The 57,671-nt window shown below is 56.5% G+C and carries 48 protein-coding genes and 1 other annotated feature (2 of these 49 running past the window's edge); of the genes, 20 read left to right on the top strand and 28 right to left on the bottom strand.

The window, feature by feature from the left end:
• Positions 1 to 573, top strand: partial view of a bifunctional tRNA pseudouridine(32) synthase/23S rRNA pseudouridine(746) synthase RluA gene (gene rluA / locus AC6I8E_RS03060; protein ID WP_013356744.1) — the 3' portion only. The gene continues 81 nt to the left of window position 1, outside the view; 573 of the gene's 654 nt are visible here — the last part of the coding sequence; the start codon falls outside the window, past its left edge; the stop codon is at positions 571 to 573.
• Between the two features lie 59 nt (positions 574 to 632).
• Here the strand turns inward: rluA and djlA are convergent, their stop codons facing one another.
• Positions 633 to 1,442: a co-chaperone DjlA gene (djlA, locus tag AC6I8E_RS03055; RefSeq protein WP_013356743.1), complete on the bottom strand. Its 810-nt coding sequence runs from the start codon at positions 1,440 to 1,442 to the stop codon at positions 633 to 635.
• A gap of 182 nt (positions 1,443 to 1,624) precedes the next feature.
• On the opposite strand from djlA, the gene lptD reads away from it, so the two are divergent.
• From lptD to apaH, 6 genes are read left to right on the top strand one after another with little or no spacing between them, the layout of a single operon-like run.
• Positions 1,625 to 4,000, top strand: coding sequence for an LPS assembly protein LptD (gene lptD, locus AC6I8E_RS03050; RefSeq protein WP_230299973.1), 2,376 nt, complete (start codon positions 1,625 to 1,627; stop codon positions 3,998 to 4,000).
• A gap of 54 nt (positions 4,001 to 4,054) precedes the next feature.
• Positions 4,055 to 5,350 (top strand): peptidylprolyl isomerase SurA, encoded by a 1,296-nt coding sequence (surA, locus tag AC6I8E_RS03045; RefSeq protein ID WP_033781838.1) that lies wholly within the window; start codon positions 4,055 to 4,057, stop codon positions 5,348 to 5,350.
• Positions 5,340 to 6,332, top strand: coding sequence for a 4-hydroxythreonine-4-phosphate dehydrogenase PdxA (gene pdxA, locus AC6I8E_RS03040; protein WP_418162460.1), 993 nt, complete (start codon positions 5,340 to 5,342; stop codon positions 6,330 to 6,332). Before surA ends, pdxA begins: the two co-directional genes overlap by 11 nt.
• Positions 6,325 to 7,146, top strand: a complete 822-nt coding sequence (rsmA, locus tag AC6I8E_RS03035) for a 16S rRNA (adenine(1518)-N(6)/adenine(1519)-N(6))-dimethyltransferase RsmA (protein WP_033781836.1) — start codon at positions 6,325 to 6,327, stop codon at positions 7,144 to 7,146. The genes pdxA and rsmA overlap by 8 nt, the downstream gene beginning before the upstream one ends.
• A 3-nt stretch (positions 7,147 to 7,149) precedes the next feature.
• Positions 7,150 to 7,527: a Co2+/Mg2+ efflux facilitator ApaG/CorD gene (gene apaG, locus AC6I8E_RS03030; RefSeq protein WP_013356738.1), complete on the top strand. Its 378-nt coding sequence runs from the start codon at positions 7,150 to 7,152 to the stop codon at positions 7,525 to 7,527.
• A 53-nt stretch (positions 7,528 to 7,580) separates the two neighbouring features.
• Positions 7,581 to 8,438, top strand: coding sequence for a bis(5'-nucleosyl)-tetraphosphatase (symmetrical) ApaH (gene apaH / locus AC6I8E_RS03025; RefSeq protein WP_418162462.1), 858 nt, complete (start codon positions 7,581 to 7,583; stop codon positions 8,436 to 8,438).
• 35 nt (positions 8,439 to 8,473) lie between these two features.
• Here the strand turns inward: apaH and AC6I8E_RS03020 are convergent, their stop codons facing one another.
• From AC6I8E_RS03020 to carA, 5 genes are all read right to left on the bottom strand, one after another.
• Positions 8,474 to 10,357, bottom strand: coding sequence for a PhoX family protein (locus AC6I8E_RS03020; protein ID WP_418162463.1), 1,884 nt, complete (start codon positions 10,355 to 10,357; stop codon positions 8,474 to 8,476).
• 90 nt (positions 10,358 to 10,447) lie between these two features.
• On the bottom strand, positions 10,448 to 10,930 hold the full coding sequence (gene folA / locus AC6I8E_RS03015; protein WP_013356735.1) for a type 3 dihydrofolate reductase: 483 nt from the start codon (positions 10,928 to 10,930) through the stop codon (positions 10,448 to 10,450).
• Between the two features lie 235 nt (positions 10,931 to 11,165).
• Positions 11,166 to 12,305, bottom strand: coding sequence for a porin (locus tag AC6I8E_RS03010; protein WP_497824414.1), 1,140 nt, complete (start codon positions 12,303 to 12,305; stop codon positions 11,166 to 11,168).
• A gap of 252 nt (positions 12,306 to 12,557) precedes the next feature.
• Positions 12,558 to 15,785 carry a carbamoyl-phosphate synthase large subunit gene (gene carB / locus AC6I8E_RS03005; RefSeq protein WP_013356733.1) on the bottom strand — a complete coding sequence of 1,076 codons (3,228 nt, stop codon included), beginning with the start codon at positions 15,783 to 15,785 and terminating at the stop codon, positions 12,558 to 12,560.
• A gap of 14 nt (positions 15,786 to 15,799) precedes the next feature.
• Positions 15,800 to 16,948: a glutamine-hydrolyzing carbamoyl-phosphate synthase small subunit gene (gene carA / locus AC6I8E_RS03000; RefSeq protein ID WP_013356732.1), complete on the bottom strand. Its 1,149-nt coding sequence runs from the start codon at positions 16,946 to 16,948 to the stop codon at positions 15,800 to 15,802.
• Between the two features lie 115 nt (positions 16,949 to 17,063).
• On the opposite strand from carA, the gene AC6I8E_RS02995 reads away from it, so the two are divergent.
• Positions 17,064 to 17,231, top strand: a complete 168-nt coding sequence (locus AC6I8E_RS02995; protein ID WP_497824413.1) for a hypothetical protein — start codon at positions 17,064 to 17,066, stop codon at positions 17,229 to 17,231.
• Between the two features lie 186 nt (positions 17,232 to 17,417).
• Here AC6I8E_RS02995 and dapB read toward each other — a convergent pair whose 3' ends face one another.
• From dapB to ribF, 6 genes are all read right to left on the bottom strand, one after another.
• The gene (gene dapB / locus AC6I8E_RS02990; protein WP_497824412.1) at positions 17,418 to 18,233 is read right to left on the bottom strand and encodes a 4-hydroxy-tetrahydrodipicolinate reductase; all 816 of its coding nucleotides are present in this window, start codon (positions 18,231 to 18,233) and stop codon (positions 17,418 to 17,420) included.
• Positions 18,234 to 18,456: 223 nt separating this feature from the next.
• A complete protein-coding gene (ispH, locus tag AC6I8E_RS02985; RefSeq protein ID WP_013356728.1) occupies positions 18,457 to 19,410 on the bottom strand; it encodes a 4-hydroxy-3-methylbut-2-enyl diphosphate reductase in 954 nt (317 codons plus the stop codon).
• Positions 19,391 to 19,861 (bottom strand): FKBP-type peptidyl-prolyl cis-trans isomerase, encoded by a 471-nt coding sequence (fkpB, locus tag AC6I8E_RS02980; RefSeq protein WP_497824411.1) that lies wholly within the window; start codon positions 19,859 to 19,861, stop codon positions 19,391 to 19,393. Before fkpB ends, ispH begins: the two co-directional genes overlap by 20 nt.
• Positions 19,862 to 19,864: 3 nt before the next feature.
• The gene (lspA, locus tag AC6I8E_RS02975) at positions 19,865 to 20,371 is read right to left on the bottom strand and encodes a signal peptidase II (RefSeq protein WP_061061572.1); all 507 of its coding nucleotides are present in this window, start codon (positions 20,369 to 20,371) and stop codon (positions 19,865 to 19,867) included.
• The gene (gene ileS / locus AC6I8E_RS02970; RefSeq protein WP_497824410.1) at positions 20,371 to 23,187 is read right to left on the bottom strand and encodes an isoleucine--tRNA ligase; all 2,817 of its coding nucleotides are present in this window, start codon (positions 23,185 to 23,187) and stop codon (positions 20,371 to 20,373) included. The genes lspA and ileS overlap by 1 nt, the downstream gene beginning before the upstream one ends.
• A 29-nt stretch (positions 23,188 to 23,216) precedes the next feature.
• Complete coding sequence (gene ribF / locus AC6I8E_RS02965; protein WP_013356724.1) at positions 23,217 to 24,146, bottom strand: bifunctional riboflavin kinase/FAD synthetase; 930 nt, start codon at positions 24,144 to 24,146, stop codon at positions 23,217 to 23,219.
• Between the two features lie 306 nt (positions 24,147 to 24,452).
• Between ribF and rpsT the strand changes: the two genes are divergently transcribed.
• Positions 24,453 to 24,716, top strand: a complete 264-nt coding sequence (gene rpsT / locus AC6I8E_RS02960; protein WP_008925553.1) for a 30S ribosomal protein S20 — start codon at positions 24,453 to 24,455, stop codon at positions 24,714 to 24,716.
• Positions 24,717 to 24,752: 36 nt separating this feature from the next.
• Here the strand turns inward: rpsT and nhaR are convergent, their stop codons facing one another.
• From nhaR to dnaK, 4 genes are all read right to left on the bottom strand, one after another.
• On the bottom strand, positions 24,753 to 25,661 hold the full coding sequence (nhaR, locus tag AC6I8E_RS02955; RefSeq protein WP_497824409.1) for a transcriptional activator NhaR: 909 nt from the start codon (positions 25,659 to 25,661) through the stop codon (positions 24,753 to 24,755).
• 8 nt (positions 25,662 to 25,669) lie between these two features.
• On the bottom strand, positions 25,670 to 26,842 hold the full coding sequence (gene nhaA, locus AC6I8E_RS02950; protein ID WP_095706219.1) for a Na+/H+ antiporter NhaA: 1,173 nt from the start codon (positions 26,840 to 26,842) through the stop codon (positions 25,670 to 25,672).
• A gap of 165 nt (positions 26,843 to 27,007) precedes the next feature.
• A complete protein-coding gene (dnaJ, locus tag AC6I8E_RS02945) occupies positions 27,008 to 28,153 on the bottom strand; it encodes a molecular chaperone DnaJ (protein WP_003854835.1) in 1,146 nt (381 codons plus the stop codon).
• A 104-nt stretch (positions 28,154 to 28,257) separates the two neighbouring features.
• Positions 28,258 to 30,168: a molecular chaperone DnaK gene (gene dnaK / locus AC6I8E_RS02940; RefSeq protein ID WP_013356720.1), complete on the bottom strand. Its 1,911-nt coding sequence runs from the start codon at positions 30,166 to 30,168 to the stop codon at positions 28,258 to 28,260.
• Positions 30,169 to 30,472: 304 nt separating this feature from the next.
• Between dnaK and satP the strand changes: the two genes are divergently transcribed.
• Entirely contained in the window at positions 30,473 to 31,042 is a 570-nt protein-coding gene (gene satP, locus AC6I8E_RS02935) for an acetate uptake transporter (RefSeq protein ID WP_497824408.1), read from the top strand.
• Positions 31,043 to 31,092: 50 nt separating this feature from the next.
• Here the strand turns inward: satP and AC6I8E_RS02930 are convergent, their stop codons facing one another.
• From AC6I8E_RS02930 to tal, 3 genes are all read right to left on the bottom strand, one after another.
• Positions 31,093 to 32,400, bottom strand: coding sequence for an MFS transporter (locus AC6I8E_RS02930; RefSeq protein ID WP_095706221.1), 1,308 nt, complete (start codon positions 32,398 to 32,400; stop codon positions 31,093 to 31,095).
• A gap of 106 nt (positions 32,401 to 32,506) precedes the next feature.
• Positions 32,507 to 33,094: a molybdopterin adenylyltransferase gene (gene mog / locus AC6I8E_RS02925; protein WP_497824407.1), complete on the bottom strand. Its 588-nt coding sequence runs from the start codon at positions 33,092 to 33,094 to the stop codon at positions 32,507 to 32,509.
• Positions 33,095 to 33,219: 125 nt separating this feature from the next.
• Positions 33,220 to 34,173: a transaldolase gene (tal, locus tag AC6I8E_RS02920; RefSeq protein WP_013356716.1), complete on the bottom strand. Its 954-nt coding sequence runs from the start codon at positions 34,171 to 34,173 to the stop codon at positions 33,220 to 33,222.
• Between the two features lie 209 nt (positions 34,174 to 34,382).
• On the opposite strand from tal, the gene yaaA reads away from it, so the two are divergent.
• Entirely contained in the window at positions 34,383 to 35,156 is a 774-nt protein-coding gene (gene yaaA, locus AC6I8E_RS02915) for a peroxide stress protein YaaA (RefSeq protein ID WP_201252313.1), read from the top strand.
• A gap of 65 nt (positions 35,157 to 35,221) precedes the next feature.
• Here the strand turns inward: yaaA and thrC are convergent, their stop codons facing one another.
• The 5 genes from thrC to AC6I8E_RS02890 form a co-directional block, all read right to left on the bottom strand.
• A complete protein-coding gene (thrC, locus tag AC6I8E_RS02910) occupies positions 35,222 to 36,505 on the bottom strand; it encodes a threonine synthase (protein WP_497824406.1) in 1,284 nt (427 codons plus the stop codon).
• 3 nt (positions 36,506 to 36,508) lie between these two features.
• Positions 36,509 to 37,438: a homoserine kinase gene (gene thrB / locus AC6I8E_RS02905; protein ID WP_013356712.1), complete on the bottom strand. Its 930-nt coding sequence runs from the start codon at positions 37,436 to 37,438 to the stop codon at positions 36,509 to 36,511.
• Between the two features lie 2 nt (positions 37,439 to 37,440).
• Complete coding sequence (gene thrA, locus AC6I8E_RS02900) at positions 37,441 to 39,903, bottom strand: bifunctional aspartate kinase/homoserine dehydrogenase I (RefSeq protein ID WP_013356711.1); 2,463 nt, start codon at positions 39,901 to 39,903, stop codon at positions 37,441 to 37,443.
• A 26-nt stretch (positions 39,904 to 39,929) separates the two neighbouring features.
• Positions 39,930 to 40,048, bottom strand: a sequence feature (Thr leader region).
• The gene (thrL, locus tag AC6I8E_RS02895) at positions 39,987 to 40,055 is read right to left on the bottom strand and encodes a thr operon leader peptide (RefSeq protein WP_071822204.1); all 69 of its coding nucleotides are present in this window, start codon (positions 40,053 to 40,055) and stop codon (positions 39,987 to 39,989) included. (Overlaps the previous feature by 62 nt.)
• Positions 40,056 to 40,243: 188 nt before the next feature.
• Entirely contained in the window at positions 40,244 to 40,948 is a 705-nt protein-coding gene (locus tag AC6I8E_RS02890) for a tRNA/rRNA methyltransferase (protein ID WP_033781810.1), read from the bottom strand.
• Between the two features lie 609 nt (positions 40,949 to 41,557).
• Between AC6I8E_RS02890 and arcA the strand changes: the two genes are divergently transcribed.
• Complete coding sequence (gene arcA / locus AC6I8E_RS02885; protein WP_010253677.1) at positions 41,558 to 42,274, top strand: two-component system response regulator ArcA; 717 nt, start codon at positions 41,558 to 41,560, stop codon at positions 42,272 to 42,274.
• Positions 42,275 to 42,345: 71 nt separating this feature from the next.
• On the opposite strand, the gene creA is transcribed toward arcA, so the two are convergent.
• Positions 42,346 to 42,819 (bottom strand): protein CreA, encoded by a 474-nt coding sequence (creA, locus tag AC6I8E_RS02880; RefSeq protein ID WP_033731476.1) that lies wholly within the window; start codon positions 42,817 to 42,819, stop codon positions 42,346 to 42,348.
• A gap of 194 nt (positions 42,820 to 43,013) precedes the next feature.
• Between creA and robA the strand changes: the two genes are divergently transcribed.
• Positions 43,014 to 43,895, top strand: a complete 882-nt coding sequence (gene robA / locus AC6I8E_RS02875; protein WP_013356708.1) for an MDR efflux pump AcrAB transcriptional activator RobA — start codon at positions 43,014 to 43,016, stop codon at positions 43,893 to 43,895.
• Between the two features lie 39 nt (positions 43,896 to 43,934).
• Here the strand turns inward: robA and gpmB are convergent, their stop codons facing one another.
• The gene (gene gpmB, locus AC6I8E_RS02870; protein WP_013356707.1) at positions 43,935 to 44,582 is read right to left on the bottom strand and encodes a 2,3-diphosphoglycerate-dependent phosphoglycerate mutase GpmB; all 648 of its coding nucleotides are present in this window, start codon (positions 44,580 to 44,582) and stop codon (positions 43,935 to 43,937) included.
• 204 nt (positions 44,583 to 44,786) lie between these two features.
• Here gpmB and yjjX point away from each other — a divergent pair, with 204 nt between their 5' ends.
• Positions 44,787 to 45,305, top strand: a complete 519-nt coding sequence (gene yjjX, locus AC6I8E_RS02865; RefSeq protein ID WP_013356706.1) for an inosine/xanthosine triphosphatase — start codon at positions 44,787 to 44,789, stop codon at positions 45,303 to 45,305.
• Here yjjX and trpR read toward each other — a convergent pair whose 3' ends face one another.
• Positions 45,306 to 45,626, bottom strand: a complete 321-nt coding sequence (gene trpR, locus AC6I8E_RS02860) for a trp operon repressor (RefSeq protein WP_013356705.1) — start codon at positions 45,624 to 45,626, stop codon at positions 45,306 to 45,308.
• 45 nt (positions 45,627 to 45,671) lie between these two features.
• Positions 45,672 to 47,591 carry a murein transglycosylase gene (gene sltY, locus AC6I8E_RS02855; protein ID WP_497824405.1) on the bottom strand — a complete coding sequence of 640 codons (1,920 nt, stop codon included), beginning with the start codon at positions 47,589 to 47,591 and terminating at the stop codon, positions 45,672 to 45,674.
• A gap of 271 nt (positions 47,592 to 47,862) precedes the next feature.
• Between sltY and atzF the strand changes: the two genes are divergently transcribed.
• The 6 genes from atzF to urtC form a co-directional block, all read left to right on the top strand.
• Complete coding sequence (atzF, locus tag AC6I8E_RS02850; RefSeq protein WP_418162466.1) at positions 47,863 to 49,659, top strand: allophanate hydrolase; 1,797 nt, start codon at positions 47,863 to 47,865, stop codon at positions 49,657 to 49,659.
• A gap of 2 nt (positions 49,660 to 49,661) precedes the next feature.
• Positions 49,662 to 53,279, top strand: coding sequence for an urea carboxylase (gene uca / locus AC6I8E_RS02845; RefSeq protein ID WP_497824404.1), 3,618 nt, complete (start codon positions 49,662 to 49,664; stop codon positions 53,277 to 53,279).
• A gap of 9 nt (positions 53,280 to 53,288) precedes the next feature.
• The gene (locus AC6I8E_RS02840; RefSeq protein WP_195857372.1) at positions 53,289 to 53,990 is read left to right on the top strand and encodes a GntR family transcriptional regulator; all 702 of its coding nucleotides are present in this window, start codon (positions 53,289 to 53,291) and stop codon (positions 53,988 to 53,990) included.
• Between the two features lie 27 nt (positions 53,991 to 54,017).
• Positions 54,018 to 55,286 carry an urea ABC transporter substrate-binding protein gene (urtA, locus tag AC6I8E_RS02835; RefSeq protein WP_497824684.1) on the top strand — a complete coding sequence of 423 codons (1,269 nt, stop codon included), beginning with the start codon at positions 54,018 to 54,020 and terminating at the stop codon, positions 55,284 to 55,286.
• 100 nt (positions 55,287 to 55,386) lie between these two features.
• Positions 55,387 to 56,952, top strand: coding sequence for an urea ABC transporter permease subunit UrtB (gene urtB / locus AC6I8E_RS02830; RefSeq protein ID WP_095706228.1), 1,566 nt, complete (start codon positions 55,387 to 55,389; stop codon positions 56,950 to 56,952).
• Positions 56,952 to 57,671, top strand: the 5' portion of a protein-coding gene (gene urtC, locus AC6I8E_RS02825) for an urea ABC transporter permease subunit UrtC (protein WP_497824403.1). The gene runs 354 nt beyond the window's last position; only the first 720 of its 1,074 coding nucleotides appear in the window; the start codon lies at positions 56,952 to 56,954; the stop codon falls past the right edge of the window. Before urtB ends, urtC begins: the two co-directional genes overlap by 1 nt.

Genomic DNA, 57,671 nt, shown 5'->3' with positions numbered 1-57,671 from the left:
AGCGGTCTGCTCTCAGTACCCGGTCGTCTGGATGAGCACAAAGATAGCGTGATGACGCGGATACAGCGTGATTTCCCGCAGGCCGAGTCGGTCCACCGACTCGATATGGCGACCAGCGGCGTAATGGTGGTGGCGCTGACCAAGGCGGCGGAACGCGAGCTGAAACGCCAGTTCCGCGAACGGGAGCCTTCCAAAACCTACGTGGCCTGTATCTGGGGACATCCTGAAAAGGAAGAGGGACTGGTTGATCTGCCGCTGATTTGTGACTGGCCAAATCGTCCAAAGCAGATGGTCTGCTTCGAGACCGGCAAAGCCGCGCAGACGGAGTATCAGGTGCTGGAGTATCGTGCGGATAACAGTGCACGCGTGTCGCTGAAGCCGATTACCGGCCGTTCACACCAGCTGCGGGTGCATATGCTGGCGCTGGGCCATCCGATTCTGGGAGATAACTTCTATGCGCACCCGGAAGCCAAAGCGATGGCAGCCCGTCTGCTGCTGCATGCGGAGTCACTGACCATTACCCATCCGGCATTTGGTAATGCTATGACGTTTCGTCAGCCCGCCGATTTTTGAGATGTTCGACCTGTCACCCTGGCCTCCTCTGTTGCAGAAGAGGCCAGGGGAAACAGTGATTATTTAAAGCCTTTCTCTTTGCGAATCAGATCGTACGCCGCCTGAATTTCCTGCGCTTTCTGCTTCGCCATCTCCATCATCTCTGGCGGCAGCCCTTTCGCCACCAGCTTGTCGGGATGATGCTCGCTCATCAGTTTACGGTAAGCGCGTTTGATCGTGGTGGCGTCATCACTGCTTTTCACACCCAGCACGCTACAGGCATCTTCCAGCGTGGGGCCACGTTGCGCCTGCTGGAAACCGCCAGAACTGCGCTGACCACCGCCAAACTGCTGACCACCTTCCATCATGCGCAGGAACTGGTCGAACTGGACCCGTGAAATGCCCAGCTCTTCAGCAATCACATAGAGCACCTGACGCTCATTGGGATGCAGTGAACCGTCGGCAAAGGCGGCCTGAATCTGGATCTCCAGGAACATCCGAATCAGATCGAACCGGCCAAAACAGGCGCTGCGCAGTTCACGCAATTTGCTGCGTAACGGGTAATCTGCCTGCTTGCCTTCGCGAAACGCGCGCTGGGCTGCACTGCGGGAGTCACCGTGCAGCTGCATCCGTTCCATTAACAGCGAAGCAATCTGAATATCCGCTTCCGTGACGCGCCCTTTTGACTTGGTCAGATGGCCCATCACCTGAAAGGTGGTGCTGAAAAACAGCGTCTGTCGGGTCTGATTATTTGAGAAGTAAGCCTTGCCTTGTGCGCCGCGTACTTTGTCAATCATATGGCCAATGATCAAACCGATCACAATACCCCAAAAGCCTGCGCCAGAAAGTAATCCCACCGCCAGACCCATAACTTTTCCCCAGTAGCGCATAAACTCCTCAATTCGCCATGCTTGCGGCTGAAAATTGCATTATCATACCTGTCATTTATCTCAGCGCCTAACGGCAACGCTGACAGACCAGGATTAACACTGGCGCAACGCCGGGCAGTAAGTTAGTCTCTGACCCGATTGTCGGCATGATGCCAGTTTTCATGGAATTCTCGATACCGCGTATGAAAAAACATATACCTACTCTGCTGGCCACACTGATCGGCGCAGCCATTAGCCAGCAAGCCTTTGCCGACGATTTGATGTCGCAGTGTATGTTAGGCGTGCCGAGTTACAACCGCCCGCTGGTGAACGGTGATACGAACCAGCTGCCTGTCACCATTCACTCCGATGCCGCGAAAGGAAACTATCCCAATGATGCGGTCTTTACCGGCAACGTAAACATTGAGCAGGGCAACAGCCGTATGCAGGCGGATGAAGTTCAGCTTCATCAGCGTCAGCAGGAAGGTCAGACCGCGCCCGTGCGTACCGTCGATGCCCTGGGTAATGTGCACTACGATGACAACCAGGTCATCCTGAAAGGTCCGAAAGCCTGGTCAAACCTGAACAGCAAAGATACCAACGTCTGGAATGGTCAGTACCAGATGGTGGATCGTCAGGGACGTGGTACCGCCGATCAGATGAAGCTGCGCGGCGATAACCGCTATACCATTCTGGAAAACGGTACCTTTACCTCCTGTCTGCCTGGCTCCAACAGCTGGAGCGTAGTGGGTTCAGAAGTGATCCAGGATCGCGAAGAGGAAGTGGCGGAGATCTGGAATGCTCGCTTTAAGCTCGGTCCGGTTCCGGTGTTCTACAGCCCCTATCTGCAGTTACCGATTGGCGATCGCCGCCGGTCCGGTTTCCTGATCCCGAACGCAAAATATGGCAGCAATAACGGCTTTGAGTTCGTTCTGCCCTACTACTGGAACATCGCGCCACAGGCCGATGCGACCATCACGCCGCACTACATCAGTAAGCGCGGCATGAAGTTTGAAAATGAATTCCGTTATCTGACTACGCTGGGTGCCGGTCTGGTGGAGTTCGACTACCTCGGCTCCGATAAACAGTACGATAACGACAAATCAGAGCGTGGCATCGCCGAAAGCGCCAGCTCCGATCGCTGGCTGTTCTACTGGCGTCATGCGGGTGTTTATGACCAGCACTGGCGTTTCAACGCGGACTATACCAAAGTCAGCGACAAATATTACTTCAACGATCTCGACTCGAAGTACTACAGCTCGACCGACAACTACGCCACGCAGAAATTCAGCGTTGGCTATGCGGACACCAACTGGGACGCCACGCTCTCCACCAAAGATTTCCAGGTATTTGGCAATACCACCAGCAATAATGTCTATCGCGCGATGCCGCAGCTGGACGTTAATCTCTATCAGAACGATATCGGCCCGTTTGATGGCCGCGTTTATGCCCAGGCGGTGAAGTTCACCAACGTCAACAGCCGCTATCCCGAGGCGACCCGCTTGCATGTTGAGCCAACGCTGAATCTGCCACTTTCCAATGGCTGGGCCAGCCTGGATACCGAAGCGAAGTTCCTGGCGACCCACTATCAGCAGACTGACGTTGATTACTATAACAACGCTGCTAACGGTCTCCGGGGTGATAAGAGCGGCGAACTGGATGAATCTGTAAACCGCACCCTGCCGCAGTTTAAAGTGGATGGCCGGCTGGTATTTGACCGCGATATGAATTCGGCTGCGGGCTATACCCAGACACTGGAACCGCGCGTGCAGTACCTCTATATCCCGTATCGCAATCAGAGCAACATCTATCCCTACGACTCAACATTGCTGCAAACCGACTACACCGGTCTGTTCCGCGATCGTACTTATAGCGGGCTGGATCGCATCGCGTCGGCCAATGAAGTGGCTACCGGTGTCACCTCGCGTATTTATGATACCGATCTGGTTGAACGTTTTAACGTTTCTGTGGGTCAAATCTACTCGTTTACCCCTTCTCGTACTGGTGTGAATCAAACCAGTAAAGAAGATGATACCGGCAGCCTGATTTGGGCTGGTGATACATACTGGAAAATCAGCGATCGCTGGGGCGTCAGAGGTGGGCTGCAATATGACACCAAACTCGACAACGTCTCCCAGGGCAATACCGTACTGGAATACCGTCGTGATGCCGACCGCATGGTACAGCTGAGCTACCGTTACAGCAGCCCGGAATATGTAGCGACCGCGCTGAACGATAGCAGCCTGGTGACAAACCCTATCTTTAAAAACGGGATTTCACAGGTGGGCACCACGGCCAGCTGGCCGATTGCGGATGCATGGTCTGTGGTAGGTGCTTACTACTACGATACCCGCAACACGCGTCCGGCGTCGCAGCTGGTTGGGCTGCAGTACAGCTCATGCTGTTACGCGATTCGGGTCGGTTACGAACGCAAAATTAACGGTTGGGAAAACAACGACAGTAAATATGACAACCAAATCTCATTCAACATTGAGCTGCGTGGTCTGAGTCCTAACTATGGCTTAGGCACCAACGATATGCTGCGTCAGGGCATTATCCCTTACCAGCCCGCTTTCTGATGTTGTGATGTTTGACAGGCAATCCCGCAGTGCGGAACCAACAATGGATAAAGTATGAAGAACTGGAGAATGCTGATTCTTGGTGTGGCAATCAGTGCCAACACCGCGTTCGCAGCACCACAAGTCGTTGATAAAGTTGCAGCCGTGGTCAATAACGGCGTGGTTCTTGAGAGTGACGTGGATGGCATGATGGGCACGGTTAAATCTCAGGCCCAGCAGGCAGGTCAGCAGTTGCCGGATGATAAAACGTTGCGCCATCAGATTCTGGAACGTCAGATCATGGACAACATCATTCTGCAGATGGGTGAAAAAGCAGGGATCCAGATCAGCGACGAGCAACTGGACCAGGCGATTCAGAACATCGCTGCGCAGAACCGCATGAGCCTTGATCAGCTGCGCAGCCGTCTGGCTTATGACGGCATGAACTACAGCGTTTATCGCTCTCAGATCCGTAAAGAGATGACCATTGCTGAAGTGCGCAACAACGAAGTACGTCGTCGCGTCACCATTCTGCCGCAGGAAGTCGATACGCTGGCTAACCAGATCGGCTCTCAGAACAGTCAGGGCACCGAACTGAATGTCAGCCATATTCTGCTGCCGCTGCCGGAAAACCCGACGCAGCAGCAGGTTGATGAGCAGGAAACGCTGGCGAAACAGCTGGTTGGCGAACTGAAAAATGGCGCTGACTTCGGCAAGATGGCCGTGACCTACTCTGCCGACTCTCAGGCGCTGAAAGGCGGCAACATGGGCTGGGGTAAAATCGAAGAGTTACCAACCCTGTTTGCACAGGCGCTGGCGACCGCGAAAAAAGGCGATATCGTCGGACCCGTTCGCTCCGGTGTCGGCTTCCACATCCTGAAAGTAAACGACCTGCGTGGCGAGAGCAAAAATGTCTCTGTCACCGAAGTCCATTCACGTCACATTCTGCTGAAGCCGTCGCCGATTCTGACAGACGACCAGGCACGCGCGCAGCTGGAACAGATCGCTGCTGATATTCGCAGTGGCAAAACTACTTTCGCCGCGGCGGCTAAACAGTACTCTGATGACCCGGGTTCGGCGAACCAGGGTGGCGATCTTGGCTGGACCTCACCGGAATCCTTCGACCCGGCGTTCCGCGACGCGCTGTTGCGTCTGCAGAAAGGCCAGACCAGCCAGCCGGTTCACTCCTCTTTCGGCTGGCATCTGATCCAGTTGCTGGACAGCCGTCAGGTGGACAAAACTGATGCCGCCCAGAAAGAGCGTGCTTACCGTATGCTGTTTAACCGTAAGTTTGCGGAAGAAGCACAGACCTGGATGCAGGAACAACGCGCCAGCGCCTACGTGAAAATTCTGGATGGCAATGCGCAGTAATCTTCGTGTGGTGATCACGCCCGGCGAACCTGCCGGGATTGGTCCCGATCTCACGGTTCAGCTGGCTCAGCAGTCGTGGCCGGTTGAACTGGTGGTGTGCGCCTCGCCAGCACTGTTGCAGCAGCGTGCGGCCCAACTTGGTCTGCCGCTGACGCTACGGACCTACCAGCCTGACGCGGCGGCAGAGCCGCAGCAGGCGGGTACGCTGACTGTCCTGCCCATTGAAACGGCAGAGATGGTTACGCCAGGTGAACTCTGCGTCGCCAACAGCGACTATGTGCTGGCTACGCTGGCACGCGCCTGCGATGGTTGTCTCGACGGTGAATTTGCTGCCCTGATAACCGGCCCGGTACACAAAGGTGTTATTAATGATGCCGGCATCGCCTTTACCGGCCATACCGAATTCTTCGCCGATCGCGCTGGCGGCCATCGCGTAGTCATGATGCTGGCGACAGAAGAGCTTCGAGTTGCACTGGCGACTACGCATCTGCCGCTGAAGGATGTCCCTGCGGCGGTCACCCGCGACTGTCTGCATGAAGTGATCACGATTCTGCATCGCGATCTGCAGCAGAAATTTGCGATTGCCGAACCGCATATTTACGTCTGTGGTCTTAACCCTCATGCGGGTGAAAGTGGCCACATGGGACGTGAAGAAATCGAGACCATCACGCCAGCACTCAACGAACTGCGCCAGCAGGGCATTAATCTGACCGGCCCACTGCCTGCAGATACCCTTTTCCAGCCTAAATATCTGCAGTATGCCGATGCGGTGCTGGCGATGTATCACGACCAGGGCCTGCCAGTACTCAAATTTCAGGGGTTTGGCCGGGCGGTGAATATCACCCTGGGCCTGCCCTTTATCCGGACTTCCGTTGACCACGGCACCGCGCTAGAACTCGCCGGTCTGGGTCAGGCTGAACCGGGCAGCTTCATCACGGCGCTTAACCTCGCCATCACTATGATCAAGAGCAGTAATGAATAATCGCGTCCATCAGGGGCACTACGCCCGTAAACGTTTCGGGCAAAACTTCCTGAACGATCAGTACATTATCGACAGCATTGTCTCCGCCATCCATCCACAGCGCGACGAAGCGCTGGTGGAAATCGGCCCGGGCCTGGGTGCCTTAACCGAGCCGGTTGGCGAACGCCTCGATAAATTAACGGTAATAGAACTGGACCGCGACCTCGCTGCGCGTCTGGAAACCCATCCGTTCCTTGGCCCGAAACTGACTATCTTCCAGCAGGATGCCATGACCTTCGACTTCGCCGCGCTGGCGCAGGAGAGAGGCCAGCCGCTGCGGGTATTTGGTAACCTGCCGTACAATATTTCGACCCCGCTGATGTTCCACCTTTTCAGCTATACTGGTTCGATCAAAGATATGCACTTCATGCTGCAGAAAGAAGTGGTCAACCGTCTGGTTGCCGGTCCGGGAAGTAAAGCATATGGTCGTCTGACGGTGATGGCGCAATATTACTGCCAGGTCATCCCGGTGCTGGAAGTGCCTCCGCACTCCTTTACGCCGCCACCAAAAGTGGACTCGGCCGTAGTGCGGCTGGTGCCGTTTGCTGAACCGCCTCATCCGGTCAGCGACGTGCGCATCCTGAGCCGTATTACCACGGAAGCATTCGGCCAGCGCCGCAAAACGCTGCGCAACAGCCTGAGCCACATGGTGGCTGCCGGGGCACTGGAAGAGTTATCCATAGATCCAACCCTGCGTGCCGAGAACGTCTCCGTCGCGCAATATTGTCAGCTGGCGAACTGGCTGGCGAATCATCAGGGAAAATCGCAGGAGTAAGTCATGAGTGAAACGGCCCGCGTCTCCGTCCATGTGCAAAGCCAGTACGTCGCCTCACAATCCTCACCGGATGATGATCGCTACGTCTTCGCCTATACCATTACGATACGCAATCTGGGCCGTTCCTCCGTGCAACTGCTGGGACGTTACTGGCTGATTACCAACGGTAATGGCCGCGAAACGGAAGTTCAGGGTGAAGGTGTGGTCGGTGAACAGCCGTTTATTGCGCCTGGCAATGAATTTCAGTACACCAGCGGTGCCGTGATCGAAACGCCGATGGGCACCATGCAGGGACATTATGTGATGGTCGACGAACAGGGTGATACTTTCCACGTCGAGATCCCGGTGTTCCGCCTCGCCATTCAGACCCACATTCATTGATTTACACGCTTTTTGCCCGTTAAGTCGGGCACCTTCCTGATGGATAAAACGTTATGAGCACATACCTGATTGGCGATGTTCACGGTTGCTACGATGAATTACGTGCGTTGCTGCAACAGGTCGATTTCAATCCTGAGCAGGATACGCTGTGGCTGACCGGCGACCTGGTGGCACGCGGTCCGGGCTCCCTTGAGGTCCTGCGCTACGTGAAATCGCTGGGTGACGCGGTACGTCTGGTGCTGGGCAATCACGATTTGCATCTGCTGGCGGTTTACGCCGGGATCAGCCGTAACAAGCCTAAAGATCGCCTGACGCCTCTGCTCGAAGCGGACGATGCAGATGAGCTGATCAACTGGCTGCGCCGTCAGCCGCTGTTGCAGGTGGATGAAGAGAAAAAGCTGGTGATGGGCCACGCCGGTATCACGCCGCAGTGGGATATTGAGACTGCGAAAAAGTGCGCGCGTGAAGTTGAAGCAGTGCTCGCCAGCGACAGTTATCCGCTGTTCCTGGATGCGATGTATGGCGACATGCCGAACAACTGGAGTGAAGATTTGACCGGACTGGCGCGTCTGCGCTTCAGCACCAACGCTCTGACCCGCATGCGTTACTGCTTCCCCAACGGCCAGCTGGACATGATCTGCAAAGATGCCCCTGAATCCGCTCTTCCGCCGCTGAAACCCTGGTTTAACATCGAGGGGCCGGTCGCACGTGACTACACCATCGTGTTTGGTCACTGGGCGTCGCTGGAAGGCAAAGGAACACCAGACGGCATTATCGGTCTGGATACCGGCTGCTGCTGGGGCGGAACGCTGACCCTGCTGAACTGGGAAACGCAGCGTTATGTCGTGCAGCCTTCCAATCGCGAAAAAGCGCTGGCCTCCAGCGACAGTCTGGCACCGCCCACGCTGTAAACTTTGATGCTGGCCCGTCAGGCCAGCATCCTGTTTTAGGCGCCGATAATGCCGCCATCTTCACGGGTGATCATGATCACCGATGAGCGTGGGCGTGGACTGTTATTGGGAAAGTGCGAGTCACCCTCTTCACCGGGATGCTGCACGTTCACGAACAATGTTTTGTAGTCGGGCGTGAAGGTAATGCCGGTCAGCTCGCACGATTTGGGGCCGACCATAAAGCGGCGGATCTCTCCGCTGTCAGGATCACCCACCAGCATCTGATTATTCCCCTGCCCCTGATAATCCTCTTTGTTGCTGTACTTGCCGTCGGTCAGGATCCATAAGCGCCCGTGCGCATCAAAGCCCAGGCCATCCGGACTGTTAAAGGTGTTGTCAGCAGTGATGTTGGGTGTGCCGCGATAGATCCCCTCGGGATGCGCTATCGGGTTGCCGCACAACGCATAGATATCCCACTCAAAGGTCTGTGCCGTAGCATCACCCTTTTCATCCCAGCGGATAATCTGACCGTAGATATTTTTGGGCCGCGGATTCGCCGCATTGACCGGCATGCCCTCATTGCCGCGCTTGTTATTGTTGGTCAGGGTGCAGTAGGCACGGCCATCGTGCGGGTTAACGGCAATCCATTCGGGCCGGTCCATCCGCGTGGCGTTCACCACATCGGCCGCCGCACGCGCATTGATCAGGACATCAGCCTGACTGTTAAAGCCCTTCTCAGCGGTGAGTCCATTTTCGCCCCACTTTAGTGGCAGCCAGCGCCCGGTGCCTTTCAGCGGTGTGCCCTGCGCATCGCCGTTGAACTGCGCCACATAGAGCGTGCCCTTATCCAGCAATCCCTGACTGGCTTTGGCATCATCCGGGATGACCTTGTCGTCGGAGACATATTTATAGATATATTCGCCGCGCTCATCGTCGCCCATGTAAACCACCAGTTGCCCTGTTTTCGCGACCGTCACAGCCGCGTTCTCGTGCTTAAAGCGGCCCAGCGCGGTGCGTTTGACCGGCACGGCGTGAGGATCAAAGGGATCGATCTCGACAATCCAGCCGTGGCGATTAAATTCGTTGGGATTTTTCGCGATATCGAAGCGGGGATCAAAGTCAGACCAGTTGCGCTCCGGCTCGGCGGCATTCAGGGTGTAACGCTTCTGCTGTGGAGTCGGGGTAAAGTCTGCCTGATGAGTGCCAAAGTAGGTGTCGTAGTTCTCTTCACAGGTGAGATAGGTGCCCCACGGCGTTTTACCGTTGGCACAGTTACCAAAGGTGCCAAGGACATGCATTCCCTGAGGATCGGCGGCGGTCTTCAGCGCGTTATCACCGGCGGCCGGACCGGAAAACCGCATAGGCGTATTGGCAGTAATGCGGCGGTTGTAGTCAGAAGGACGTACCACCTGCCAGCGATTGTCTTCACCCCGTTTAACTTCAACAATGGAGACGCCGTGTGCCGCCTGTGACTTCCTCACATCTTCCAGGCTGGTCGCTTTGCTGCCGCCGTGGGCAAACAGCGTCGGCTCATTCACATACTCATTGTTAATCGCCATCACGCCGCGATGCTCATCAATGGCGAAGAAGCTCATGCCATCGTTGTTATCACCGAACTGCTTTTCCTGCTCTTCTGCGCTGTTATTGCCCAGCGGGTCAAACGCGGCCGCGCCATTCACCAGCGGATCACCCCAGGAGATCAGCACGTCAGCACGATAGCCGGGAGCGACCACAACCTCATCGGCCGTGGATGCAGCAATCGCCTGAAAGCCCAGCAGTGGGCTGCCGACAGGCTTCGTCTGAGCCAGTGCGCTGGATGAGAGCGTCAGGCCGCCGCTGAGAAAGCCGGTCAGCCCTATTGCACCGGAACCGGCAAGAAATTTACGGCGATGTGGATCACGAAGGCGGTCAGTGCTTAATGCGGAGAGTTCGGTTTTCATTATTGATTGCTTCCTTTATGACGTTCCCAGAAAAGAAGCAATGCTAATAAACAGAGATGACAGCCAGGTTACAGCCGGGCTGGAAGAGGATTAACGGCGACGGTCGAGGATCTCAAAGCAGTAGCTGTGGGAGTTCTGCTCATCAGCGTCGTGGAATTCGCTGAACGTGGACTGCCACTCATCCGGCTCGTAATCCGGGAACTGCGTATCGCCTTCCACTTCCGCATCAATGTGCGTCAGATAGAGACGATCGGCACGCTTCAGCATCTGCTCGTAGACGCGTCCACCCCCAATCACCATGATCTCTTCTGCATCACCGGCTGCCTGTAACGCCTCATCCAGCGACGTAACCCAGGTGACGCCTTCCGTGGTGCCTGGCTTACTGCTGACCACGATGTTCAGCCGGCCAGGTAACGGGCGCCCGATGGATTCAAAGGTCAGTCGGCCCATAATGACCGGTTTCTTCAGCGTATTGCGTTTGAACCACGCCAGATCTGCAGGCAGGTCCCACGGCATGGCGTTCTCCATCCCAATAATGCGATCTGCTGCTAATGCCGCGATAAGACTAATCATGTTAACCACTCACTGAAAAAAATTGGCGCCATGATACGTAAAGGTGAAACTTTCGTCGATAGGGGGAAAGGTCTATTTGCGTAAACCTTTTCAGGACGCCGTTTTTCACGGCCTGTGCAGCGTTTTTCACCGCGTAATCGCGTCAGTTTGCTGCAGCACGCCAGCGATTTGCCTCAGGCTGGCACAAAAAGCGTGCGCAAAAGAAAACGGCTTCCAAGGGAAGCCGTCAGAGTTATCAGAAGTCGTAGCGCAGACGCACCAGATTCATATCACCCAGGTTATCAGTGCTGGAGGTGAAGACATGTTCGTAATCAACACGGAAACCATAGTCGAGGAACAGCGTCACACCCAGGCCATTGTCGATGCGCAGGTAATCACGGCCTGTCGCATACTCGATGCGGTCACCCATGACATAAGGCTGGACGGCTTTCAGACCGTACTGCGCCACCGGGATCTTGTAACCGGCGAAATACTCAATGCCCCACGCATCGCCGGCAAAGTAGTTATGGACATCTTTGCGTTTGGTAGTCATGAAGTTTTCATACCACCCACCACCGGCTGACAGCGTCCAGTTGCCTGGTGTCCAGCTCAGTGCGGTGCCGTAAATGTTCTGGTCGTAATCGTGACTGTCGCCGTTGTTCGGGTTACGCATTGCCGCGCGGGTGTAGTTCCACGCCGTGCCCCAGCTCAGATCCTCTGTGATGTGGTAATCCACGCCCAGTGAGCCGCCGCCTTTGCGCTTATAGCGCAGGCCGTTGCCTGGCAGATACTCGTTGTCTTCGAACAGATAAGAAGCGTAGACATCCGCGTCGCCGAAGCTGTTTTTATACTTCAGCTGTTTACGTGAGCGGTAAGAGCCGTCGTAGTCGCCGTTGATTCCGTTACCCGGTGCCTGGCCGACCATATCGTAATCCCAGATATCGGTTTTGGCGCCCACGGTGTCGTAATAGACGCTGTTCTGCTGACCAAAGGTAAGCTGACCCCAGGTTTTGCTTTTCAGACCGGTGTAGAGCTGGCGACGCGTGGTGTTATTGGCACCATCGGCATAGTGACGATCCCAGCTGAACACTGCCGGGATGTTAACGCCCAGCTCGTAGTAGCTGATCCAGCTAACGTCATCAAACAGGTAGTAATCCGCACCGAAACGGAAACGGGTGCCGCCATCGAAACCGTCACGCTTGTAGGATTTGTCACCCACGCCGGTCTGATGATTGACCTGAGCACGGATGCTGCCGCCAACATTCAGGGTAAGACGGCTAAGCGGATCGCCTGCCTGCGGATCCTGTTTTAACAGGGTAATTTCCGCCTGACTGGCGAAAGGAAGAGTAACCATCAGTGCAGCCACTGCACTCAGAGAAAAAGTACGCATTTTCATTTTTTATTTATGTCCTGATACGCTTCAGTGATAAGCGGCAGGCATAGTACTGGCGAAAAATCCGCACAGGAAGTGTTTATCTTATAAATTTGTGCGAACTGGCCACATTCGCACCTAAAGCTAAAAAATTAAGCCAAATCAGTGACTTTAACGCAAATACCTGGCTTTACCTGAACCTGAAATTCGGATTATCGCCAGATAAGTGGCAAAAAAAACGGCTCCCGCAGGAGCCGCTTTTCACACTACATTGTCTTACATCGCCTTTATCTGGGCATGCATTTCCTGAACGGAGATAACCTGTTCCGTCGGGTCAGCATTCAGCGCCATCGCAGTGGCGAAGCCGCCGTTCAGCGTGGTGTCGTAGTGCACTTTATACTGCAGTGCGCTGCGGCGAATCAGCTTCGAATCTTCAATCGCCTGACGACCCGCCGTGGTATTGACGATGTAGCTATACTCGCCATTCTTCAGGCGGTCCTGAATGTGTGGACGTCCTTCATGCACCTTGTTGACCAGGCGGGGATTGATGCCCGCTTCGCCCAGCACCACTGCCGTGCCGTGGGTCGCATCCAGTTCGAAACCAAACTTCTGCAGCTTCGCAGCCAGGTCGACGATACGTTTCTTGTCGCCTTCACGCACCGACAGCAGCGCACGGCCCGATTTCTTCATATTGCTCTGGGCACCCAGCATCGCTTTGGAGAATGCCTCAGCGAACGTGCGGCCCACGCCCATGACTTCACCGGTAGAGCGCATTTCTGGTCCCAGAATCGGGTCAACGCCCTGGAACTTGTTGAACGGCAGAACCACTTCTTTGACCGAGTAGTAAGGTGGAATCACCTCTTCCGTGACGCCCTGCTCTGCCAGTGTTTTACCTGCCATCACGCGCGCGGCCACTTTCGCCAGCGGTACGCCGGTCGCTTTAGAGACGAACGGAACGGTACGTGCCGCACGTGGGTTAACTTCGATCAGGTAGACTTCATTGTCTTTCACTGCGAACTGAACGTTCATCAGGCCACGAACGTTCAGCTCAAACGCCAGCTTCTCAACCTGCTGGCGCATCACGTTCTGAATCTCCTGATTCAGCGTGTAGGCCGGCAGTGAACAGGCGGAGTCACCGGAGTGAACGCCAGCCTGCTCAATGTGTTCCATGATACCGCCAATCAGCACACGCTCACCGTCGCAAATCGCATCCACATCCACTTCAACCGCATCATCAAGGAAGCGATCCAGCAGTACCGGCGCATCGTTGGAAACCGAAACCGCCGTCTGGAAGTAGCGTCTCAGGTCGATCTCGTCGTAGACGATCTCCATGGCACGGCCGCCCAGTACATAAGAAGGACGCACCACCAGCGGATAACCCAGGCCAGCGGCTTTCTCGACCGCCTGTTCCAGCGTCGCTACCGTGGCGTTAGCCGGTTGCTTCAGTTTCAGGCGATCAACCGCCTGCTGGAAACGTTCACGGTCTTCCGCACGGTCAATCGAGTCCGGGCTGGTGCCGATAACCGGCACGCCTGCGGCTTCCAGCGCACGCGCCAGTTTCAGCGGGGTCTGACCGCCATACTGGACGATGACGCCTTTTGGCTGCTCAATCCGCACAATCTCCAGCACGTCTTCCAGCGTGACCGGCTCAAAGTAGAGGCGGTCGGAGGTGTCATAATCGGTCGAAACCGTTTCCGGGTTACAGTTGACCATAATGGTCTGGTAACCATCTTCACGAAGCGCCAGAGCGGCGTGAACGCAACAGTAGTCGAATTCGATACCCTGACCGATACGGTTTGGTCCACCACCCAGAATCATGATTTTTTCGCGATCCGGACTCGGGTTGGCTTCACACTCCTCCTCATAGGTGGAGTACATGTAGGCCGTATCCGTGGCGAACTCGGCGGCACAGGTATCCACACGCTTATAAACCGGGTGCAGGTTAAACTGCTGACGCAGCTTGCGGATTTCGCTCTCTGCCACACCCGCCAGCGTCGCCAGCCGCGCATCAGCAAAGCCTTTGCGCTTCAGGGTACGCAGGAACGTGGCATCCAGGCTATTCACTCCTTCGCTTGCCACCTGATCTTCAAGCCGCACCAGCTCTTCAATCTGCACCAGGAACCAGCGGTCAATGTTGGTCAGATTGAACACGCCATCAACCGACATGCCAGCGCGGAAAGCGTCTGCGATGTACCAGATGCGGTCTGAACCGGCATCTTTCAGCTCGCGGCGGATGCGGGTTAACGCTTCCGGATCGTCCAGGTGCACTTTCGGATCGAAGCCATTAGCGCCCACTTCCAGACCGCGCAGCGCTTTCTGCATCGATTCCTGGAATGTGCGGCCAATCGCCATCACTTCACCGACTGACTTCATCTGCGTGGTCAGGCGATCGTTGGCACCGGCAAATTTTTCAAAGTTGAAACGCGGGATCTTGGTGACGACGTAGTCGATTGACGGCTCGAACGAGGCTGGCGTTAAACCGCCGGTGATATCGTTCATCAGCTCATCGAGGGTATAGCCCACCGCCAGTTTGGCCGCCACTTTCGCAATCGGGAAGCCCGTTGCTTTTGAGGCCAGCGCCGAGGAGCGCGATACGCGTGGGTTCATCTCGATGACAATCAGGCGACCATCTTTCGGGTTAACCGAGAACTGCACGTTGGAGCCGCCGGTTTCAACACCGATTTCACGCAGTACCGCCAGCGAGGCGTTACGCATGATCTGATATTCTTTATCGGTCAGCGTCTGGGCAGGTGCGACCGTGATGGAGTCACCGGTGTGAATGCCCATCGCGTCGAAGTTTTCAATGGAGCAGACGATGATGCAGTTATCGTTCTTATCGCGCACCACTTCCATTTCATACTCTTTCCAGCCAATCAGCGACTCATCAATCAGCAGCTCATTGGTTGGTGAGAGGTCGAGACCGCGTTCGCAAATCTCTTCAAACTCTTCGCGGTTATAGGCGATGCCGCCACCGGTGCCGCCCATGGTAAAGGAGGGGCGGATGATGCACGGGAAGCCAACATCTTCCGCCACGGCCAGCGCTTCTTCCATGGTGTGCGCAATGCCGGAGCGCGCGGTATCCAGACCGATACTTTTCATCGCCACGTCGAAGCGACGACGATCTTCCGCTTTGTCGATCGCATCAGCGGTCGCGCCAATCATGGTGACGCCAAACTCTTCCAGCACGCCATGGCGTTCCAGCTCCAGCGCACAGTTCAGCGCTGTCTGTCCGCCCATCGTTGGCAGCACCGCATCCGGGCGCTCTTTTTCGATGATTTTGCGCACCACTTCCCAGTGAATCGGCTCAATGTAGGTTGCATCGGCCATTTCCGGGTCGGTCATAATCGTCGCCGGGTTAGAGTTCACCAGAATGACGCGGTAGCCCTCTTCACGCAGCGCTTTACACGCCTGCGCACCGGAATAGTCAAATTCGCAGGCCTGGCCGATCACAATCGGACCGGCACCAAGAATCAGGATGGATTTTAGGTCTGTACGTTTTGGCATGAATTAGCTCCTGATTACTTCGCTTGCAGACGGAATGTGTCAATCAATTCAATAAAGTGGTCAAACAGCGGCGCAGCATCACCCGGTCCAGGGCTGGCTTCCGGGTGTCCCTGGAAGCTGAATGCGGGCTTGTCAGTGCGGTGAATACCCTGCACGGTTTTATCGAACAACGAAATGTGGGTGACACGCAGGTTCGCAGGCAGATTGTTCTCATCGACTGCAAAACCGTGGTTCTGGGCGGTGATCATGACGCGATTGTTTTCGAGATCTTTCACCGGATGGTTGCCGCCGTGGTGACCGAGCTTCATCTTCACGGTCTTAGCCCCGCTGGCCAGCGCCAGCAACTGATGACCCAGGCAGATACCGAACACCGGGATCTCGGTTTTCAGGAAGGCCTGAATCGCGCTGATGGCGTAGTCGCACGGCTCCGGGTCGCCAGGACCGTTGGAGAGGAAAATGCCATCCGGGTTCAGCTTCAGCACCTCTTCGGCAGGTGTCTGTGCCGGAACCACGGTCAGACGGCAGCCGCGATCAACCAGCATGCGCAGGATGTTGCGCTTAGCGCCGTAGTCGTAAGCCACCACATGGTAAGGCAGCGACTCCGCAGTAGCCTGCTCTGGCAGACCCGCGTCCAGCGTCCAGCTGCCCTGCTGCCAGCTGTAAGTCTCCGTGGTGCAGACCTCTTTCGCCAGATCCATTCCTTTCAGTCCCGGGAACGCCTGGGCTTTTTGCAGCGCCAGCGCAGCATCCGGATTGTCGCCAGCAATAATGCAGCCGTTCTGCGCCCCTTTCTCACGCAGCAAGCGCGTCAGCTTGCGGGTATCGATATCGGCAATCGCCACGATGTTGTTGCGCTGCAGGTAAGCCGATAAGCCCTCTTCGCTACGGAAGTTGCTGGCAATCAGCGGCAGGTCACGAATAACCAGGCCTTGCGCGTGAATCTGGCTGGATTCTTCATCGGCGGCATTGGCACCGACATTACCGATATGGGGATAAGTGAGAGTAACGATTTGGCGGGAATAGGAAGGATCAGTGAGGATTTCTTGATAACCGGTCATTGAAGTGTTGAAAACGACTTCTCCCACTGCCGAACCTGTTGCCCCGATGGCCCGACCGTGGAATTGGGTTCCGTCTTCCAGAACCAGGATTGCTGACTTGATCAAAACATCCTCCAGGGAATAAACAGTCAATATATCTGCATATTAATTCAAAATAGCCGCCTGAATCAATGCAAAAACCGCCTGAATTGTCGATTTTTGGCAAATTGCGCGCATTCTAATGATCGCCCTGGTCATTGTCTACCCTGAAGCGGTATTTTTTAATGATTATCTGCCTTATGAGGAAAAAAATGGGTATAAGCGGCAAAAAGAGGGGAAAACCCGGCGGAATAATCGTTTGCCAGGCAGCATAAAAACGAAACCGGCGCAGCAGGGCCTTTATTTTTGACCAAATGGTCAAAAATGGTGTTTCACCGGGCTGCTAAACCTGGAAAACAGATACAAATGAGCATCAGATGAATATTTTAAATCGGAATGGTATTTTTCAGATAAAATTAAGGGCAATGAAAACATTGCCCCTTTTCAATCAATCAATTACCGATTGAAATAACCACATCACGATGGCTCACAACACTTACAACATCGACAAATCCAGCACATCCCGCATATCAAACAGGCCAGATTTTTTATCATTCAGCCATAAAGCTGACTTAACTGCACCATTTGCAAAGGTCATACGACTCGAAGCCTTGTGGGTTATCTCTATCCGCTCGCCAATATCTGCAAACATCGCTGTATGCTCACCGACAATGTCACCTGCGCGCACCGTTGCAAAACCGATGGTCTGCGGCTGGCGTTCACCCGTGTGGCCTTCACGCGTATAGACTGCATGCTCATCCAGTTTCCACTGCATCGCATCGGCTATCGCCTCTCCCATCGCCAGCGCGGTGCCAGACGGCGCATCCACTTTATGACGGTGGTGTGCTTCAACGATCTCAATGTCCGCGTACTCACCCATCACTTTAGCGGCCTTCTCCAGCAGCTTCAGCACCAGGTTAACCCCCACACTGAAGTTCGCAGCGAACACGATGGCGATATCTTCTGCCGCCGCGCGAATGGCCGCTTTGCCTGCCTCATCAAAACCGGTAGTGCCAATGACCATCGCTTTACCCTGCTCACGGCAGATCGCCATATACTCCAGCGTGCCCTCCGGGCGGGTGAAGTCGATTAGCACATCAAAGTCGTTTATCACCGCGCGTAAATCGTCAGCGATAAGAATGCCGTTCTTGCCGATGCCCGCTAATTCACCAGCGTCGCTGCCGGTCAGCGATGAACCCGGGCGTGCCAGTGCGGCACCCAGTTCTGTGCCCTCTGCCTGCTGCGTCGCCTGAATCAGATTACGGCCCATTCGGCCTGGCGCGCCCACAATAGCAATGCGGATAGTGCTCATATTTATTCATTCCTAAAACAAAACTATGCATCCAAAGCGTCATCAGGTTAACGATGAGTTAACAGTCACGCCACTATTAATCCGTGATAATAAGAATTTTATGCCAGCCGCCTGTGATTATCAGTAAAAGCAATCACCGCAGCAAACCACGGCGTTTTTAGTCAGACCAGAAAAACAAAAAAGGCCGAACAGAGTCGGCCTTTTTATCAGTTATATCGAAGAGTTACTGCACGTTACGTACTTCGACGCGCAGCTCTTTAGGCACCTCGAAAACAATATTCTCTTCACGGCCAATCAGCTCAATCGCTGCTTCGCCGCCCAGCTCACGCAGCCGCTGGATCACCTGCTGCACCAGAATATCGGGGGCTGAGGCACCCGCGGTCACACCAATACAGGCCACGCCTTTTACCCACTCTTCCTGAATATCATCCGCAGAGTCGATCAGCTTCGCCAGCTTACCGGCACGCTGTGCCAGCTCAGCCAGACGGTTAGAGTTCGAGGAGTTTTTCGACCCTACCACCAGCACCACTTCCGCATCTTTCGCCAGCGTACGAACGGCTTCCTGACGGTTGGTGGTGGCGTAGCAGATATCATCTTTACGCGGCCCGATGATCGCAGGGAAACGCTGACGCAGGGCATCAATGATGTCAGAGGTGTCATCCACCGACAGCGTGGTCTGCGTCATGAAGCTCAGATTGTTTTCGTCTTTGACAGTCAGCCTGAAGACATCTTCCGGTGACTCCACCAGATACATGCCGCCATTAGGGTTGTTGTACTGCCCCATAGTGCCTTCAACTTCCGGATGACCCGCATGACCAATCAAAATCGCTTCCACACCTTTACGGCTGGCACGCGCCACTTCCATATGCACTTTGGTCACCAGCGGACAGGTGGCGTCGAACAGCATGGTCAGATTGCGCGCTTTAGCTTCGGCACGCACGGCCTGTGAAACACCGTGTGCCGAGAAGATCAGAATCGCGTCATCCGGCACTTCGCTGATCTCTTCAATGAAGATAGCACCGCGCTCACGGAGGCTGTTCACCACGTAACGGTTATGCACCACTTCGTGACGGACATAGATGGGCGCGCCATACATCTCCAGCGCGCGCTCAACAATACTGATGGCGCGATCAACGCCAGCGCAGAAACCGCGCGGATTAGCTAACAGGATTTGCATCGTTCGCCTCCAGTGCCGGATCGATTTCCAGCACCTCTACATCAAACTGAATACGACGACCTGCCAGCGGATGGTTGAAATCCACGGTGATCGAATCACCGGAGACTTCACGGATCACGCCTGGCATTTCACTGCCGCCCATGCCGCTGAACAGCATGATGGCACCCACTTCAGGTTCGCCTGCATCGATAAAGTCCCGACGCGAGAAATACTGAATCAGGTCAGGGCTGACGCCGCCAAAGGCGTCTTCTGGCTCGAGGGTGAACTGCTTAGTTTCACCCGATTTCAGCCCCAGCAGCGCCTGCTCAAGTGCCGCAGAGAGGCTGCCATCACCGAGGCGGAACAGCGCGGGCTTGCCGTTTGCACGGGTCGATTCCGCCGTCGAGCCATCTTCCAGCTTCAGCGTAAAATGCACCAACACCGCGCTTTCGCGCTGTACGGACTCAGTCATCACTTACCCTTTCTGTTTAGCCTGTTTGCCGTTCGGGCTGAAAAAGCCCTCCAGCACCACCAGTGCCGCACCAATACAGATGCCGCAGTCAGCGATATTAAATGTAGCGAAGTGCCAGTTACCGACATAGAAATCGATAAAATCGACCACAAAGCCATGGTATGAGCGATCGAACAGATTACCTATCGCGCCGCCGATAATCAGCGCATACGCGATGTTAGCGATCTTCTGGCTGGCATGATTGCGGTACATCATCACCATCAGTGAGATCACGATAGCCAGTGCGATGCCCGCAAAGAACCAGCGCTGCCAGCCACCTTTGTCTGCAAGGAAACTGAACGCCGCGCCGTAGTTGTGCGCGTAGAACAGATTCAGATAAGGCATCAGCGGCTGGGTTTCATGCAGCATCATGTTGTTCATCACCCACTGCTTACTGGCGAAGTCCACAACAATCACCACCAGCACCAGCCACAGCCAGCGCAATCCGGTTGATAAAATAGGTTTACGCATCAGGCAAATTCACGCTGTTCGCCGTCACCGGCTACGTTAGTGTAACAACGACCACAGACCTCAGCATGCTCAGGATTCTGTCCGACATCGGTAGTGTAATGCCAGCAGCGCTGACATTTCTCGCCTTCCGCCTTGTGCAGCGCGATTTTCAGACCTTTCAGCCCTTCACTCTGCTGTGCTTCGTCGTTCGCCAGGGCGTAATCCGCCACCTGTGCGCCAGAGGTCAGCAGCACAAAGCGCAGTTCATTGCCCAGCGCCTGCAGCTTAGCCGCCAGTTCCGGATCGGCATACAGCGTCACCGTCGCTTCCAGTGCGCCACCGATACGTTTATCCGCACGCGCCTGCTCGATTACCTTGTTCACTTCGCCACGCACTTTCAGCAGCTCAGCCCAGTAGGCGTCATTCAGCGCTTCATCTTCCGCCAGGCCAAACAGACCCTCATACCACTCTTCGGTGAAGACATACTGCGCGCGTTCACCTGGCAGGTAGCCCCAGATCTCATCCGCCGTAAAGGACATGATCGGTGCCATCCAGCGCACCAGCGCTTCGACGATATGCCACAGCGCGGTCTGGCAGCTGCGACGTGCCAGGCCATCACCTTTCGCGGTGTACTGACGATCTTTGATGATGTCGAGATAGAAGCTGCCCATCTCAATTGAGCAGAACTGCATCAGACGCTGGATCACTTCGTGGAAATCGTAGTTCTCATAAGAGGCAACGATATCGGCCTGTGCTGCCTGTGCGCGACCCACTGCCCAGCGATCCACGACGACCATCTCTTCCGGTTTCACCAGATCGGTGGCCGGGTTGAAGCCGCTGAGGTTAGCCAGCAGGAAGCGTGCGGTGTTACGGATACGACGGTAGGCATCGGCAGAGCGCTTGAGGATCTCATCGGAGACCGCCATTTCGCCTGAGTAGTCGGTTGAGGCCACCCACAGACGCAGAATATCAGCGCCCAGCTTGTTCATCACATCCTGCGGCGCAACGGTATTGCCGATCGACTTCGACATCTTACGGCCCTGACCATCCACGGTGAAACCGTGTGTCAGTACCTGACGATAAGGCGCTTTGCCCTTCATCGCCGTGGAGATCATCAGCGAGGACATAAACCAGCCGCGATGCTGATCGGAGCCTTCCAGATAGAGGTCAGGCGCATGTCCGCCAAATTCCGGACGCGCATCCACCACAGAGTAGCTGGTAGAACCGGAGTCGAACCAGACATCCAGCGTATCCGGCACTTTGACGTAATGATCGGCGTCGTCGCCCATCAGTTCGCGCGGGTCGAGATCCCACCAGGCCTGAATGCCTTCCTGCTCAACGCGCTGCGCCACTTTTTCCATCAGCGCCAGCGTGTCCGGGTGCAGCTCTTCACTCTCTTTATGAACGAACAGCGCCATTGGCACGCCCCACGTACGCTGACGGGAGATACACCAGTCAGGACGGTTCGCCACCATCGATTCGATACGCGCCTGGCCCCAGTCAGGGATCCACTGCACGCCTTTGATCTCTTTCAGCGACTGCGCACGCAGTCCTTTCTGATCCATGCTGATGAACCACTGCGGCGTGGCGCGGAAGATGATCGGCGTTTTGTGGCGCCAGCAGTGCGGGTAGCTGTGCAGCAGTTTCTCAACGTGCAGCAGCGCGCCTTTCTCTTTCAGCAGCTCAACGATCATGTCGTTAGCTTTGAAGACGTTAATCCCATCCAGCGTCGGATAGGTGCCTGGCAGGTAGCTGCCATCCGGTCCGACCGGATTCGCCGTTTCGATGCCATATTTCTGACCGATGACGTAGTCATCCGGACCGTGGCCGGGTGCGGTGTGAACTGCACCCGTACCCGCGTCCAGCGTCACGTGATCGCCCAGCACCACCAGCGACTCAATCGCCAGGAACGGGTGCTGGAATTTCAGCAGTTCCAGTGCAGCGCCTTTGCATTCGCCCAGTACCTGCCATTCACTGACACCGGCGCGTTTCATGACGCTCTCAACCAGCTCTTTCGCCAGGATCAGGGCGCGTCCCTCGATCTGGATCAGCTGGTATTCAAATTCAGGATGCAGAGAGATGGCGCGGTTAGCCGGTAATGTCCACGGCGTCGTTGTCCAGATCACCAGTGAGATTGGGCCATTGACCTGTGCTACGCCAAATGCCTGACGCACCGCGTCGGCATCGATAGCGTTGAACATCACATCAATTGACGGTGACGTTTTGTCGTAATACTCGACTTCCGCTTCTGCAAGAGCAGAACGGCAATCCAGGCACCAGTGCACCGGCTTCGCGCCTTTATGCAGGTGGCCGTTGCCGATGATTTTACCCAGCGCACGGATGATGTTAGCTTCGGTGCCGAAATCCATGGTCAGGTAAGGACGATCCCAGTCGCCCAGCACGCCCAGACGGATAAAGTCTGCCTTCTGGCCTTCAACCTGTTCAGCGGCATATTTGCGGCACGCGGCACGGAATTCAGCGGCGCTGACTTTCTCGCCTGGCTTGCCGATCATCTGCTCAACTTTGTGTTCGATTGGCAGACCGTGACAGTCCCAGCCCGGCACATACGGCGAGTCATAACCCGCCATGCCTTTCGACTTGACGATAATGTCTTTCAGAATCTTGTTAACAGAGTGACCAATATGAATGCTGCCGTTCGCATACGGAGGGCCATCATGCAGGATAAAGGTTTTTTTCCCTTTTTTGGCTTCGCGGATAATGCCGTACAGGTTGTCGGCATACCAGCGTTGCAACATTCCCGGTTCGCGTTTGGCCAGATCGCCACGCATCGGGAATCCCGTTTCCGGCAAATTCAGGGTAGATTTATAGTCACTCATCAGATTCTCGATTCCGTTTTTCGCTCAGGTTAAAGCAGCCCAAAGAACTGCCGGGCCGTTACCACATCGTTCGCAATTTGTTCTTTCAACGCCTCCAGTGAGGCAAAGCGCTGCTCGTTTCGTATTTTCTGTTTCAGCACCACATCAATGTGACGACCATAGAGATCCATATTGATGTCGAGCAGGTGAACTTCAAGCTGCTGGCGTAAACCTTTTACGGTCGGACGGGTGCCGATATTGGCAACACCCGGCAGTGGCTCGGGCGTCAGCCCCTGGACCTCCACCGCATAAACTCCTTTCACCGGCGAGACGCTGCGGCGTAAAGGAAGGTTCGCAGTGGGGAAACCCAGCGTGCGTCCCAGTGCATCACCGTGCACGACGCGGCCGGAAATGGTGAAAGGATGACCTAACAGCGACTGCGCCAGCGCTAAATCATCTGCGGCCAGTGCCTGACGCACGGCGGTGCTGCTGATTCGCTTCCCGCCGTCACAGAAGGTTTCGGTGCTCACGACCTCAAAACCATACTCCGCACCGGCTTTCTGTAATAACAGGAAATCCCCCTGGCGACCAGCGCCGAAGCGGAAATCATCGCCTACTGCGAGGTACTTTACGTCCAGCTTGTCGACCAGCAGGTCACTGATAAAACGCTGGGCGGACAGGGCTGCGAAGCGACGGTCAAACCGCACACACAGCACTTTATCGACGCCGGCTTCCGCCATATAGCGCAGTTTTTCACGCAGGCGCGTCAGGCGTGCCGGGGCTTTATCACCGGCAAACAGCTCCAGCGGCTGTGGCTCAAAAACCATGACCACGACCGGCAGATTACGCTTACGTCCCTCTTCACACAGACGGGACATCAGCGCCTGATGCCCGCGGTGTACGCCATCGAAATTACCAATGGTCAGAACGCAGCCGCGATGCTGCTCGTTAAGATTATGAATACCGCGGATAAACTTCATGGCTGGCCCAAACCGGTGGAAATCGGCGGATTATACCCTTGAAAGCGACTCAGGTTAACCCGTCAGCACGCCTTTCATGCTTTAGGTGCTGCATTTCCTGTTGCAGATGCGCATGTTAAGAATTTTGTCGCGAAATACTGTATTCAGCGAGGGGAAGCTGGTAGAATCTTGCGCCATCAAATACGTAACCGAGTGCTGCTCATAGAGCGACGCTTATTTGCACAAATCCATTGACAAAATCAGGTTAGAAGGGCATAGTCCTCGGCCTTTGATTTGTCTCTATAGAACACATTTGGGAGTTGGACCTTGGCTAATATCAAATCAGCTAAGAAACGCGCCGTAACATCTGAGAAACGCCGCAAGCATAACGCTAGCCGCCGCTCAATGATGCGTACCTTCGTTAAGAAAGTATACGCGGCGATCGCTTCAGGCGACAAAGCTGCTGCGCAGAACGCATTCAATGAAATGCAACCACTCGTGGATCGTCAGGCCGCTAAAGGTCTGATCCACAAAAACAAAGCTGCACGTTATAAATCAAACCTGACTGCACAGATCAACAAACTGGCTTAATCGCCCGTTGTTAATCGCTTTGTTGAAAAAGCCGGCTTACGCCGGTTTTTTTTCGTCTGTACTCTGGCGGGGAAAGAGTCCGCTGAAGTCTGCGTGACAGAGACGCTGCACCGCCGGATGCTGAATCATCCGCTCCGCGAAGAGGATGTGATACTCCTCTGACACCGCATCAAGCCGGCCAACTTCATAACTCCCCTCCTGCTGATCCCTGTCCAGCGCTGCTGCTACAAAAAATGCATTCTGCCGCGCACCAAACGCCTTCATCAGGGCCGCATCATCAAACTCACCGAGAATCTCCACCTGCAGCCCCTGGGTCGTAATCCAGTTGAGGATTTTGCGCCCCAGCATCGAGCGGCGACCCGGAATCAGCAGGGGATGCGTCTCAAGGCAGGCCGGAAAAGAGAGATCGGTGATCGGCTGCGCGGACCAGAAGCTGATCGGGCACTCCCCCAGCTTCACCGAAAACAGCCCTTCCTGCTGGGTCGGATCGATGGAGCAGTCAGAGATAATCATATCCAGCTTATGCTGACTGAGCTGCTCCAGCAGCATCTCGTGGGTCGACTCGAAACAGCGCAGGTGAATCTTCTCCCCGGCAGCCACTGCGGTCTCCAGCACCTTACTGACCAGTTGCTTAGAGAGCGCATCTGCCACGCCAACATCCAGAAGCAGATGGGACTCTTTGCGGTAGTTAACGATATCCAGCATCTCCTGACCCAGCATAAACATGCGGTCAGCGTAGCGGAACACCAGTTGCCCCAGTTCTGTCGGCACCAGCCCCCTCCCCTGACGCCGGAACAGCTTGCCCTGCAGGCGCTCTTCAAGCGCCTTAATCTGCCCGGTAATGGTCTGTGGCGTCAGCGAGAGGGCCTCTGCAGCACCCGCAATCGACCTCGCGCGGCAAGCGTGCCAGAAGTAATAGAGGTGATTGTAATTAATGTGCGCCATAGGCTGCCCTACGCCGCACGCTGCTTCAGACGCCAGCCAAGGATCACATAGCCCAGCACCGCCGACAGAATCGAGCCTGACAGAATCCCCAGCTTCGCCAGCGTCATCAGTTCAGCACTGATGTCGCCATAGGCCAGCGAGGCGATAAATATCGACATGGTAAAGCCAATACCGCACAGCACCCCTACCGCCGCAATATCTTTAATGTGCGTATTTTCCGGCAGCCTGGCTATGCGGGTTTTGTCTGCCAGCCAGCAGAACAGCGTGATGCCCAGAGGCTTACCAATCAGCAGCCCGGCGATGATGCCCAGCGGCAGCAGCGAGAAGAGGCTGCCGAACGAAACGCCCGTCAGTGACACACCCGCATTGGCAAAGGCAAACAGTGGCAGGATCACCCAGCGCACCCAGGGATGCAGCGCATGCTCAAGATGAATCGCCGGAGAGTGGCCCTCTTTCTTCGCCAGCGGAATCAGGAAGCCGACCACGACACCCGCCAGCGTCGCATGAACACCCGACTTCAGTACCGCCACCCACAGCACCAGCCCCACCAGCAGATAGAGACCGGTGTTGCGAACGTTAAGCAGGTTCATCAGCGCCAGCACGGCAATGGCAGCGGCGGCAACGCCCAGCGAGGCCATCGAAAGGTGATGCGTGTAGAACAGCGCGATAATTACGATAGCCCCGAGATCGTCGATAATCGCCAGCGCCATCAGGAAGATTTTCAGAGCAGGCGGCACGCGGCTTCCCAGCAGTGCCAGGATGCCCAGCGCAAAGGCAATATCGGTGGCGGTCGGGATCGCCCAGCCGCTACGGGTGGTGGCATCGGCACCGTTAAACAGCAGAAAAATGATCGCCGGGGCGATCATGCCACCCAGCGCCGCAATCAGTGGGAACAGCGCCTGTTCACGTTTAGCCAGCGCACCCATCACCAGTTCGCGTTTGACCTCCAGTCCCACCATCAGGAAAAATAGCGCCATCAGCGCATCGTTAATCCACAGCAGCAGGTCTTTGCTGATATCGAGCGCACCAAAGCGAAATTCCACCGGAATCGCCAGCAGATCGCGATAGCCCTGCTGCGTCGCTCCGCTATTGGCCAGCATCATCGCCAGCGCAGCCGCAATAATCAGCACCACACCGCCGGTAGCGTCGCTTTCCAGTATTTTTTTTAGTCTGATATTCACACGCGTTGTCCTTAATCCAGAGGTCAATCAAAGGCCCTAAGAATAGCGGTAACAACAGCTCGAAAAAAACAGTTTATTTGGCGGTAATCATTCGGAAATAGCGAATTGAGAAGTGCACGCAAAAAAAAAGCCAGCTGCAGGCGCTGGCTTTCAGAGTGGATGAACTTAACGGGTTAAGTCATCGAAGAACTTTTTCACGCCGTCGAAGAAGCTCTTGGAGCGCGGGCTGTTATGCTCGCCGCTTGGGCCGCCAAAACTCTCTTCCAGTTCACGCAACAGCGTTTTCTGTTTCTCATTCAGGCTGACCGGTGTTTCCACCACGACACGGCATAACAAGTCGCCGACTGCGCCGCCACGTACCGATTTGACGCCACGTCCACGCATGCGGAACAGCTTGCCGGTCTGGGTTTCTGACGGCACTTTCAGCTTCACGCGACCATCCAGTGTCGGCACTTCAATCTCGCCGCCCAGCGCCGCCATCGCAAAGTTGATCGGCACTTCGCAGTAGAGATTGTTCTCTTCACGCTCGAAGATCGGGTGTTTCTTCACCGATACCTGAACGTAAAGATCGCCGGCTGGTGCGCCCTGCTCGCCCGCTTCGCCTTCGCCACTCAGACGAATGCGATCGCCGGTGTCGACCCCTGCCGGGATTTTCACTGACAGCGTTTTCGATTTCTCGACGCGGCCGTGACCATGACAGGCGTTGCACGGGTCTTTAATCACCGAGCCGCGACCATGACAGGTCGGACAGGCCTGCTGGACAGTGAAGAAGCCCTGGCGCATCTGCACCTGGCCTGCACCGTGACAGGTTGAACAGGTTTGTGGCTGCGTTCCCGCTTTCGCACCGCTGCCGTGGCAGACATCACACTCTTCCAGGGTTGGAATGCGGATCTCTTTGGTCACGCCGCGTACCGCTTCTTCCAGCGACAGCTCCATGTTGTAGCGTAAATCGGCGCCACGGGAGGCGCGCTGACGGCGTCCACCACCAAAGATGTCACCGAATACGTCGCCAAAGATATCGCTGAAGTCTGCACCGCCGCCACCAAAGCCGCCGCCGCCGAATCCACCGCCACCCATGCCGCCCTGTTCAAAGGCTGCATGACCATACTGATCGTAGGCCGCACGCTTCTGCGCATCGGTCAGGATTTCGTAGGCTTCCTTGACCTCTTTGAATTTAGCTTCGGCTTCTTTGTCACCGGGATTGCGGTCCGGGTGGAATTTCATTGCCAGGCGTTTGTAAGCCTTTTTGATTTCACGCTCGTCCGCGGATTTGGCGACGCCTAAAATCTCGTAGTAATCACTCTTCGCCATGTTTTTTTAGCCCTTAACATGATCGCACGGGCGTGGAGAGATCTCCTACGCCCGTGCTGGTTTCAACGGCTGTCAGGCCAACCGTCGCGCCCGGTCAGGGGCAATTATTTCTTGTTGTCTTTCACTTCTTCGAATTCAGCATCGACAACGTCGTCATCTTTCTTCGCTGACGCGTCACCGGCATCTGCTGCACCCGCCTGAGACTGCTGTGCTGCTTCCATCAGTTTGCCGGATACTTCCATCAGCGCCTGCATTTTGGCGTCGATTTCCGCTTTGTCTTCGCCTTTCAGCGCAGTTTCCAGCGCGGCCAGAGCGGCTTCGATTGGCGCTTTGTCATCAGCTGACAGTTTGTCGCCTGCTTCGTCCAGCTGCTTACGCGTGCTGTGGGCAATCTGGTCACCCTGGTTACGCGTCTGTACCAGCTCTTCGAACTTACGGTCAGATTCAGCATTCGCTTCTGCATCACGCACCATTTTCTGGATCTCTTCATCGCTCAGACCTGAAGAGGCTTTGATGGTGATCTTCTGCTCTTTACCGCTGTTCTTGTCTTTCGCCGATACATGCAGGATACCATCCGCATCGATGTCGAAGGTGACTTCGATCTGTGGCATACCGCGTGGCGCATTCTGGATACCGTCGAGGTTGAACTGGCCCAGTGACTTGTTGTCATTGGCGCGCTTACGCTCACCCTGCAGCACATGAATGGTCACGGCTGACTGGTTATCTTCAGCCGTCGAGAAGACCTGGCTGTGCTTGGTTGGGATAGTGGTGTTCTTGCTGATCAGCGAAGTCATCACGCCACCCATGGTTTCGATACCCAGTGACAGCGGGGTAACGTCCAGCAGCAGCACGTCTTTCACGTCGCCACCCAGTACACCACCCTGAACCGCAGCACCAACGGCAACGGCTTCGTCCGGGTTCACGTCTTTACGCGGCTCTTTACCGAAGAATTCGGTCACTTTCGCCTGAACCAGTGGCATACGGGTCTGACCACCCACCAGAATAACGTCGTTGATGTCTGATACAGACAAGCCTGCATCCTGCAGCGCAACTTTCAGTGGCGCGATTGAGCGTGCAACCAGATCTTCAACCAGTGACTCCAGTTTAGAGCGGGTCACTTTGATGTTCAGGTGCTTAGGACCAGTCGCATCTGCCGTGATGTATGGCAGGTTAACGTCGGTCTGCTGTGCAGAAGAAAGTTCGATTTTCGCTTTCTCTGCCGCTTCTTTCAGACGCTGCATCGCCAGTGGATCGTTGTGCAGATCGATGCCCTGGTCTTTTTTGAATTCAGCAACCAGATAATTAATAAGGCGGCTGTCGAAGTCTTCACCACCCAGGTGGGTATCACCGTTGGTTGCCAGAACTTCAAAGGTTTTTTCGCCGTCAACTTCGTCGATCTCGATGATTGAGATATCGAAGGTACCGCCACCCAGGTCATAAACCGCGATGGTGCGGTTGCCCTGACCTTTGTCCAGACCGTATGCCAGTGCAGCAGCAGTCGGTTCGTTAATGATACGTTTGACTTCCAGACCCGCGATACGGCCGGCATCTTTGGTCGCCTGACGCTGCGCATCGTTGAAGTAGGCCGGTACGGTAATAACCGCTTCGGTCACTGGCTCACCGAGGTAATCTTCGGCGGTCTTTTTCATTTTCTTCAGCACTTCAGCAGAGATCTGCGGTGGTGCCATTCTCTGACCTTTCACTTCCAGCCAGGCGTCGCCGTTGTCAGCGCCGGTGATTTTGTATGGCATGATTTTAATATCACGCTGCACTTCTTCGTCCTGGAAACGACGACCGATCAGACGCTTGATTGCGAACAGGGTATTCTGCGGGTTGGTCACTGCCTGACGTTTAGCCGGTTGACCAACCAGAATTTCGCCATCCTGTGTATACGCAATAATTGAAGGCGTGGTGCGATCGCCCTCGGCATTTTCCAGCACACGTGCTTTAGTGCCATCCATGATCGCAACACAAGAGTTGGTTGTACCCAGGTCAATACCAATAATCTTACCCATCTAAACATCTCCCACTTAAATTCGTTGCCAATTTGGGTTGTGAACCTTTTATGTGGGCGGGTTGTTTGCATTCAACCTGCCAGCACATGCTTTTTTTCCAACGTTCACAACGCTCGATGACAAGTAGATGGGGCCGCTTCGATGCGCATCAAGGGCTAAACCAAAAAAAATTTTTCTACCTCTGGCCCTGCCGGGATCAAAGAACACGATTAACCCACTGAATATGATGCGTCGCCTTGCTCCTTTCTGTGAGCAGGCTGAAGTCCTTTTATTTCATTAACGATCATCTTACTGCCGGGGAACTATGGCAAATTCAACGCTGGCTAATCCTGCCCCGCTGGGCTTAATGGGATTTGGCATGACAACCATTTTGCTAAACCTGCACAACGCGGGTCTGTTTGACATGGACGTGGCAATTTTAGCGATGGGAATTTTTTATGGCGGGATCGCGCAGGTGCTGGCCGGTCTGCTGGAATTTAAAAAGAACAACACCTTTGGGCTGACCGCCTTTACCTCTTACGGCATGTTCTGGTTAAGCTTTGTGGCGATCCTGCTGTTACCGCAGATGGGTCTGGCGAAAGCGCCTGACGAACGCTTCCTGGGTGCATGGCTGGTACTGTGGGGCATCTTCACGCTGTTTATGTTTATCGGCACGCTGAAAGGTACGCGGATGCTGCAGTTTGTCTTCGGCTCCCTCACCCTGCTGTTTCTGCTGCTGGCCGTGGCTCACCTTATGCACCAGCCTTCGCTGGTCGTGTCTGCGGGTTGGGTCGGAATCATCTGTGGTGCCAGCGCCTGCTATCTGGCAATGGGTGAAGTGCTGAACGAAACCTTTGGCCGCACTCTTCTGCCGATTGGCGCAAAGGCACTTTAAGCCTGCTTCACGCCTGAAAAAAACGCGGAGCCTGGCTCCGCGTTTCCCTGTTACAACGTCTTAACGCCCTGCTGCAGGTCCGGCTCATGGCTGACATCACGCCGCAACCAGATACCGGTCAGCAATCCCACCAGCGCCAGTGCCATCACATACCAGCACGGCCCCATCACGGAGACATTCATCAGCAGCGACACAAAGATCGGGGTCAGCCCGCCAAAGATGGCATAGGAAAGGTTGTAGGAAAACGAGAGGCCGGTAAAACGCACCTCTGCCGGGAAGGCACGCACCATCACAAAGGGCACGACGCCGACAATACCGACGCTCAGGCCCGCCACGCCATAGAGCAGAAAGAGTTGCTGCGGATAGAGGGCAGTCAGGTGATAGAACTGCCAGCTACAGAGTGCCAGCAGCAGGCTGCCGATACATAACGTACGACTGGCACCAAAACGATCGACAGCGAGTCCGGCAACAATGCAGCCGATGCAGAGCATCACGGTAGCGATACTGTTGGCCTGCAGGGTCAGCGCGGGCGCGATGCCCAGCTGCTTCTGCAGCCAGACCGGCGACATCAGGATCACGACCACAATGCAGGCGGAGAGCAGCCAGGTCAGCAGCATGGAGATGACAATCGACTTTTTATGCTCCGCCAGCACGGTCTTCAGCGGCAGCGTTTCAGCCAGCGCTTTACGCTGCTGCATCTCAACAAAGACCGGCGTCTCATGCAGCCAGCGCCGCAGGTACATGGCGATCAGACCAAACACGCCACCGAGGAAGAATGGAATACGCCAGCCGCCGTCATGAATCGCCTGCTGCGACATCGAGGTATTAATCAGCGTCGCCACCAGCGAGCCCAGTAAAATGCCGATGGTCAGCCCGGCCGTCAGCGTGCCACAGGCGATGCCGATACGTTTGTATGGCACGTGCTCAGCGACAAACACCCATGCACCTGGCACTTCTCCGCCAATCGCCGCGCCCTGCAGCATCCGCATCAGCAGCATCAGCAGTGGCGCAGCAATGCCAATCGTCTGCCAGGTGGGTAAAGCGCCCATCATCAGGGTTGGCAGCGCCATCAGCAGAATACTCAGGCTGAACATCTTTTTGCGCCCGAGTTTGTCGCCAAAATGCGCCATCACGATGCCACCCAGCGGGCGTGCCAGATAGCCTGCGGCAAAAATGGCAAACGTCTGCAGCTGACGCAGCCATTCCGGGATATCGGAGGGGAAGAAGAGCTCGCCAATCACGGTGGCGAAGAAGACAAAGATGATGAAGTCGTAAAATTCCAGCGCGCCGCCCAGCGCGGCCAGCGCCAGGGTTTTGTAATCCTTACCGGTCAGACGCTGCGTGTGAGTCGGATTCATAATAGTCCAGAGGCAAAAGAGACAAGGTTGTAAAGATACCCTTACTATATCGTCAATCTTTTGCCACACCAGCCGAACTGTAGCTTATGCCTGAAATGCGGGATATTTAGTTATTTATCTTACGGATGGCGCTTTTAGGCCGAAATGCTGCTACCACGTCAGGATGCGTTTCAACATAAGGTCCTTCCAGCAACTGTAAACAATAAGGTACAGAAGCAAAGATACCGTGAACTTTTACCTTGCCCTGCTCATCTTTCAGCCCTTCCAGTGTCTCTTTGATCGACTTCGGCTGACCGGGCAGATTGAGGATAAGCGACTGTTTGCGGATTACCCCAACCTGACGCGACAGAATCGCGGTCGGCACGAACTGCAGGCTGATCTGACGCATCTGCTCACCAAAGCCGGGCATTTCCCGATCGGCCACGGCCAAGGTGGCATCGGGCGTGACATCGCGTCGGGCCGGACCGGTGCCGCCGGTAGTTAACACCAGATGGCAAAAGCGTTCATCGACCAGCTCGCAAATGGCGTGCTCAATCATCGGCTGCTCGTCGGGCACCAGCCGGGACTCAATCTCAAACGGGCTGCTGATTGCGCTGCTAAGCCAGCTCTCCAGCGCGGGGATCCCCTGATCCTGATAGATGCCGTTCGCGGCGCGATCGGAGACCGAGATCAGGCCAATGCGTAATGTATTCATGATGAGCTTCGCTGTGATTTACCGCGGTGCGGTGGAGTAAAAGGGGAATAGCAGAGAGGATAATATAAAGTGAAAGGGTCGGAAAAGAGAAAACCGTGGCAGCCTGCGCCGCCACGGTCAGCAGATTACAGCAGTTCTGCCAGCATCTTCTCAAGTTTGCCCTGATCAACGGCAAAGTTGCGGATACCTTCTGCCAGCTTAGCCACCGCCATTGGATCCTGGTTGTGCTGCCACAGGAACTCAGACTCGGTCATGCGGGCCGGACGCGCTTTCACTTCACCGCTGTAGCTCAGTTTACGCTCCAGGGTCCCTTCGCTCTCTGCCAGCTCTTTCAGCAGCGCAGGCGAAATGGTCAGACGGTCACAGCCAGCCAGCTCGATGATTTCACCAACGTTACGGAAGCTGGCGCCCATCACCACGGTTTCATAGCCGTGCTGCTTGTAGTAGTTGTAGATTTCAGAAACAGAAACCACGCCTGGATCTTCGTGCGCGGCATACTCTTTCTTGTCAGTGTTGGCTTTGTACCAGTCGAGGATACGGCCAACAAACGGAGAGATCAGGAACACGCCCGCTTCGGCACAGGCACGCGCCTGAGCAAACGAGAACAGCAGGGTCAGGTTACAGTTGATACCCTCTTTTTCCAGCTGCTCTGCAGCGCGGATGCCCTGCCAGGTAGAGGCCAGTTTGATCAGGATGCGGTCATTGCTGATACCGGCATCGTTGTAGAGTTTGATCAGGCTGCGGGCTTTCGCGATGCTGCCTTCAGTGTCGTAAGAGAGACGCGCATCGACTTCAGTCGAGATACGGCCTGGAATCAGTTTCAGAATTTCCAGACCAATGTTCACGGCCAGCTTGTCAGAAACCAGCTGCAGCTGCTCTTCTTTGTTGCTGCTCTGCTCACGCGCCCAGCCGATCGCTTCATCGATCAGTTTACGGTATTCAGGGATTTGTGCGGCGTTAAGAATCAGAGAAGGGTTGGTGGTAGCGTCCTGCGGCTGATACAGCTTCATAGCTGCGATATCACCGGTGTCGGCGACGACGGTGGTGAGCTGACGCAGGGAGGTAAGTTTGTCCGTCATGTTCTTTTCTCTTAGTTAACTGTCAGTGTGAAAAAAGGCTGTTGGGATAATATCACGCGCCAACGGTGGCGCAAGGTCAGGGAATGCCGTTTACGATAGCGCGAACAAATAGGTGTGATTCGTCATTCTTTGCGGCTTTTTTGGTACACTGCAGAGCCTGATAAGCAGCCAATGCCCTGTTAAACCAGGCATTAACCGAGGAAGCAACAATGTTGATGGTGATCTCTCCTGCCAAGACGCTCGATTATGAAAGCCCGCTGGCGACCACGCGTTTCACCCAGCCTGCGCTGTTAGAAAAATCACAACAGCTGATTGAGATTGCGCGCGAGCTGTCACCCGCCAGCATCGCCTCGTTAATGGGTATCAGCGACAAACTGGCACACCTCAATGCCGAACGGTTTAACAGCTGGCAACCCGATTTTTCCCCACAGAATGCCCGTCAGGCCATCCTGGCGTTCAAAGGTGATGTCTACACGGGTCTGCAGGCCGAAACCTTCAGCGATGAGGATTTCAGCTTTGCTCAGCAGCACCTGCGCATGCTTTCAGGCCTGTATGGCGTGCTGCGTCCGCTCGATCTCATGCAGCCTTACCGGCTGGAGATGGGGATTCGCCTGGCCAATCCGGCGGGCAAAGATCTCTACACCTTCTGGGGCGATCTCATCACTGAAACGCTGAATGCCGCGCTGACGGAACAGGGTGATGAGGTACTGATCAACCTCGCCTCAGACGAATATTTCAGAGCAGTTAAGCCGAAGACGCTGAAGGCACAAATGATTAAGCCGGTATTCCTCGACGAGAAGAATGGCAGCTACAAAGTGATTAGCTTCTATGCCAAAAAGGCGCGTGGATTGATGAGTCGCTATGTGATTCAGCAGCGCCTGACAAAGCCGGAGCAGCTTAAGGCGTTTGATCTGGATGGCTATCGTTTTGATGCGGCCAGCAGCAGCGAAAGCGAACTGGTCTTTAAGCGCGCGGAGCAGTAATATCCCGCGCGCGTAGTGTACTCTCTGCAAATGGGCTTCCCGCCACCTGGAAGCCATTCACAGCACTACTTCAGCAGGAACGCACGCAGTGAGCCGAAGTCCGCCTTCATCTCGTGCGACAGCAGCGGCAGATCGGCACGCTCCGCTAACTCTGGCGGTAGCGTCAGTGTCTGTTCAAGGATCGCTTCCACGCTTTCGCGGAATTTCGCAGGGTGCGCGGTACCCAGGAACACACCATATTCCCCTTCCTGCAGCTGATCGCGCAGCAGACGCCAGGCGATGGCAGCATGTGGTTCGGAAACATAGCCAATCTCAGCCAGTTCACGCATTGCGGCGCGCGTGGTCTCATCAGAGACCGCACCACAGGCGAGATCGGTTAAGCGCCAGGTTTTACGGCGGAACAGCTCTTCCACACGCGGCCAGTTGTTTGGCTGGCTGACGTCCATCGCATTCGACAGCGTAGAGACCGTCAGATTAGGCTGCCATTCGCCGTTGCCAAGGAAGCGCGGCACCGTGTCATTGGCGTTGGTGGCGGCAATAAAGCGCTTGATCGGCAGGCCCAGCGATTTCGCCAGCAGACCGGCGGTCAAATCACCAAAGTTGCCGCTCGGCACGGAGACCACCAGCTGATTACGTTTTTCCTGCGGCAGCTGCGCGACCGCTTCAAAGTAGTAGCAGATCTGCGCCAGCAGGCGGCTGATGTTGATAGAGTTCGCCGAGTTCAGACCAATCGTCTTTTTCAGCTCGTCATCATCAAACGCCTGTTTCACAAGCGACTGACAGGCATCGAAATCGCCGTCGATAGCGATGGTTTCGATGTTGCCGCCCAGGGTACAGAAGAGTTTCTCCTGCAGCGGACTGATTTTGCCCTGCGGATAGAGGATCACCACGCGCACGTTCTTCATGCCGTAGAACGCGTGCGCCACAGCCGCGCCGGTATCACCGGAGGTGGCGGTCAGAATGGTGATCTGCTCATCTGAGCCTGAAACATACGACAGCATCTGCGCCATAAAACGGCCGCCGAAGTCTTTAAACGCCAGCGTCGGACCGTGGAACAGCTCCAGACAGGCAATATCTTCGCTGACGGCTTTCACCGGGGCCGGAAAAGCAAAAGCGGCTTTAACACGCTCATGCAGATGATGGGCCGGAATCTCATCGCCAATGAAAGCCGAGAGAATTTTGCTGCTGCGGCTGACAAAATCCATCTCCAGCATCGCGTCGATGTCAGTCAGTTCAAACTCTGGCAGTTCCAGCGGAAAGAACAGACCCTGCTGCGATCCCAGACCCTGTTTCACCGCCTGGGCGAAGCTGACCTGCTCGTTGTGATCCTTAAGATTGTAGAGTTTCATGCGTTATCCCAATTGTCGTGCGCCAGCCGTGTCGAGACGGCAGATATGGACGAAGCCTTCATCATTCTGCAGATAGTGCTGGCTCAGCCAGTCAGCCATCCGCTGTGCCGTTTCCATCTGATTGCAAACGGCGAAAAGTGTCGGACCAGAGCCGGAGATACCGCACGCCAGTGCGCCAATCTCTTTCGCGGCCTGCCGCGCCTCGGCGAAGCCTGGCAGCAGCCGGGTCCGGTAGGGTTCGGCAATCACATCCTGCATAAGTTTAGCTGCCAGCTGCGGCTGACGCGTATGGCAGGCGTGAATGAAGCCGGCCAGCAGGCGGCCATGCTTAATACAGTCCTCTTTGCGGTACTGTGCCGGTAAAATGGCGCGCGCTTCGGCAGTCGACACTTTAATGCCCGGATAGGCCATCACCCACAGCCAGTCGTCAAAGCCCGGCACCGCCTGGCTGATGATGTCATTTTCCTGCAGCATCAGCTGAATGCCGCCGAGGAAGCAGGGAGCGACATTATCATAATGTACGCTGCCGGAGATCCGCCCTTCCAGCTCACCCATCAGCGTCAGTAGCGTGCTGTCGCTGAGTGGCTTGCCGCAGAACTCATTCATTGCCATCAGACCGGCCACTACCGAGCAGGCGCTGGAGCCCAGACCGGAGCCGATGGGCATATTCTTCTCCAGGGTCATCGCCACCGGGATCTCTTTGCCAATCGCCTCGCAGAAACGCTGCCAGCACTGATAAACGATATTCTCTTTAGGATCGGCGGGCAGTTTACTGACAAAACGTCCGGCGTTGGTCAGTGAAAACTGCTCTGCCGCTTCAACGGAGACGCAGTCACCCAGCAGGGAGCCATCTACCGGCGAAACCGCCGCGCCCAGCACATCGAACCCGACGCTGACGTTACCAATCGAGGCCGGTGCGTAAATTTTTACCATGATTAAACTCCCAACTTCCATGACAGCGTGCGCAGCAGATCGGCAAAGACACCGGCCGCTGTGACATCATTTCCTGCACCGTATCCGCGCAGCACCAGCGGAATCGGCTGATAGTAGCGGCTGTAAAACGCCAGCGCGTTCTCGCCATTTTTCACTTTATAGAGCGGATCGTTGCCGTCAACGGCGTCGACCTTCACTTTGCAGACACCGCCCTCTTCAATCACGCCCACGTAGCGCAGGACTTTGCCCTCATTCTGCGCCTGTGCAACGCGGTCGGCAAAGGCGTTATCCAGCTCAGGCAGACGCTGCATAAACTGCTCCACATCCTGAATATCGACCAGGCTGGCGGGCAGCAGCGGCTCAATCTCAATATCACTCAGCTCCAGCTGATGGCCTGCTTCGCGTGCCAGAATCAGCAGCTTACGCGCCACATCAGTGCCAGCGAGATCGTCACGTGGATCGGGCTCGGTAAAGCCCATCTCACGCGCCATGTTCGTTGCCTGCGACAGCGAAACCCCTTCATCCAGCTTGCCGAAGATGAACGACAGCGATCCCGAAAGGATACCGGAGAAGCGCAGCAGTTCATCACCCGCGTTCATCAGGTTCTGCAGGTTTTCGATCACCGGCAGCCCGGCCCCGACGTTGGTATCATAAAGGAATTTACGACGCGATTTGGCGGCGGCGGCGCGCATCTGCTGATAGTAATTCCAGGAGGAGGTGTTGGCCTTTTTGTTCGGCGTCACCACGTGGAAGCCCTCGCTGAGGAAATCCGCGTACTGATCGGCAACGGCCTGGCTGGAGGTACAATCCACAATGACCGGATTAAGCAGGTGATACTCTTTCACCAGACGGGTCAGGCGTCCGAGATTGAACGGCTCTTTCGCTTCGGCGAGTGCCGCCTGCCAGTTGCTTAAATCGATACCGTGGACGTTTGTTAACAGCGCATGCGAGTTCGCAATGCCGCAGACCCGCAGGTCAATATGCTTCTGCTTCAGCCACGCCTGCTGGCGATGTAACTGATCCAGCAGCGCACCGCCGACACCGCCGACACCGACCACAAACACTTCGATCACCTGATCGGTGGCGAACAGCATCTGATGCACCACGCGCACGCCGGTGATCACTTCGTCATTATTTACCACCACCGAGATGGAGCGCTCAGAGGAGCCCTGTGCAATCGCCACGATATTGATATTGGCGCGTGCCAGCGCCGAGAAGAATTTCGCTGAGATGCCACGCAGGGTACGCATGCCATCGCCCACCACTGAAATCACCGCCAGGTTTTCGATGATATCCAGCGGATCCAGCAGGCCATCTTTCAGCTCAAGATAGAACTCTTCTTCCAGCACGTGACGCGCCCGCGCCAGCTCGCTCTGCGGCACGCAGAAACTGATGCTGTATTCGGAAGAGGATTGAGTGATCAGCACCACCGAGATGCCGGTGCGCGACATCGCCGCAAAGACTCTGGCCGCCATTCCAACCATCCCTTTCATGCCGGGACCGGAGACGTTGACCATCGCCATGTTATTCAGGTTGGTGATGCCTTTAACCGGGCTCTCATCCTGTTCGCCTTCGGCACCAATCAGCGTGCCGGGCGCCTGCGGATTGGCGGTGTTTTTGATCAGGCACGGGATCTGGAACTGGGCGATAGGCGCGATGGTGCGGGGATGCAGCACTTTGGCACCGAAATAGGAGAGCTCCATCGCCTCCTGATAGGACATTGACTTCAGCAGGCGTGCATCCGGCACCTGACGCGGATCGCAGGTATAGACGCCATCCACATCGGTCCAGATTTCACAGCAGTCGGCGCGCAGACAGGCGGCCAGTACAGCCGCTGAATAATCTGAGCCATTGCGGCCCAGCACTACCAGCTCGCCGCGCTCGTTACCGGCGGTAAAGCCAGCCATCAGGATCATGTTCTGCGGCGGGATTTGGCTCGCTTCAATACGGCGGGTTGACTCAGGGATATCGACCGTGGATTCGAGGTAGTGGCCGACCGCCAGCAATTTCTCGACCGGATCAATCACGCTCACCTCATGACCGCGCGCCTGCAGCAGCGCTTCCATGATTGCAATCGAGAGTTTTTCACCACGACAGATAATCGCTGCGTTGACGCTGTCCGGGCACTGGCCCAGCAGGCTGATGCCGTGCAGTACCTGCTTCAGCTGCGCAAACTCCAGATCTACACGGGTTTTCAGTCGATCGAACTCAAAGCCCGGCTGCGCGGCTGCGAGCCCCTGCAGCAGCTCGCTGAAGATGCGTTCGGCGTCGCTGATATTCGGCAAAGCGTCCTGACCACTGATGGTTTTTTCAATCATCGCCACCAGATGGTTGGTGATCTTCGCAGGTGCAGAGAGCACGGTTGCAACCTGTCCTTGTTGCGCATTGCTTTCCAGAATATCAGCGACGCGAAGGAAACGCTCCGCATTCGCTACCGAGGTCCCGCCGAATTTCAGCACTCGCATAATATTAACTCTCCTGAATTTAAGCCGAAAAAAAAGCCCGCACTGTTTAGGTGCGGGCTTGTTTTCTGTTTTTCCTGTATGCGTCAGCCCGCACCGTTACCTGAGGTAATGGTGGTGGTAATAATTGTGGTGTTCAGGCTGATTTTACGCATTTAGATTTATTTTCTGTCTGTTTTTGTCTGTCCGTCTTGCTTCCAGAAGTAAAGCAAAGCGCACATTAAGTCAACCCGATTTGTCCGGCGGACAGTTTTCCACCACTGCGCACAGCCTCCGGTCAAACCGTAAAACGCTGCTCGATCGTTTGTAATGCAGACATTCCCTGCGATCTGTTGCTGTAAAATCAGCTTTTTGCCGAGGATTTATCTGTGAGTTTTTTTTCAATATCGTGCAGCAGACGATGCAGCATCGCGCTATCACGCTGTTCCAGCAGACCCACCCGCTGATCGATCCAGTCTGAGAGTTTCTCATCATCACTGACGTCGAGTTGCGCCAGCAGCTGATGGAAACGCTGACGCAATGCCTGCAGCTGCTGCCCGTCGGCGGCGGACGCGACCGGCGCTTCGACCTGATTCAGTTTCGACAGCTGATAGCAGTAAACCATCACTGCCTGACCGAGATTCAGTGAGGGATAGTCATTTGCCATCGGGATGCCGGTGAGCAGATCGACCTGCTCCAGCTCCTCGTTGGTCAGCCCGCTATCTTCGCGGCCAAACACCAGCGCCATGCTGTTGACCCACTGACGCTTTTCCAGCAGTTGCGTTTCAACCTGTTCGGGTGTGGCGTAGTAACGGAACTTTGCCCGGCTGCGCGCCGTCGTCGCGACCGAAAAATCGATATCCGCTAATGCCTCGGCAAGAGTAGCAAAGGTCTGAACATTATCGAGGATCTCACCCGCGCCATGGGCTACCCGGCGCGCTGCCGGATCCTGCCAGGCGTCGCTGGCAACGATGCGCAGCTGGCTGAATCCCATGGTTTTCATGGCACGCGCCGCAGCGCCGATATTTTCTGGCCGCGCGGGCGAGACGAGAATCAGGGGAAAAAGCATATTTATTCCATTGGTCCATTTACATAACGCCATATTAACATGGCTATTAATGATTCAGTTGTCAGAAGGTAATAAGAAAATCGGATGTTAACAATGTTAAAACCAGTGAAAAGTGATGTCCTGAATATTTTTATCGCCGAAAGCAGCATTATTAAAGAAAGCATTATTAATCTATTTAAATTCAAATAGATAGAATGTGATTACTCACTGGTTTCATTTTGGGTCACAAGCGTAATAAATGTAACGAAAATGATGCTTTTTGTGAGCTAAACAGGCAATCTGCGAGAAGTTTTTCACAAAAGTGTTAACGTGCTACAATTGCATTTGATATAAGTCAACGAAGCGTTGTTTTTATGCTTATCGGTTGTAGTTGGTGCTGTTAGGTTGCTGTTAATACAGTTAGGATATGCGCCATTATCATTAACGCCCGGGGCATGCAATTTTCATCCTGACTGGCTGAGCTAAACCTGTTGTTGACGTTGATAGATGGCTTATCAAAATATGATTTCGTACAACGGTTCAGCGCGGCCCGCCGCTCTCGATGATGGAGAACGCCATACCGCTGTACGCCCTGTTTTCAATTTGTTGGCAAATTTTAGGTAGCTAAACATGCAGACCCCGCACATTCTTATCGTTGAAGACGAACTGGTCACGCGTAATACCCTCAAAAGCATTTTTGAGGCGGAAGGTTATGTGGTGTACGAGGCGACTGATGGTGCTGAAATGCATCAGGTGCTGACCGACAATGACGTTAACCTGGTTATTATGGACATCAACCTGCCCGGTAAAAACGGCCTGCTGCTGGCCCGTGAACTGCGTGAGCAGGCCAATGTCGCCCTGATGTTCCTGACCGGCCGTGACAACGAAGTCGATAAAATTCTTGGTCTGGAAATTGGCGCTGATGACTACATCACCAAACCGTTTAATCCGCGTGAGCTGACCATTCGTGCCCGCAACCTGCTGTCGCGCACCATGAACCTGGCGATGCCAGGCGAAGAGCGCCGTCAGGTAGAGAGTTATAAATTTAACGGTTGGGAGCTGGATATCAACAGCCGCTCACTGATCAACCCGAACGGCGAGCACTACAAATTGCCACGCAGTGAGTTCCGCGCCATGCTGCACTTCTGTGAAAACCCAGGCAAAATTCAGACCCGTGCCGATCTGCTGAAAAAAATGACCGGCCGCGACCTTAAGCCGCACGATCGCACCGTTGATGTCACCATCCGTCGTATCCGCAAGCATTTCGAATCCACGCCGGACACGCCTGAGATCATCGCCACCATCCATGGTGAAGGTTATCGCTTCTGTGGCGATCTGCAGGATTAATACGCTGTCAGATGCGATAAATAAAAAACGCCCCTGCGGGCGTTTTTTTTATGCTCAATACCGCAGTTTAATCAGTGCCACGGCATAATCGGCACGGCGCTGAGCGCATTTTTCGGTGAACCATCGACCACTTTATCGGAATAGGTCAGATAGACCAGAGCGTTGCGCTTTTTGTCGAAGAAGCGTACAACCTGCAGCTTCTTGAAGATTAAAGAGGTGCGCTGGCGGAAGACCACTTCGCCCTCCGCTTTGCCCTGCGCAATTTTATCACTCAGTTCGACCGGCCCCACCTGCTGACAGGAAATCGCGGCATCAGAGGTATCTTCTGCCAGCCCCAGTCCGCCTTTGATACCGCCGGTCTTCGCCCGGCTGATATAACAGGTTACATTTTTAACATCCGGGTCATCGAATGCTTCAACAATGATCTTGTGGTCAGGCCCGAATATCTTGAATACCGTATCAACAGAGCCAATCTGTTCGGCAAGCAGCGGGCTGGAAAAGGTGAGCGTGGTCAGCGCAGCGATCATAAGACGCGTTATTGTCATGGAGTTACCATTGCAAATGGAATAGATGAGAATGTAATGTACTGTTAATCGAACTAATGACCAAACCAAAACGGGTTTAAGCCCGTACTGATTTAGCACAACCTTCCCCGGAAAACGGCCCACGTCTTTTGAGCAATGAGTGCTAATATTCTTCGAATGCGTTTAGCTGCACCACCAGAGTATGAGGATGTTTTATGGACCAAGCCGGTATCATTCGCGATTTGCTTGTCTGGCTGGAGAGCCATCTGGATCAACCCCTTTCACTGGACAATGTTGCCCAGAAAGCCGGTTACTCTAAATGGCATTTACAAAGGATGTTCAAGGACGTAACCGGTCACGCAATAGGTGCCTATATCCGTGCGCGTCGTCTGTCGAAAGCTGCTGTCGCGCTGCGCCTGACCAGTCGCCCGATTCTGGACATCGCCCTGCAGTATCGTTTTGATTCACAGCAAACTTTTACTCGCGCATTCAAAAAGCAGTTTGCTCAGACACCGGCCTGGTATCGTCGCTCTTCCGACTGGAACTCATTCGGTATTCGTCCCCCGATTCGCCTGGACGATGAGACGCAGCCGGAACCGGCTTTCGTTACCCTGCCGGAAACGGTACTGGTGGGACAAACCCAGAACTACACCTGTATTCTGGAGCAGATCTCAAGCTATCGCGATGAGATGCGGATTCACTTCTGGAAGCAGTTCCTGCTGGAAACGGACACGGTGCCGCCGGTGCTGTATGGCCTGCATCAGGTGCGTGCCAGCCAGGACAAAGATGATGAGCAGGAGATTCTCTACACCACGGCGGTGCCTGCTGACAGCGCAGTCAACCTGCACTCCGGACAAAGTGTTATTCTGGAAGCGGGCGATTACGTGCAGTTCACCTACAATGGCCCGCGCGTCAATCTGCAGGAATTTATCCTGCTGCTTTACGGCACCTGCATGCCAACGCTGGGACTGACCCGTCGTCAGGGACAGGATATCGAACGCTTTTATACTCATGGCGGTAAAAAGCGTAGCGAGCCACCGACTGAGATCCGGTGCGAATACCTGATTCCGATTCGCCGCCAGACCGTCGCCAGCTAAGGTCAGGGCTGCCGTCTCAGGACGGCAGCTTTCACGACATCAGCGTTGCAGCTCGTCGAGCGCAGGCGCGTCAAGATGGGAAATATCTCCCGCCGTCTCCACAATCCACCCTTCTGCCAGCCAGGCACTCTGCTGATAATCGACACGTGAGATTGAGCAGTTACGCAGTCGCAGGCGACGTTCTGCATACGCGGGCAGACCGAGAATCGTGCTGACCAGCGATCCCAGCGCCATACCGTGACTGACCAGCAGCGGACGGCTTCCGGCAGGCAGTTCAAGGCAGGCATTCAGCGCGGCGTGCATGCGGGTCGCCATCTCCGTCATCGACTCGCCTTCTGGAATGCGGCCGCCTTCGGTGCCGTTGACCAGCGTGGCGCGCCACTGCTCTTCCTCCGCCGTTAAGCCATCCAGCGGACGCTTCTCCAGCACGCCCATATTCAGCTCACGCAGCCGCGGATCCAGCGTCACTGTGCATCCGCAGGCATCCGCAATAATCTCCGCGGTGCGGCGCGTACGCCCCAGATCGCTGGCAATCACGTGCGTGATGCCCAGATGTTTGACGCGCTCACCGACCTGGTAAGCCTGCTGCTCACCTTTTTCCGTCAGCGGACTGTCGGATTGCCCCTGAATGCGGCGTTCCGCATTCCATACCGTTTCACCGTGACGAACAAGATAGACCTGTAGCATGTTAGTTTCCGTTATACTGCGACAAAAATCGTCTCAGAGCTTGCCCCATCAGGCGTCATTGTTGCAGGCAGTCTGGACACGGAGCGTGCGGAATAACCCGGCGTACACGTAGTACGCGAGGATCGTGGCACTGCTCAGGTTCAGACCAGCCCGTAAAATTGCCTGATGGGCCAGGCTCTTAATCACCTGAGGGTTCAACCAATTATGTACCATGTTGTCGCAGCCACAACCAACCCAGCGAAGATTCACGCGATTGCTCAGGCTTTCAGCGACGTTTTCGGCGAGGGATCCTGCCATATTGAAGGGGTCGAGGTCGATAGCGGCGTAGCAGCACAACCGTTAACCCATCTGGAAACGCGAACAGGCGCACGTCAGCGCGTCATGAATGCCCGCCAGGTCCGGCCTGAAGCGGCGTTCTGGGTGGCGATTGAGGCAGGCATCGAAGATGACACCGCATTTGCCTGGATGGTCGTGGAAAACCAGAAGCAGCGCGGCGAATCGCGCTCAGCCAGTTTTACCCTGCCGCCAGTCGTGCTGGCAGGCCTGCGCGAAGGCCGGGAGCTGGGCGAAGAGATGGCGCGGTTAACCGGCATCGACAATATCAAACACCAGGGTGGTGCTATCGGGGCGTTCACGAACGGCCTGCTCAGTCGCTCCAGTGTCTATCATCAGGCGCTGATTCTGGCACTCTGCCCGTTCGTCCATCCGCTCTATCAGCAGTAATCAGACGCGTCCCAGATGCGCTTCCAGCCAGCGTTTCAGCTCTGGCGGCGCCTCTTTCAGGCTGTTGGAGCCGCGGGTAATGGTCGCGATGCCGACGCCGAGCTCATTTTTCAGCTCACGCTGGCTCATTTGGCCGTTCATCAACTCTTCGATAATCCGCAGTCGGGTGCCGAATGCTTCCCGCTCATCAGGTGTCATCATCAGTTGCATCAGTGGCAATGCATGACCATCGGCAAAGGCCTGCTGCATCAGCACGACAAAGCGTTGCCAGCTATCTTCTGGCGGATGCGCATCGGTAGAGGGGGAATCAGAATGGGTCATGAAGAGGCTTCCGTACTCGCTAAAGAGTACGGAAGCTTAGCACAGCTAGTAACGGCGATTCCACTCAGCATCTGACAGGATCCTGTCAGGCTTGCCCATGAAGTAACGATAATAGGCGTCATACGCCAGCACATTCTTCACGTAGCCGCGCGTTTCAGAGAACGGAATGGTCTCAATAAACGCGACGGCGTCGAGATTGCCTGCACTGGTTTTCTGCCAGCTTCGCACCCGGCCCGGACCGGCATTATAGGCCGCAGAGGCGAAGATCCGGTTCTGGTTAAACTGCTGATAGACATATTCCAGATACTGCGTGCCGATCTGGATATTGGTTTCCGGATCCAGCAGCTGGCTGGTATTGCTGTAGCCAGGAATGTTGTACATCTTCACGGTATGCGCCGCGGTGGCAGGCATAATCTGCATCAGACCGCTGGCCCCGACCGGCGAACGCGCTTTCGGGTTCCAGGCGCTCTCCTGGCGCGAAATCGCCATCGCATAGCTTGGCGGGATCTGTTTGACCTCAGTGTTACGCTCATAGACGCTCTGCCATGCCAGCGGGAAGCGCTCTTTCAGACTGTCCCACATTTTGGCGGTGATGGTCGCCTGCACGCTGAGATCCCACCAGTCCTGCTCATTGGCGTAACGTGCCAGCATCTGCTGCTGCGAGTGGGTGCGGCTGGCAATCAGATTGCTCCACTCGCTGCGTGCCAGATTATCCAGCCCCCAGTACATCAGTTCGCGTACGCGGGCCAGCTCCGGTCCCTGCACCGTGGCACTGTCAGGCTTCGGCGCTTCATCGACCTGCAACGGGTAGTCAACACCGAGTCGCTGGGCGGCCACCATCGGATAGAAGCCACGTGCCTGCATCAGCTTGCGCAGGATCTCTTCTGCTTCCTCTTTACGATCTTTTTCAAACAGCAGGTCAGCCTGCCAGTACTGCCACTCATCTTTCTCTTTGGCTTCCAGCGGCAGACGGGCGATCCAGGTATTCAGGCCGCGTCTGTCATGCTGAGAAAGGGCCAGGCGCACCCGGCGTTCCACCAACGCGGTCGACTCACTGTTCATCACCACCGCATCGCGCCAGCGCGCCTGCTCAGAGGTGAGATCGCTGCCCATCATGCGCCAGACCACAATCTCCTTCAGCGCCTGCTCATCTTCCAGCCCCATCTTCTGTGCCCGGACCAGAATCGGAATCAGGCTACGGGCATTTTCCATGTCCTGCCGCGCGACGCGCGTAAAGGCGTAAATCGTGGCCTGACGGGTGAAGTCGGTTGGCCCGACGGCGCTGGCAAAGGTGCTGACCGTTAACGGATCCTGCTGCAGGGACTGTATCGCGTCAGACATGGTCTGATAGTCGGCAGGTAACGTTTTCGCCAGATAACTCACCAGGCTGTCGTTGCCCGCTTTCATCGCCAGCCGGATACGTTCCAGGATGGTAATCGGCGAAACCTGACCGGACGCCTGCCATACCGAGAAGAGCTTATCGCAGTCCGCGGGCAGCGCCGTGCCGCGCAGCCAGATCTGCTTCGCGCCATCAAACGCGGCCTGCTGCTGACCGGTGGCCCATTTGGCGTAATACCAGTTACAGCGTGCCTGCACTGGCTTCGGTTCGGTCGGACTGAAGTTCAGCACGCCCTGCCAGTCCTGACGGTAAGCCAGCACATTAATAAAGCGGGTACTGAGCGAGCGCGCGGGTGGCAGCGTCGGATACTGGCGAATAAAATTCTGCACGGCCAGGGCGGTTTCCTGATCGAGATCCTGTGCCAGCAGGCGATATTGCAGATAAGGGTAGAGCGGATAATCCTGGAGCGTCGGCAACAGCTGATCCACGGTCGCCATCTGGTTGCTGTCCCAGGCCTGTTTAATTTGTTGATAACGTTGCCGTTGTTGATCCAGCGAATCGGCCCATGCGCTGCTGGCCGAACCGACCAGGCAGATCCCTATCATCCAGTTACGCCACTTCACCACGTAAATCTCCTCTGTTGCTGGGCGCCGGCGAGTTGCCAGACAGTCTTTCATGCTAACCGGGCCACCGGACTCTTGCCATGTTCTTCACAAAATTTACGCACACGGACACTAAACGCACCGTCATCGATCAGCGTGCGCGCCGCCATTGTGCAAATTATCATCAGAAAATCTTATCACTGCACGCATTAAACTGTTGAATCATTGCGTTAAAAAAGTGGCACACCCTTTGCTCTGTTGAATCCCATCTTGTATACCAGCTGGAATTCTTCATATGACTTCAACCATCGGCCTGACACTTCCTGCCTGGCAGCAGCGCTATCAGCAGGCTCCGCAACAGATAACCTCACTGCTGACTGAACACCTGGCAGCACTCGACACCCGTGATAATGCCTGGATCTACCTCGCGACACCGGATCAGTTAGCGGCACAGATTGCGCCACTGCTGGCGGATTATCAGCGCGATCCCGGCTCGCTGCCCCTGTTTGGTGTGCCTTTTGCGGTTAAAGACAATATCGATGTGGCGGGCTGGCCGACCAGCGCCGCCTGCCCTGCCTTTGCCTATACCGCCAGCGAAGACGCGGTCGCCGTCGCCCGGCTGAAAGCCGCTGGTGCCGTCGTCATCGGCAAAACCAACCTCGATCAGTTTGCGACCGGTCTGGTGGGCACCCGTTCGCCTTATGGCGCGGTTAGCAACACCTTTGATGCTGATTATGTCAGTGGCGGCTCCAGCTCCGGTTCGGCATCCGTGCTGGCGCGCGGGCTAGTTGCCTTTTCGCTGGGCACCGATACCGCCGGTTCGGGTCGCGTGCCGGCAGGCTTTAACAATATAGTCGGACTCAAGCCAACCAAGGGCTGGTTCTCTGCGCGTGGCGTGGTGCCCGCCTGTCGCCTCAACGACACTATTTCGGTGTTTGCGCTGACGGCAGAAGATGCGTTTAGCGTCGCCAGTATCATGGGAGGCTATGATGCCGGTGACGCCTATTCGCGCGTGAATCCGCGCACCGCCCCGGCCAGCCTGCCCGTTCATCCCCATTTTGCTGTACCTTTGAACCCGGAATTTTTTGATGATGCGGCGGCCGAAGCAGCCTGGGATCAGGCGCTGGAGGCATTACAGACGGGCGGCGCAACGCTGCACCCCATCGACTTCACCCCATTCAGCAAGCTGGCTGAACAGCTTTATTACGGTGCCTGGGTCGCCGAACGCACGGCGGCGGTGGGCGGGATGCTTGATCGTCCGGCGGAGATGGACCCGGTGGTGCATGAGATCGTCGCCAGCGGCCTGAAATACAGTGCGGTCGATGCTTATAAGGCGGAGTATCTGCGGGCGGAGCTGACGCGCCAGATCCAGCAGACGCTGGCACAGTTCGACGCGCTGGTGGTGCCCACCTCGCCCACCATCCACACCCTGGAGGAGATGAAGCAGGAGCCGATTCTCTACAACTCGCATTTCGGCACCTATACCAACTTCACCAATCTTGCCGACCTCTCTGCACTGGCGCTGCCCGGCCCGTTCCGCAACGACGATCTCCCGGCGGGTATCACGCTGATTGCGCCTGCCTGGCACGATCGGGCGCTGGCGGAGTTTGGTCTTCGCTGGCAGCAGCAGCTCGCTCTGCCGCTGGGCGCCACCGGCCAGCCCTTCCCGGCCCGGCGCACTTCGCTGCCCGCCTCATCCGACCACGTCCGGCTGGCGGTCGTGGGCGCGCATCTGACCGGCATGCCGCTTAATTTCCAGCTCACTGAACGCAAGGCCGTCTGGGTCGAAGAGACGCAGACCGCGCCACACTATCGCCTGTTCGCCCTGCTGGAGGGCGCAATCAAAAAGCCCGGCCTGATGCGTGACGAACAGGGCGCAGCCATCACCGTTGAACTGTGGGATATCCCGGTCGCGCGTTTTGGCGAGTTTGTGGCGGAGATCCCCGCACCGCTGGGTATCGGCAGCCTGGCGCTGGCTGATGGCCGGGTGGTGAAAGGCTTTATCTGCGAAGGCTCAGCGCTGAAGAGTGCGCTGGAAATCACTGAGACGGGCGGCTGGCGCAACTGGCTGGCCTCACAGGGGAGTCACTGATCATGTTTACCACCGTACTGATTGCCAACCGCGGCGAGATTGCCTGCCGCGCCATTCGCACCCTGAAGCGCCTGGGCGTGAAAAGCGTCGCAGTTTACTCTGACGCCGATCGCAATGCGCAGCACGTTAAGCAGGCGGATATCGCTATCGCGCTGGGCGGCGACAAAGCCAGCGACAGCTATCTGCGCATCGACAAAATTCTGGCGGCGGCGCAGCAGAGCGGCGCGCAGGCGATCTGGCCGGGCTACGGTTTTCTTTCTGAAAGCCAGCCGTTTGCTGACGCCTGCGACGCGGCGGGCATAGCCTTTGTCGGCCCCACCGCGCAGCAGATTGGTGAGTTCGGTCTGAAACACCGCGCCCGTGAGCTGGCTGCCAGCGCGGGTGTCCCGATGACGCCAGGCACACCGCTGCTTGCTTCGCTGGAGGAGGCGTTACAAGCTGCCGATGACATTGGCTATCCGGTGATGCTGAAAAGCACGGCGGGCGGCGGCGGCATTGGCCTGACGCGCTGCGCTGATGCCGATGCGCTCGCCAGCGCCTGGGAGAGCGTACGCCGTCTGGGCGAACAGTTCTTCAGTGATGCCGGCGTGTTTCTGGAGCGCTGTATCGATCGCGCCCGCCACGTTGAAGTGCAGATTTTTGGTGACGGCAAGGGCAACGTGGTGGCACTGGGGGAACGCGACTGCTCCCTGCAGCGCCGCAATCAGAAGGTGGTGGAAGAGACACCTGCACCCGGGCTGTCGCAGGCGACGCGTGACGCCCTGCTCGCCTCAGCGGTACGGCTGGGTGAGCTGGTCAACTACCGCAGCGCAGGCACCGTGGAGTATATCTACGACGTCAGCCAGCAGGCCTTTTACTTTCTGGAAGTGAACACCCGTCTGCAGGTGGAGCATCCGGTCACAGAATGCGTCACCGGACTCGATTTGGTGGAGTGCATGTTGCAGGTAGCGGCAGGCGATGCGGTGGACTGGTCACGTCTGCAGCAGCCACCCAAGGGCGCGGCCATTGAGGTGCGGCTTTACGCGGAAGATCCGCTGAAGAACTTTCAGCCCAGCCCTGGCCTGCTTACCGGCGTCACCTTCCCTGACGGCGTGCGGGTCGACAGCGGCATCGAAACCGGCAGTGAAGTCTCCAGCTTCTACGATCCGATGATCGCCAAGCTGATTGTCCATGCCGACACCCGCGATGCGGCGCTGGAAAAACTGCATCAGGCGCTGGATGCCACGCAGTTGCATGGCATCGCCACTAACCTCGACTATCTGCGCCAGATTACCACCAGCGACGCCTTTCGCACTGGCAACGTCTGGACGCGCTATCTCGACAGCGTCGTCCCTGCCGCCTCCGTGGTGGAGGTACTGCAGCCCGGCACCTTCAGTTCGGTTCAGGACTACCCTGGCCGCCTCGGCTACTGGGATATCGGTGTGCCGCCATCCGGCCCGATGGATGACTTCGCGTTCCGGCTGGCTAACCGCATCGTCGGTAACCATGACACGGCTGCAGGCCTGGAGTTTACTTTGCAGGGGCCGACGCTGCGTTTCCACTGTGATGCCATTCTGGCGCTGACCGGCGCGGACTGCGACGCCCGGCTCGATGGTGAACCGGTCAGCTACTGGCAGCCGCTGACGGTGAAAGCCGGACAGACTTTGGCACTGGGACGCGCCCGGCAGGGCTGCCGCAGCTATCTGGCGGTGCGCAACGGCTTCGACGTGCCGGAGTATCTGGGCAGTCGCAGCACCTTCTCACTGGGCCAGTTTGGCGGTCATGCCGGACGCACCCTGCGGGTGGCCGATATGCTGGCGATCTCACAGCCTGAACGGGCAGCCTGCACCACGCCTGCCCCCGTCAGCGACCCGCAGCCGCTCGATGCCGCGCTGATTCCGCACTACGGCACCGAATGGCGCATCGGCGTGCTCTACGGCCCGCACGGCGCACCGGACTTCTTCACCCAGGCCGCCATCGACGAGTTCTTTGCCAGCGACTGGCAGGTACACTACAACTCCAATCGCCTCGGCGTGCGGCTGGTTGGCCCGAAACCGACCTGGACCCGCGCCAACGGCGGCGAAGCGGGCCTGCACCCCTCCAACGTTCACGACTGTGAATATGCCATTGGCGCGGTCAATTTCACCGGCGACTTCCCGGTGATCCTGACACATGACGGCCCGAGCCTGGGCGGTTTTGTCTGTCCGGTGACCATCGCCAAAGCCGAACTGTGGAAAGTGGGCCAGGTCAAACCTGGCGACACCATCCGCTTCCACCCGATTACGGCCGACGATGCGCTGGCGCGGGAAAAAGCGCAGATGCACCTGATTGAAACCCTGCGGCCGGAACATCCACCGACCTTTGCCGTGCCGTCACTGGCCGAAACCGCCCACGGCTCCGCCACCATTCTGGCCGCCATTGAGGCTACCGGTAGCACGCCGAAAGTGGTCTATCGCCAGGCGGGCGACAAATATGTGCTGATTGAGTATGGCGACAACGTGCTGGATCTGGCACTGCGCCTGCGCGTCCACCTGCTGATGAATGCCCTGACGGCGCAGGCGGAGCCAGGCGTCGAGGAGCTGTCGCCAGGCGTGCGATCGCTGCAGGTGCGCTACGACAGCCGTATCATTCACCAGTCCGCCCTGATGTCGCTGCTGCTGGCGCTGGAAGCGACGCTGGGCGATGTCAGCACGCTGAAAGTCCCGTCGCGCGTGGTGTGGATGCCGATGGCATTTGAAGACAGCGCCACGCTGGGTGCGGTCAGCCGCTATCAGGAGACGGTGCGTGCCAGCGCGCCATGGCTGCCGAACAATGTGGACTTCATCCAGCGTATTAACGGCTTAAGCAGCCGCGAGCAGGTGCGCGACACCCTGTTCGACGCCAGCTATCTGGTGCTGGGCCTGGGCGATGTCTACCTGGGCGCACCCTGCGCCGTGCCGATCGATCCACGCCATCGCCTGCTGAGTTCTAAATACAGTCCGGCACGCACCTTTACCGCCGAAGGCACCGTCGGGATTGGCGGCATGTACATGTGCATCTACGGCATGGATTCACCCGGCGGCTATCAGCTGGTGGGCCGCACGCTGCCTATCTGGAACACCTTCCTGAAAAACGCACAGTTCGCGCCCAATGCGCCGTGGCTGCTGCGCTTCTTCGATCAGGTGCGCTTCTATCCGGTGAGTGAAACCGAGCTGAACCAGCTGCGCGAAGATTTCCGGGAAGGTCGTGCCAGCCTGCGGATTGAAGAGACGCAGTTTGATTTTGCTGCCCACCAGCAGTTCCTCGCCGATCACGCCACTGAAATTGCCGCGTTCCGCCAGCGCCAGGCCACCGCCTTTGAACAGGAAGTGCAGCTCTGGGCGCAGGAGGAGCAGAACGCACCAGCGGCGGATGAGGCGCAGGCCAGCGCTAGCGCAGAGGAGGAAGCCGGGCTGGCGGTGCAGGCGGATCTCAATGGCAACATCTGGAAAGTGCTGGTACAGCCGGGCGACGCGGTCAGCGCCGGACAGACGCTGATTATTGTTGAGGCGATGAAGATGGAGCTGGCGATTGTCGCGCCGCAGGCCGGTCGGGTCACGCGGATTGCCTGCCAGGCGGGCCGTCCGGTGAGTCCAGGCGACAACCTGCTGTGGCTGGAATAAGGAGCGGTAATGACAACCCAACCTCAATCCCCTAAAGCGCGTCCGGAAGCGCTGGCTGAACGGGTCTATCAGGCGCTGAAGGCCGATATTTTCGCCTTTCGCCTGATGCCGGGCGATCGTTTCAGCGAAAGCGAAATCGCCGGACGGATGGCGGTCAGCCGCACGCCAGTGCGCCAGGCGTTGTTCCGGCTGGAGCGCGAAGGCTTTGTCGAAGTCTGGTTCCGCAGCGGCTGGCAGATCAAAAACTTCGATTTTGCCTGGTTCGAATCGCTGTATGACCTGCGCACCGTGCTGGAGTGCGAGGCGGTAAAACGCCTATGCGCCCTGCCCACGCCGCAGTGTGCCGCGCTGTTAAGCGAACTTAACCAGTTCTGGTGTGAGGCAGAGGCGCTCACCGAGGGCCTGGTAGTGTCGCAGCATGACGAGGCGTTTCACATGACGCTGGTGGCGGCAGCGGGCAATCCGGAGATGGCGCGCATTCACGCCGAACTCACGGAGAAGATCCGCATTATTCGCCGGCTCGACTTTACCCGCGATGACCGCGTCTGGGCCACCTATCAGGAACATGCACAGATTTTACAGGCCATTTTTCAGCAGCAGACAGGCGAGGCGCAACGCATCCTGACCGATCATATCGCCGTCAGTAAGGCGGAGGTCAGGAAGATCACCCTGCACCGCCTGCAGCAGGCCCGGCTCCAGCTCACCGAATAACATAACAACCACTCAGGGGTTTAAATGATGAAAAGACGTTCGTTGACCAAGGCTTTCGCGCTCTCCGCTACCGTTGTCAGTCTGGGTTTCGCCTGGAGTGCGCAGGCGGCTGACACCATCAAAGTGGGGATCATGCATTCGCTCTCCGGCACCATGGCGATTTCAGAAACGCCGCTGAAAGATGTGGCGCTGATGACCATTGATGAGATCAACGCCAGAGGCGGCGTGCTGGGGAAAAAGCTGGAGCCGGTGGTGGTCGATCCCGCCTCTAACTGGCCGCTGTTTGCCGAGAAAGCGCGGCAGCTGCTGACGCAGGATAAAGCGGCGGTGGTATTTGGCTGCTGGACCTCGGTATCACGCAAATCGGTGCTGCCGGTGTTTGAAGAACTGAACGGCCTGCTGTTCTATCCGGTGCAGTATGAAGGGGAAGAGATGTCACCCAACGTGTTCTACACCGGCGCGGCACCTAACCAGCAGGCGATTCCGGCGGTGGAGTACCTGATGAGCGAAGATGGCGGCAGCGCGAAACGCTTCTTCCTGCTGGGCACCGACTATGTCTATCCGCGCACCACCAATAAGATCCTGCGCGCCTTCCTGCACAGCAAAGGCGTGGCGGACAAAGATATCGAAGAGGTTTATACGCCGTTTGGTTACAGCGACTATCAGACCATTGTCTCCAACATCAAAAAATTCGCGGCAGGCGGTAAAACGGCGGTGGTCTCAACCATCAACGGCGACTCCAACGTGCCGTTCTACAAAGAGCTGGCTAACCAGGGCATCAAAGCCACTGACATTCCGGTGGTCGCCTTCTCGGTGGGCGAAGAGGAGCTGCGCGGTATCGACACCAAACCGCTGGTGGGTCAGTTAGCGGCCTGGAACTATTTCGAGTCGATCGATAATCCGACCAACGCGAAATTCGTCGCCGATTACCGCGCTTACGCCAAAGCACACAACCTGCCAAACGCGGCTACCGTCGTGACCAACGACCCGATGGAAGCGACCTATGTTGGCATTCATATGTGGGCGCAGGCGGTGGAAAAAGCGGGCACGACGGACGTGGATAAAGTGCGGGCGGCAATGGCCGGTCAGACCTTCAAAGCGCCGGATGGCTTTACCCTGACGATGGATCAGACCAACCATCATCTGCATAAGCCGGTCATGATTGGCGAAGTGGAAGAGAACGGCCAGTTCAGCGTGGTGTGGCAGACCGATAAGCCAGTGCGCGCGCAGCCGTGGAGCCCATACATTGCCGGTAACGACAAGAAGCCCGATCACCCGGTGAAGACCGCGCAGTAAGCGCGCGTTGCTGATGAGAAAGCGTCACCCGCAGTGACGCGGCAGCACGGCAGCCACTTTTCAGGCTGCCGTACTGACCTTGCCAAACGAGGCTCCTTTTATGAATTTATGTCGCTGCTTTTTCAGCCTGCTGCTGCTGGTCCCGCTGTTTGCCAGTGCCGGACCGGCGGCTGACTTTGCCGCCGCCAGCCGCAGCCAGCAGGCCACGCTGCTGCAACAGTGGGCCGCTACGCCGGACAGCCATCGTCTGCCGCTGCTGGAAGCGCTGAAAGCCGAAACCGTGGTCATCGACCAGAACAAACAGCCATTCAGCCAGCAGGGTTCGACGCTGCAGCCGCTGGACGCTGTATCGCAGCCCACCGGCAACCTTAAAAAGCTGTTTATGAACAATCGCCTGCGCGTGCTGGTGAACAACGCGCTGGCTGCCCATCAGCTGGTGAGCAGCGATGCCACACTGCGTTTGCGCGCAGCGCAGCAGCTGCAGAATGACGGTTCTGCAGACCAGCTGCCGCTGCTGGAACAGCGTCTGGCCGCCGAAAAAGATAGCCGCGTTCACGCCGCATTAGCGCTGGCACTGGCGAACCTGCAACTGGCGGATGGGGAACCGATGGTGCGCCTGCGGGCGGTGAAACTGCTGGGTGAGTCCAGCGATCCCAATACCCAGGCCAGCCTGCAACACCTGACCCAGCCCGCGAATGAGCCGGACGCCACCGTGCGGGCAGCCGCAGCGGAGAGCCTGCAACAGATTCAGAAGCGGCTGATGTGGGGCGATCTGCTGGGCCAGGCCTTCAGCGGCCTGTCGCTGGGTTCTATCCTGCTGCTGGCCGCGCTGGGCCTGGCGATTACCTATGGCCTGCTCGGCGTGATCAACATGGCGCACGGTGAAATGCTGATGCTTGGTGCGTACGCCACCTGGTGGGTTCAGAGCCTGTTCCAGCAGTTTGCCCCGCACTACTTAGCCTGGTATCCGCTGCTGGCCCTGCCGGTCGCCTTTATGGTCACTGCCGCTATTGGCATGGTGCTGGAGCGCACCATCATCCGTCATCTCTATGGCCGTCCGCTGGAAACGCTGCTCGCGACCTGGGGCATCAGCCTGATGCTGATCCAGCTGGTGCGGGTGCTGTTCGGGGCGCAGAACCTGGAGGTGGCGAACCCATCGTGGCTCTCCGGAGGCTTACAGCTGCTGCCTAATCTGGTGCTGCCGTGGAACCGCATCGCGGTAATCCTGTTTGTGGTGTTTGTGCTGGCGCTCACCTGGCTGCTGCTGAACCGGACCCGCCTTGGCATGAACGTGCGCGCCGTGACCCAGAACCGCGCCATGGCGGAGTGCTGCGGCGTGCCGACCGGTCGAGTCGATATGCTGGCGTTTGGCCTCGGCTCCGGCATTGCCGGGCTGGGCGGCGTCGCTCTGTCGCAGCTCGGTAACGTCGGACCGGAGCTGGGTCAGGGCTACATCATCGACTCGTTCCTGGTGGTGGTGCTGGGTGGCGTCGGCCAGCTGGCGGGCACCGTGGTTGCCGCGTTCAGCCTGGGGATTCTGAACAAAGTGCTGGAGCCGCAGATTGGCGCGGTGCTGGGTAAGATCCTGATTCTGGTGATTATCGTGCTGTTTATTCAGAAACGTCCGCAGGGACTGTTTGCGGTTAAAGGAAGGGTGACTGACTGATGACGCAACCCATCACGCTCCGCGCGGTGCGCACGGCGCCGCGCCTGACGATCAGCATCGGTCTGGCGATCACCCTGGCGTTGCTGGTGATGCCGTTTCTGGCGCTGCTGCCCGCCACGCATCCGCTGGCGATCTCTACCTATACCCTGACGCTGGTCGGCAAAATCCTCTGCTATGCGGTGGTCGCGGTGGCGCTCGATCTGGTGTGGGGCTACGCCGGACTGCTGTCGCTGGGTCACGGCCTGTTCTTTGCTCTGGGCGGATATGCCATGGGCATGTACCTGATGCGCCAGGCCGCCGGTGAAGGCTTGCCCACCTTTATGTCCTTTCTCTCTTGGCGTGAGCTGCCCTGGTTCTGGACCGGCACCGAATACTTTGCCTGGGCGCTCTGTCTGAGCATGCTGGTGCCGGGCCTGCTGGCGCTGGTGTTTGGCTTCTTCGCTTTTCGCTCGAAGATCAAAGGCGTCTACTTCTCCATCATGACCCAGGCGCTGACCTACGCCGGAATGCTGCTGTTCTTTCGCAACGAAACCGGTTTTGGCGGCAACAACGGCTTTACCGGCTTTACCACCCTGCTCGGCTTTTCGGTGACGGCGACCGGCACCCGCATCGGGCTGTTTATCGCCACCGTGCTGCTGCTGCTGCTGAGTCTGGTGATCGGCTTCGCCCTGGCGCGCAGCAAGTTTGGCCGGGTGCTGACGGCAGTGCGGGACGCCGAA

It is taken from the genome of Pantoea sp. X-Soil-YNGN-785, from assembly GCF_059730585.1.
This window is presented reverse-complemented; position numbering and strand designations above follow the sequence as displayed.

Bases quoted from the DNA above. Each gene is read 5' to 3' on its own strand.
- ribF (WP_013356724.1), bottom strand. From the start codon at position 24,146: ATGAAGTTTATCCGCGGTATTCATAATCTTAACGAGCAGCATCGCGGC.
- AC6I8E_RS02995 (WP_497824413.1), top strand. From the start codon at position 17,064: ATGATCGCCCTGGTCATTGTCTACCCTGAAGCGGTATTTTTTAATGAT.
- arcA (WP_010253677.1), top strand. From the start codon at position 41,558: ATGCAGACCCCGCACATTCTTATCGTTGAAGACGAACTGGTCACGCGT.
- folA (WP_013356735.1), bottom strand. From the start codon at position 10,930: ATGATTAGTCTTATCGCGGCATTAGCAGCAGATCGCATTATTGGGATG.
- dapB (WP_497824412.1), bottom strand. From the start codon at position 18,233: ATGAGCACTATCCGCATTGCTATTGTGGGCGCGCCAGGCCGAATGGGC.
- thrC (WP_497824406.1), bottom strand. From the start codon at position 36,505: ATGAAACTCTACAATCTTAAGGATCACAACGAGCAGGTCAGCTTCGCC.
- atzF (WP_418162466.1), top strand. From the start codon at position 47,863: ATGACTTCAACCATCGGCCTGACACTTCCTGCCTGGCAGCAGCGCTAT.
- trpR (WP_013356705.1), bottom strand. From the start codon at position 45,626: ATGACCCATTCTGATTCCCCCTCTACCGATGCGCATCCGCCAGAAGAT.
- tal (WP_013356716.1), bottom strand. From the start codon at position 34,173: ATGACGGACAAACTTACCTCCCTGCGTCAGCTCACCACCGTCGTCGCC.
- lspA (WP_061061572.1), bottom strand. From the start codon at position 20,371: ATGCGTAAACCTATTTTATCAACCGGATTGCGCTGGCTGTGGCTGGTG.
- creA (WP_033731476.1), bottom strand. From the start codon at position 42,819: ATGACAATAACGCGTCTTATGATCGCTGCGCTGACCACGCTCACCTTT.
- ispH (WP_013356728.1), bottom strand. From the start codon at position 19,410: ATGCAAATCCTGTTAGCTAATCCGCGCGGTTTCTGCGCTGGCGTTGAT.
- fkpB (WP_497824411.1), bottom strand. From the start codon at position 19,861: ATGACTGAGTCCGTACAGCGCGAAAGCGCGGTGTTGGTGCATTTTACG.
- urtB (WP_095706228.1), top strand. From the start codon at position 55,387: ATGAATTTATGTCGCTGCTTTTTCAGCCTGCTGCTGCTGGTCCCGCTG.
- uca (WP_497824404.1), top strand. From the start codon at position 49,662: ATGTTTACCACCGTACTGATTGCCAACCGCGGCGAGATTGCCTGCCGC.
- dnaJ (WP_003854835.1), bottom strand. From the start codon at position 28,153: ATGGCGAAGAGTGATTACTACGAGATTTTAGGCGTCGCCAAATCCGCG.
- yjjX (WP_013356706.1), top strand. From the start codon at position 44,787: ATGTACCATGTTGTCGCAGCCACAACCAACCCAGCGAAGATTCACGCG.
- nhaR (WP_497824409.1), bottom strand. From the start codon at position 25,661: ATGGCGCACATTAATTACAATCACCTCTATTACTTCTGGCACGCTTGC.
- yaaA (WP_201252313.1), top strand. From the start codon at position 34,383: ATGTTGATGGTGATCTCTCCTGCCAAGACGCTCGATTATGAAAGCCCG.
- AC6I8E_RS02890 (WP_033781810.1), bottom strand. From the start codon at position 40,948: ATGCTTTTTCCCCTGATTCTCGTCTCGCCCGCGCGGCCAGAAAATATC.
- apaG (WP_013356738.1), top strand. From the start codon at position 7,150: ATGAGTGAAACGGCCCGCGTCTCCGTCCATGTGCAAAGCCAGTACGTC.
- ileS (WP_497824410.1), bottom strand. From the start codon at position 23,187: ATGAGTGACTATAAATCTACCCTGAATTTGCCGGAAACGGGATTCCCG.
- robA (WP_013356708.1), top strand. From the start codon at position 43,014: ATGGACCAAGCCGGTATCATTCGCGATTTGCTTGTCTGGCTGGAGAGC.
- urtA (WP_497824684.1), top strand. From the start codon at position 54,018: ATGAAAAGACGTTCGTTGACCAAGGCTTTCGCGCTCTCCGCTACCGTT.
- satP (WP_497824408.1), top strand. From the start codon at position 30,473: ATGGCAAATTCAACGCTGGCTAATCCTGCCCCGCTGGGCTTAATGGGA.
- gpmB (WP_013356707.1), bottom strand. From the start codon at position 44,582: ATGCTACAGGTCTATCTTGTTCGTCACGGTGAAACGGTATGGAATGCG.
- djlA (WP_013356743.1), bottom strand. From the start codon at position 1,442: ATGCGCTACTGGGGAAAAGTTATGGGTCTGGCGGTGGGATTACTTTCT.
- thrB (WP_013356712.1), bottom strand. From the start codon at position 37,438: ATGGTAAAAATTTACGCACCGGCCTCGATTGGTAACGTCAGCGTCGGG.
- apaH (WP_418162462.1), top strand. From the start codon at position 7,581: ATGAGCACATACCTGATTGGCGATGTTCACGGTTGCTACGATGAATTA.
- AC6I8E_RS02840 (WP_195857372.1), top strand. From the start codon at position 53,289: ATGACAACCCAACCTCAATCCCCTAAAGCGCGTCCGGAAGCGCTGGCT.
- carB (WP_013356733.1), bottom strand. From the start codon at position 15,785: ATGCCAAAACGTACAGACCTAAAATCCATCCTGATTCTTGGTGCCGGT.
- AC6I8E_RS02930 (WP_095706221.1), bottom strand. From the start codon at position 32,400: ATGAATCCGACTCACACGCAGCGTCTGACCGGTAAGGATTACAAAACC.
- AC6I8E_RS03010 (WP_497824414.1), bottom strand. From the start codon at position 12,305: ATGAAAATGCGTACTTTTTCTCTGAGTGCAGTGGCTGCACTGATGGTT.
- AC6I8E_RS03020 (WP_418162463.1), bottom strand. From the start codon at position 10,357: ATGAAAACCGAACTCTCCGCATTAAGCACTGACCGCCTTCGTGATCCA.
- surA (WP_033781838.1), top strand. From the start codon at position 4,055: ATGAAGAACTGGAGAATGCTGATTCTTGGTGTGGCAATCAGTGCCAAC.
- thrA (WP_013356711.1), bottom strand. From the start codon at position 39,903: ATGCGAGTGCTGAAATTCGGCGGGACCTCGGTAGCGAATGCGGAGCGT.
- dnaK (WP_013356720.1), bottom strand. From the start codon at position 30,168: ATGGGTAAGATTATTGGTATTGACCTGGGTACAACCAACTCTTGTGTT.
- rsmA (WP_033781836.1), top strand. From the start codon at position 6,325: ATGAATAATCGCGTCCATCAGGGGCACTACGCCCGTAAACGTTTCGGG.
- pdxA (WP_418162460.1), top strand. From the start codon at position 5,340: ATGCGCAGTAATCTTCGTGTGGTGATCACGCCCGGCGAACCTGCCGGG.
- mog (WP_497824407.1), bottom strand. From the start codon at position 33,094: ATGAATACATTACGCATTGGCCTGATCTCGGTCTCCGATCGCGCCGCG.
- lptD (WP_230299973.1), top strand. From the start codon at position 1,625: ATGAAAAAACATATACCTACTCTGCTGGCCACACTGATCGGCGCAGCC.